Below are 57230 nucleotides of genomic sequence, written 5' to 3'. Positions count from 1 at the left end.
GCGGACGTCCCGGTGCCGATCCGGGAACAGCTCCTGGAACACGGGTCGTTGCGCGATCCGGAGGCCGACATGATCGCCTTCTCGGTGACCGACACCGGTATCGGCATCGCGTCCACCAAGATGCGGGTCATCTTCGAGGCGTTCAAGCAGGCGGACGGCACGACCAGCCGCAAGTACGGCGGCACCGGCCTGGGGCTGTCCATCAGCCGGGAGATCGCCCGGCTGCTGGGCGGCGAGATCCACGCGGCCAGCGAGCCGGGCCGCGGCTCGACGTTCACGCTGTACCTGCCGCAGAATCCGGGCGGGCTGCCGCCGCAGGGCTACCCGGCGCTGGTGGCCGGCGGCTTCGCGATGGACGCCGAGGCGCGCGAGACCGAGGTCGGCAGGCAGGCCGCCGAGGATGCCGCGCGGGAGGCCGAGGAGCAGGCGTCGGCCACGGCGCTCAACCGCCGTCGCCGGCGCGGGATTTCGGGCTCGGCCCGGCGTGCCGCACTGCCCGCCGCGGCGCCGTCCACCCCGCAGCGGCAGGCCGCTCCTGAGCCGCCGTCGCAGCCGGCCACTCCCCGGCCCGCCGCGGAGCCCTGGCTCGGCAACGGCCAGGACCTGGTGGAGGACCCGGCCTTCGCGGGCGGCTTCCACGGCGAGAAGGTGCTGATCGTCGACGACGACATCCGCAACGTCTTCGCGCTCACCAGCGTCCTGGAGCAGCACGGACTGTCGGTGCTGTACGCGGAGAACGGCCGCGAGGGCATCGAGGTGCTGGAGCAGCACGACGACGTGGTGCTGGTGCTGATGGACATCATGATGCCGGAGATGGACGGCTACGCGACCACCGCGGCGATCCGGCGGATGCCGCAGTTCGCCGGGCTGCCGATCATCGCGCTCACCGCGAAGGCGATGAAGGGCGACCGGGAGAAGAGCATCGACTCCGGCGCATCGGACTACGTCACCAAGCCGGTGGACACCGATCATCTGTTGTCGGTCATGGAGCAATGGATGCGCGCGGAGTGACGGAGCGTCCAGTATGGAGTCGAAAGAGGATCACCGCGTGCTGACGCAGTGTGGCCGTGGACGTGAGGAAACGCGGATGTCCGGGAACCTTCCGGTCTCGTCCCGCGTTTCCGCTACGTACGCAGTGACATCGCGGTGACAGGGTGTGGCGACGAGCGGGGTGCAGCTACCATGACCGGCACAAGGACGGGCGGCATGACGGAGTCGTCCCCTGGGGCGGCGTCCGGTTCTTCCCCAAGTCCTTCGGACAGGGGAGGCCCCATGCCGGGGCGAGGAGGTCGGGCCATGGTGCAGAAGGCCAAGATCCTCCTGGTCGATGACCGGCCGGAGAATCTGCTGGCGCTGGAGGCGATCCTCTCTGCGCTCGATCAGACACTGGTACGGGCATCGTCCGGGGAGGAAGCGCTCAAGGCGTTGCTCACGGATGATTTCGCGGTGATCCTGCTCGACGTGCAGATGCCGGGGATGGACGGATTCGAGACCGCGGCGCACATCAAGCGCCGCGAGCGGACCCGTGACATCCCGATCATCTTCCTCACGGCGATCAACCACGGCCCGCACCACACCTTCCGCGGCTACGCGGCCGGCGCGGTCGACTACATCTCCAAGCCGTTCGACCCGTGGGTGCTGCGGGCGAAGGTCTCGGTCTTCGTCGAGCTGTACATGAAGAACTGCCAACTGCGGGAGCAGGCCGCGCTGCTGAGGCTCCAGCTGGAAGGCGGCAGGGCGGCCGCCGATGACGCCAAGGAGTCGGCGGGGCTGCTCGCCGAGTTGTCGGCGCGGCTGGCGGCCGTCGAGGAGCAGGCCGAGGCGCTGTCCAAGCAGTTGGACGAGTCGGCGGACGCCGCGGCGGTGGCCACCGCCGCGCATCTGGAGCGCAAACTGACCGGGCTGCGCAGGGCTCTGGACGCGCTGGAGCCGGGCGCCGGCGGCGTGGTCAGCTGACTGACGCCCTCTCATGCCGGGGGCACGCGGCGCGTCCTGACACGAGCGCACGACACGATCGGGTGAAGTGCTGTGCGCTCGTGTGATGCCAGGCGACGGCTGTAATCTCGTCACCATGGCCTCACGTACGACCGGCAAGGGAACCCAGAGCACGGCGGGCCCCTCGAAACAGCGCGCCGGATCGTCCGGGGGCGCAGCCAAGAAGGCCGCGGCGAAGAAGGCACCGGCCAGGAAGCCGCCGGCGAAGAAGCCCGTGGCTGCCAAGAAGGCACCGGCGCGCAAGGCGCCCGCGAAGAAGGCCCCGCCCAAGCCGGCGCCTTCTCCGACCGGTGGCGTCTACCGCCTCGCGCGAGCCTGCTGGCTGGGTCTCGCGCACGCCATAGGAGCGGTGTTCCGCGGCATGGGACGCGGCGCGAAGAACCTCGACCCGGCGCACCGCAAGGACGGTCTCGGGCTGCTGCTGCTCGGCCTGGCGCTGGTCGTCGCGGCCGGTACCTGGTCCAATCTCAGCGGCCCCGTCGGCGATCTCGTCGAACTCCTGGTCACCGGCGCCTTCGGCCGGCTCGACCTGGTCGTGCCGATACTGCTCGGCGGGATCGCCGTACGGCTGATCCGGCACCCCGAGCAGCCCGAGGCCAACGGCCGGATCGTCATCGGCCTGTCCGCGCTGGTCATCGGAGTCCTCGGGCAGGTCGCCATGGCCTGCGGATCGCCGGGCCGCGGCGACGGCATCGCGGCCCTCCAGGATGCGGGCGGCTATGTCGGCTGGGTGGCGTCCAAGCCCCTGATCTTCACCGTGGGGCAGACGCTGGCCGTGGCGCTGCTGGTGCTGTTGACGGTCTTCGGGCTGCTGGTGGTCACCGCGACCCCGGTCAACGCCATCCCGCAGCGGCTGCGGGCGCTCGGCGCCCGGCTCGGCGTGCTGGAGGAGGCGGATCCGGAGGACGCGGAGGAGTACGCCGAGGAGTGGCGCGAGCAGCCGGCGCGGCGGCCGCGCCGGGCCGCTGCGCCGGCGGCGGATCCGGACGCGATAGAGGAGGAGGCGCTGGCCAAGCGCCGCCGGCCGCGCAAGGAGTCCGGACAGCCCGCGGCGGACCGGACGATGGACGCGGTGGACGTGGCAGCGGCGGCCGCGGCGGCGCTGGACGGCGCCGTCCTGCACGGCGTCCAGCCCTCGCCGCTGGTCGCCGGGCTGAGCAGCAGCATCTCGGGGGAGCGGCGGGACCGCGGCGAGGACACCGGAGGGCAGAGCGGAGCGGTGCCGCAGGCCCGTGGCGCGCAGCCGGCGCCCGCGGAGGACACCCCGGCGGTGCCCGACTTCACCAAGGCCCCGCCGGAGCCGTCCGGCGATCTGCCGGCCCGCGCCGAACAGCTTCAGCTGGCCGGCGACATCACCTACTCGCTGCCGTCCCTGGATCTGCTCGCCCGCGGCGGCCCCGGCAAGACCCGCAGTGCCGCGAACGACGCGATAGTGGCCTCGCTGACGACGGTCTTCCAGGAGTTCAAGGTCGACGCTGCGGTCACCGGCTTCACCCGCGGCCCGACGGTCACCCGCTACGAGGTGGAGCTGGGCCCGGCCGTCAAGGTCGAGAAGATCACCGCGCTGGCCAAGAACATCGCCTACGCGGTGGCCAGCCCGGATGTCCGCATCATCAGCCCGATCCCCGGCAAGTCCGCCGTCGGCATCGAGATCCCGAACACCGACCGCGAGATGGTCAACCTCGGCGACGTGCTGCGGCTGGCCGACGCGGCGGGCGACGAGCACCCGATGCTGGTGGCGCTCGGCAAGGACGTCGAGGGCGGCTACGTCATGGCCAACCTGACGAAGATGCCGCACGTCCTGGTCGCCGGCGCCACCGGTTCCGGCAAGTCCTCCTGCATCAATTGCCTGATCACGTCCGTGATGGTCCGGGCCACCCCGGAGGACGTGCGGATGGTGCTGGTCGACCCCAAGCGCGTCGAGCTGACGGCCTACGAGGGCATCCCGCACCTGATCACGCCTATCATCACCAACCCCAAGCGGGCCGCCGAGGCGCTCCAGTGGGTGGTGCGCGAGATGGACCTGCGCTACGACGACCTGGCGGCGTACGGCTTCCGGCACATCGACGACTTCAACGAAGCGGTCCGCAACGGCAAGGTCAGCCCGCCCGAGGGCAGCGAGCGGGAACTGTCGCCCTACCCGTATCTGCTGGTGATCGTCGACGAGCTGGCGGACCTGATGATGGTGGCGCCGCGGGACGTCGAGGACGCGATCGTCCGGATCACGCAGCTCGCCCGCGCGGCCGGTATCCACCTGGTCCTGGCCACCCAGCGTCCGTCGGTCGACGTCGTCACGGGCCTGATCAAGGCGAACGTCCCGTCCCGGCTCGCGTTCGCCACCTCCTCGCTCGCGGACAGCCGGGTCATCCTCGACCAGCCGGGCGCCGAGAAGCTGATCGGCAAGGGCGACGGCCTCTTCCTGCCGATGGGCGCGAACAAGCCGGTCCGTATGCAGGGCGCCTTCGTGACCGAGGCCGAGGTCGCGGAGGTGGTCCAGCACTGCAAGGATCAGATGGCGCCGGTCTTCCGGGACGACGTCACGGTCGGCACGCAGCAGAAGAAGGAGATCGACGAGGACATCGGCGACGATCTCGACCTGCTGTGCCAGGCCGCGGAGCTGGTGGTCTCCACCCAGTTCGGGTCGACGTCGATGCTCCAGCGCAAGCTGCGGGTGGGCTTCGCCAAGGCCGGACGGCTGATGGACCTGATGGAATCGCGCAACATCGTCGGGCCGAGCGAGGGTTCCAAGGCCCGCGATGTCATGGTGAAGCCGGATGAATTGGACGGAGTGCTGGCCGTGATCCGGGGGGAGGCTTCCGGGTAGGGACAGGCTCTCGTTTCACCCGTGCGAGTCACTCGTACGGGAGGGAAGCAACCGTTTCTCCTGCCGATACGTCAAGTTGAGGGAGGTGAGGGAACGATGCTTCACCATGGGGCCCGAAGGCGTCGCCGGCGGGTCTATTGATGGTGTTAAACCCCGTCCGCCCGTTCGCCCGTCCCTTTCGGTCCACCCCTAGACTGAACGTCCAGCAGGTGGCTACACGCTCGAAAGGCGCCCCCGTGTCCATCGGCAACTCCCCATCAGACGACCGGCCTTCCGTCGGTCGAGCCATCCAGCAGGCCCGTATCGATGCGCGGCTGACCGTCGAAGAGGTCAGTTCGTCGACACGGGTGCGCATCCCCCTCGTGCACGCGATCGAGCAGGACGATTTCTCGCGTTGCGGCGGCGACGTCTACGCCCGGGGGCATATCCGTACGCTCGCCCGCGCCGTCAACCTCGATCCCGGGCCGCTGGTCGATCAGTTCGATGCCGAGCACGGCGGCAGGCCCGCGCCGACGCCGGCCGCGCCGCTCTTCGAGGCCGAGCGGATCCGTCCCGAGCGGCGCCGCCCCAACTGGACCGCCGCGATGGTCGCCGCGATCGTCGCGGTCATCGGCTTCGTCGGCTTCACGTTGTTCAGCGACGGGCAGAAGGGCGGCGGCATCCCGGTGGCCGGCGGTGACGCCAACGCCGAGAAGCCGGCGCCGAAGCCGGACCCCACCGCACCGGCCAAGCACACCACGGAGCCCGAGCCCTCCGACAGTGCCATCGCGGGGCTGCCCAAGGACAAGGTGACGATCAAGGTCACCGCCCGCGACGGCCAGAGCTGGATCTCGGCCAAGGACTCCAACGGCAAGCTCCTGGAGGACGGCCTCCTCAAGCAGGGCGATTCCAAGACCTTCACCGACAAGGAACGCATCGATCTGGTCCTCGGCAATGCCGGTGTCGTGCAGCTGTACGTCAACGGCAAGGAGGTCAAGCAGGTCGGCGACAAGGGCTCCGTCGAGCGGCTGAGCTACACGCCGGGAGACCCGCAGGCGGGCTGAGGCCGGGCGGCCGGCAGGTCCGCCGCCCGCCCGGGGCGCCCCGGTGACGGCGGTGGCGGACCTGCACGCCATGGGTGCGGCCGGGACGAAGTAGGCTGAGCCCCATGCCCGAACGCCGTACCGTCGCCCTTGTCACTCTTGGCTGCGCCCGTAACGAGGTGGACTCGGAGGAGCTCGCAGGCCGCCTGGCAGCGGACGGCTGGGACCTCGTCGAGGACGCCGCCGATGCCGATGTCGCCGTCGTCAACACCTGTGGATTCGTCGAGGCCGCCAAGAAGGACTCCGTCGATGCCCTGCTCGAAGCCAACGATCTGAAGGACCACGGCAAGACCCAGGCCGTGGTCGCCGTCGGCTGCATGGCCGAGCGCTACGGCAAGGAGCTGGCCACGGCCCTGCCCGAGGCCGACGGTGTGCTCGGCTTCGACGACTACAGCGACATCTCCGACCGCCTCCAGACCATCCTCAACGGCGGCATCCACGCCTCGCACACGCCGCGCGACCGGCGCAAGCTGCTGCCGATCAGCCCCGCCGAGCGGCAGGCCGCCGACGTGGCGCTGCCGGGGCACGCGCAGGACACCCCGCCGGAGGATCTGCCGGAGGGCCTGGCGCCCGCCTCCGGGCCGCGTGCGCCGCTGCGCCGCAGGCTGGGCAGCAACCCGGTGGCGTCCGTGAAGCTCGCGTCCGGCTGCGACCGGCGCTGCTCGTTCTGCGCCATCCCGTCCTTCCGCGGCTCCTTCATCTCCCGCCGGCCATCCGACGTGCTCGGTGAGACCCGCTGGCTGGCCGAGCAGGGCGTCAAGGAGATCATGCTGGTCTCCGAGAACAACACGTCCTACGGCAAGGACCTCGGCGACATCCGCCTGCTGGAGACCCTGCTGCCGGAGCTGGCCGCGGTGGACGGCATCGAGCGGATCCGGGTCAGCTATCTCCAGCCCGCCGAGATGCGGCCGGGGCTCATCGACGTGCTGACCGGCACCGACAAGGTGGCGCCCTACTTCGACCTGTCCTTCCAGCACTCGGCGCCCGGCGTGCTGCGCGCGATGCGGCGCTTCGGTGACACCGACCGCTTCCTGGAACTGCTGGAACAGATCCGCGCCAAGGCGCCCGAGGCGGGTGCCCGGTCCAACTTCATCGTCGGCTTCCCCGGCGAGAGCGAGGACGACCTCGCCGAGCTGGAACGCTTCATCAGCGAGGCCCGGCTGGATGCCATCGGCGTCTTCGGGTACTCCGACGAGGACGGTACGGAAGCGGCCTCGTATGCGGACAAGGTCGATCCCGATGTGGTTGCCGAGCGGCTCGCGCGGGTGTCCCGGCTGGCCGATGAGCTGACGGCGCAGCGTGCTGAGGAGCGGGTCGGCAGCACGGTCCGGGTGCTGGTCGACCGGATCGACGAGGAGGACGGAGTCGTCGGGCGGGCCGCGCACCAGGCGCCGGAGACCGACGGTGTCACTCTGCTGTCGACCAGCGGGGAACTGTCGCCCGGTCTTATGGTCGAAGCAAAGGTGATCGCGAGCGAGGGTGTGGACCTCGTGGCCGAGGTGTTGTCGGTCGAGGGTGTGGCGTGTTCCGAGGAGGCGGCCAGATGAGCGGAGTCCCGGCTTCCGCAACCGGCGGGCCGCGCTCGGCGTCGGCCGTCCGGCAGGCCGGGCTGTGGAACATCGCCAACGTCCTGACGATGCTGCGGCTGGTGCTGGTGCCGGCCTTCGTGCTGCTGCTGATGCACAACGACGGCAACGACCCGGCCTGGCGCGCGTTCGCCTGGGCCGCGTTCGCCGTCGCGATGATCACCGATGTCTTCGACGGGCATCTGGCGCGCGCGTACAACCTCGTCACCGACTTCGGGAAGATCGCCGACCCGATAGCCGACAAGGCGATCATGGGCGCGGCGCTGATCTGCCTTTCGGTCCTCGGTGACCTGCCGTGGTGGGTGACCGGCGTGATCCTCTTCCGCGAGCTGGGCATCACGCTCATGCGGTTCTGGGTGATCAAGCACGGCGTGATTCCGGCCAGTCGTGGCGGCAAAATCAAGACATTGGCGCAGGGCACCGCCGTCGGGATGTACGTCCTCGTGCTCTCCGGCCCGCTGGCCACCTTCCGCTGGTGGGTGATGGCGGTGGCCGTGCTGCTGACCGTCGTGACCGGCCTGGACTACGTGCGCCAGGCCGTTGTGCTGCGCAGGAACGGTCTGGCCAGGGAGCGCACGGCGCGGGACGCCGTACGGTGACCGGGCCGGCGGGTGGTGCGGCGGCCGGTGTGCTGGCGCTGCTCGCCGGGCGCGGGCAGACCCTGGCGGCGGCCGAGTCGCTGACGGGCGGGCTGGTCGCGGGCGAGCTGACCGCGGTCTCCGGGGCCTCGCAGGTCGTGCGGGGCTCGGTGACCGCGTACGCCACCGACGTCAAGCAGGCGGTCCTGGGAGTGGACGGCGCGCTGCTGGCCGCGCGGGGTGCGGTGGACGGCGAGGTCGCCCGGCAGATGGCGTGCGGTGTGCGGCGTGTGCTGGATGCCGACTGGGGTATCGCCACCACGGGAGTGGCCGGTCCCGCCCCGCAGGACGGGCAGCCCGTGGGAACCGTCCACGTCGCGGTGTGCGGCCCCGAGGGCACGGGGCGGGTGCGGAGCCTGGCGCTGGAGGGGGATCGCGAGCGGATCCGCCGGGACAGCGTCGCGGCCGTTCTCGACCTGCTGCTGAGCGAACTGACAGAAAATACAGGGGCACAGGATACGGAACAACACGGGGGGAATGGATGTTTGCAGCCCTGAGTGAACACGAACTCACGCCCGGCACGGCTGCGGTCCGAGGCGGTACGGTGGGGCGAGAAGGATCCGGATCCGAGGTCCGAGGAGGGAGCCAGCGATGATTCTGCTTCGTCGCCTGCTGGGTGACGTGCTGCGCCGACAGCGTCAGCGCCAAGGCCGAACCCTGCGCGAGGTCTCTTCCTCCGCCCGGGTGTCGCTCGGCTATTTGTCCGAGGTCGAGCGAGGGCAGAAAGAGGCGTCGTCCGAACTGCTCTCGTCGATCTGTGATGCGCTGGATGTGCGCATGTCCGAGCTGATGCGCGAGGTCAGCGATGAGCTGGCGCTCGCCGAACTGGCACAGTCCGCGGCAGCGACCGACCCGGTGCCCGCACCGGTGCGGCCCACGTTCAACTCCGTGTCCGTCACGTCCCTGACGGGCGTGCCGGAAGACCGCGTGACCATCAAGGCTCCGACGGACGTCGTGGACGTCGTCGCCGCCTGACGCAGAGCCTCCAGAGCACCGATGCCCCGCACGGCAGCAGCCGGGCGGGGCGTCGCGCTGTCCGGTGCCGGTGAGTGCGGGGCGGCTGCCCGAGTGGACGGCTCGACTGCTCGGAACGCACGCATCGTTTATACGATGGGCGAATCTGCACATTCCCGAACACTTCGGGCTGCTATCCGCTCCGGGTGTTCGTCCCGAACAGGAGTAGCTGGATGTCTGTGGTCAAGAGCACGCTGTCCGAGGCCGACCGCTCCGTCGTCGGAGAGGCCCTGCAGGGAGCCCTGGTCGACCTCGTGGACCTCTCCCTGGTCGCCAAGCAGGTGCACTGGAACGTCGTCGGCCCGCGGTTCCGTTCCATCCACCTGCAGCTCGACGATGTGGTCGCCACCGCGCGGGCGCACGCGGACACGGTCGCCGAGCGGTCGTCGGCGATCGGTGTGACGCCGGACGGCCGGGCCGTCACCGTCGCCAACACGACCGGCATCAAGGAGGTGCCCGACGGCTGGATCAAGGACGTTGACGCGGTCACGACGCTGGTGGCGGCCCTGAGTGCGGTCATCGGGCGGATGCGACAGCGGATCGAGGTGACCGATGCGCCCGACCCGGTCAGCCAGGACATCCTCATCGGCCTCACCCGTGACCTGGAGAAGCACCACTGGATGTTCCAGGCCGAATCCCACTGACGGCCGTCGGGCCGCCGTCCCGGACGGGCCCAGGGCGTTCCGTGCGCGCCGGGAATGCCCCGGTGCGCCCTCCCGTGGGGCGGCGGGGGCCGTCTAGCGTCGGCCGGAGGAGGCAGCGATGACAGGGCACGGCGGTGGGAGGCGCGACCCGGCCGGCCGGAGTCGCGGCGGTCGCATATCCGGCGCCCTGGGGCGTCCGCGCGCCCGGCCGGGCAGGTGGGCGGCCGCGGTGCTCGTCGGCCTGCTGTGGTGGTGGGCCGTGCTGCGGCTGACGCTGTGGCCCGCGTCGGCGGGGCCGGTCGAGGGCGCGGTGGCGGCGGGCGGCTGGGGGCTGAGTCTGCTGCCGGTGCACTGCGTGCCGTGGGCCGGGCGGCGGGCGCAGGTGGCAGGGCCTCGTGAGCCGCGGGCGGGGTTGCCGGAGTGGCGGGACGGCGGGCCCCGGGGAGGGGCGGAGCGGAGGGTGCGGGCGGCGTTCACCAGGGCATGGCGACGCCACCGTTCGGGCGGAGGATCTGGCCGGTCGTGAAGGCGGCGGCGTCCGAAGCCAGATGCAGTACGGCGTGGGCGACGTCCTCCGCCTCACCCACCCGGCCCAGCGGGGACATGCGGGCCATGGGGCGCTCGGCCTGCTGTTGCGCGTCGGTGGTGTGCCGGGTGGTCATCGGCGTACGGATCCAGCCGGGCGCCACGGCGTTGACCCGGATTCCGTGGCGGCCGACCTCGGTGGCGAGCGTCTTGGTGAGCTGGATGACGGCGGCCTTCGACGCGCCGTAGCAGAGCAGGCCGGGTGCGCCGGTGTCGACCGCCCCGGAGGCCATGGTGACGATGCTGCCGCCGGTGCCGGTGGCGATCATGGCGCGGGCGGCCTCCTGGCAACTGTGCAGCACACCCTTGAAGTTGGTGTTCCAGACCCGGTCGAGGTCCGCCTCTTTGGTCTCCAGGACGGTGGAGCTGTGCATGATCCCGGCGACCGCGGCGAGTATGTCGAGCCGCCCGGTGGCGCGGCGGGCCGTGTCGACCACGGCGGCGACCTGGTCGCGTGCGGTGACATCGACGCGGTGCGCTCGGGCGGCGGCGCCGGTCGCGGTGAGGGCCGCGGCGGTGGCGCGGACGCCCTGTTCATCGACGTCCGCGCAGTGGACGGTGGCGCCGGCCTCGGCGAGGAGGGCGGCCGTGGCGCGTCCGATGCCGCCGGCCGCTCCGGTGACGAGTGCGGTGCGGCCGGTGAGGTCGTACGCCGTGACGGGCATGAGGTGAGGGTAGGGAGTTAGCTGACGGAGCGTCAATTGGGGGGTGGGGGCGGATCGCGGGTGGGGTCGGCGGGGCCGGGGGGCGGCTGGCAGGACGGGCACCAGTAGGTGGGGCGCGCTGCGGTTGCCGGGCCCTGCCCCGCGCTGCGCACGGTCGCCCCGCAGCGGGCGCACGGGCGGCCGGCCCGGCCGTAGACCCACAGGCGCCGGTCGGGGCGGGCGCTGCCGGTGGTGATGCGTGCCGCGCGGTTCTTGTTGGCCTCCAGGAGTTTCTTGGCCAGCTCGGGAGCGCGCCACGGGTCGGGGAGGCGGCCGACGGGCAGCCAGGGCGAGGCGCGCAGCAGGAAGCACAGTTCGCAGACGTAGACATTGCCGAGGCCGGCGAGGGTGCGCTGGTCGCGCAGCGCCTCGCCGAGCGGGCGTCGCGGGGTGCCGAGCAGCCTGCGCAGCGCTTCGGCGGCGTCCCAGTCGGGGCCGAGGAGGTCGGGGCCCAGGTGGCCGACGACCCGGGGCTCGTCCACGGTGCGCAGCAGGTCGAGGACGGGCAGGCGGTAGCCGACCGCGGTGCGCTCGGCGGTGCCCAGTACCGCCCTGATCTGGTGGGCGGGGCCACCGCGCCAGCGCTCGCCGGCGGCGTAGACCTGCCAGGCGCCGTCCATCCGGAGGTGCGAGTGCAGGGTGAGGCCGCCCTCGATGCGGGTCAGCAGGTGTTTGCCGCGCGGTAGTACCTCCTGGACCGTGCGGCCGGAGAGGTCGGCCGTCGCCAGGCGGGGTACCCGTAGGTCGCACCGGGTCAGCACCCGGCCGGCCAGGGCGTCGTGCAGCCGCCGGGCGGTGCGCCAGACCGTGTCACCTTCGGGCATGACATCCATGATGCCGGGTGGGGGCTCGGTCGGTCGTGGGGTGCGGTGGCGGTCTCGGCGGGCGGGGTGTTTGCGGCTCGGTCAGCCGCGTAGGCGCAGGCCGCGGGGGGTCGGGTGGAAGCCGGCGTGCTCCAGCAGGGGGGCGAAGGGGGAGGACAGGGCGGAGGTGCCGTTGATCCGCTCGGTGGTGATCGTGCCGACGGCGCCCGCGCGGGCGGTGGCCGTCAGCGCCTCCACCGCCTGCCGCAGCCGTGCATCGGCGGGGGCGGCGGACGCGTCCCGGGTCAGTGGCCACAGCAGCAGGGTTTTGCCGCCGCGCTCCATGTAGAGGGCCAGTTCGCCGTCGACCAGGACGACGAGGGAGCCCGCCTTGCGGCCCGGTTTGTGGGTCGACCCCTCGGGTGGGTCGGGCCAGGGGAGCGCGGCGCCATAGGCGTTGGCCGGGTCGGCGGCGGCCAGCACGACGGCCCGCTGCGGGTCTTCGGGGCGGGTGCCGCGGCCGTCGTGGGGCGCCGGGGCCGTTTCGCCTGCCGTACGGTCGCGCCGGGCGCTCACCGCGCGCAGCCGGTCGACCGCGCCGTCCATCGCGAACTGGGCGGCTCCCAGGCCCTCGACGACGTACCCGCGGCGGGCCTGGCCGGTCTCCTCGAACACCGCCAGCACGCGGTAGGCGGCCGAGAATCCGCCCGCGACGCCCTCGGCGGCGACCGCGCCCCGGGTGACGATGCCGTGCCGGTCCAGGAGCGCGCGGGCCAGGGCGTGGGCGCGGTGGGTGGGATCCGTCTCGGGCGCGGGCAGCAGGGACCAGCGGCCGCCGACCGTCGGCGGTCCGGAGCGCGAGGCGGTGGGGCGGCCGGTGCGGCCGGTGCGGCCGGTGCGGCCGGTGGCCGCGGTCAGCGAGCCGTAGCGGCCGCGCGGGACGGCGCGGCGGGCGCGGTGGGCGGTGGACCCGGCCGTGCGGCCCGAACCCAGGAGTGACCGCAGCGGGGCGAGCGTGTCGTTGGTGAGCCGGCCCGACCAGGCCAGCTCCCACAGGGCGTCGGCGAGCTGCGGGTCGGTGGCGTCGGGGTGAGTGGTGGCGCGCACCTGGTCGGCGAGCTGGCGGAAGAACAGGCCGTAACCGGGCGCGAGTGCGGTCAGCACGGACGTGTGCAGCGCGGAGAGTTCGAGGGGGAGCGGCGGCGGGAGCAACAGGGGCGCGGTGTCGGCGAGATGGAGCGAGAGCCAGCCGTCCTTGCCGGGCAGCGCGCCCGCTCCGGCCCACAACACCTCGCCGGTGGAGGTGAGTTCGTCCAGCATCGCGGGGGTGTAGTCGGCGACGCGGGACGGCAGCACGAGCTTTTCCAGGGCCGAAGCGGGCACCGGGGCACCCTGGAGCTGCTCGACGGCACGCACCAGGCCGTCGATCCCGCGCAGGCCGGGCGGGGCGCCCAGCGGTGGCCGGGTGCCGGGCGACGGGGCGGGGCGCGGGGCGCCGACCTGCTGCCACTGGGGCCGGAAGGCGGCCAGCGCGGCGGGTGGCACCGGCTCCAGTTCCTCGCGCAGGGCGGCGAGCGAGCGGCGGCGCAGCCGGCGCAGTACCTGGGCGTCGCACCACTCCTGGCCGATGCCGTACACGGGCGCGGCGCCCTGCGCTTGTGGTGACGACGGATGGGCAACGGGCGGGCGGAACTCGCCCTGGACGAGGCGGCCGGCGGCGGCCAGGCGGTGCAGGGCGCCGTCGGTGACGGCGGTGCCCAGGCCGAAGCGGGCGGCGGCCTGTTCGGAGGTGAACGGGCCGTGGGTGCGGGCGTACCGGGAGAGGAGGTCGCCGAGCGGGTCCTTGACCGGTTCGGTGAACGACTCCGGGATGCCCACCGGGAGGGCGGTGCCCAGGGCGTCCCGCAGGCGTCCGGCGTCCTCGACGGCCGCCCAGTGGTCGGCGCCCGCGATGCGCACCGGGATCGCGCGGCGGGCCGCGGCCAGCTCCCGGGGCCAGGCGGGATCGGCGCCCCGCTCGGCGAGTTCGGCGTCGGTCAGCGGGCCGAGCAGACGCAGCAGATCGGCGACCGACTCGGTGTCCTTGGCGCGCCGGTCGTCCGTGAGCCACTGCAGCTCCCGTTCGAGCCCGGCCAGCACCTCGGGGTCCAGCAGCTCCCGCAGTTCGGCCTGGCCCAGCAGTTCGGCGAGCAGCCGGGAGTCCAGGGAGAGCGCGGCCGCGCGGCGTTCGGCCAGGGGGGAGTCGCCTTCGTAGAGGAACTGGGCGACGTAGCCGAACAGCAGCGAGCGGGCGAATGGCGACGGTTCGGGGGTGGTGACCTCCACGAGGCGGACCCGGCGGGCCTCGATGTCGCTCATCAGCTCCGTCAGGCCCGGTACGTCGAAGACGTCCTGGAGGCATTCGCGGACCGCCTCCAGGACGATCGGGAACGACCCGAACTCGCTTGCCACCTGGAGGAGTTGGGCGGCGCGCTGGCGCTGCTGCCACAGCGGGGTGCGCTTGCCGGGGCTGCGCCGCGGCAGCAGCAGGGCGCGCGCCGCGCACTCCCGGAACCGGGAGGCGAACAGCGCCGAGCCGCCCACCTGGTCGGTGACCAGCTGGTCGATCTCGCCGTGGTCGAAGACGGTGTCGGCGGCGCCCACCGGGGACTGTTCGGGGTCGAACTCCGCGCCGGACGCTGCCGGTTGGACGCCGTCCGTACCGGGCCCTTCGAGGAGGTCGAGGCCCATCAGGTCCGCGTCCGGCAGCCGCAGCACGATGCCGTCGTCGGCGTGCATCACCTGGGCGTCCATGCCGTAGCGCTCGGCCAGCCGGGCGCCGAGCGCGAGCGCCCAGGGGGCGTGCACCTGGGCGCCGAAGGGGGAATGCACCACGATCCGCCAGTCGCCCAGCTCGTCGCGGAACCGCTCCACGACGATCGTGCGGTCGTCGGGGACGTGGCCGCAGGCTTGCTTCTGCTCGGCGAGGTAGCTCAGGACATTGCCCGCCGCCCAGTCGTCCAGGCCGGCGGCCTGCAGCCGGGCGCGCGCGTCGTCCGGTGTCAGCGAGCCGATCTCGCGGAGGAACGCGCCGAGCGCGCGGCCCAGTTCGAGCGGGCGGCCCAGCTGGTCGCCCTTCCAGAACGGCAGGCGGCCCGGCACCCCGGGGGCGGGGGTGACCAGCACCCGGTCGCGGGTGATGTCCTCGATCCGCCAGGAGGTCGTGCCGAGCGTGAAGACGTCGCCGACGCGGGACTCGTAGACCATCTCCTCGTCCAGCTCTCCGACCCGGCGGCCGCCACTCCCTTTGCCGGAGTCGCCGCCCGCCAGGAAGACGCCGAACAGGCCGCGGTCGGGGATCGTGCCACCGGAGGTGACGGCGAGCCGCTGGGCCCCGGGGCGGCCGGTCACGGTCTGCGCGATGCGGTCCCACACCAGGCGCGGCCGCAGCTCGGCGAAGGCGTCCGACGGGTAGCGCCCGGCCAGCATGTCGAGCACGGAGGTGAACGCGGACTCCGGGAGCGCGGCGAACGGGGCGGCCCGGCGCGCCACGGCCAGCAGTTCCTCGACGTCCCAGGTGTCCATCGCGGTCATCGCCACGATCTGCTGGGCGAGGACGTCCAGCGGATTGGCCGGTACCCGCAGTGCCTCGATCGCGCCGGCCCGCATCCGCTCGGTGACCACGGCGGCCTGCACCAGATCGCCGCGGTACTTCGGGAAGACGATGCCTGTCGACACCGCGCCCACCTGGTGGCCCGCCCGGCCCACCCGTTGCAGGCCGGACGCCACCGACGGCGGCGATTCCACCTGGACGACCAGATCGACGGCACCCATGTCGATGCCCAGCTCCAGGCTGGAGGTGGCGACGACGGCCGGCAGCCGGCCCGCCTTCAGGTCCTCCTCCACCTGGGCGCGCTGCTCCTTGGAGACCGAACCGTGGTGGGCGCGGGCCAGCACCGCGGGGGCGCCCTTGGCGACGCCGGACTCGGCCATCAGCTCGGCGGGGGAGTGGTGTTCGGGCAGTGGCTCGCCCGTCGCGCGTTCGTAGGCGATTTCGTTGAGCCTGTTGCACAGGCGCTCGGCCAGGCGGCGGGAGTTGGCGAAGACGATCGTGGATCGGTGCGCCTGGACCAGATCGGCGATCTTCTCCTCGACCTGCGGCCAGATGGACGGCTTCTGCCCGCTCTCCCCCTCCTGGACCGGCGAGCCGCCCAGCTCGCCCATGTCCTCCACCGGGACGACCACCGACAGGTCGAACCGCTTCCCGGACGGCGGCTGCACGATCTCCACCCGGCGCCGCGGCGACAGATAGCGGGCCACCTCCTCCACCGGCCGGACCGTCGCCGACAGACCGATCCGGCGGGCCGGACGCGGCAGCAGCTCGTCCAGCCGCTCCAGGGACAGCGCCAGGTGCGCGCCGCGTTTCGTGCCCGCCACGGCGTGCACCTCGTCCAGGATCACCGTCTCGACACCGGCCAGCGCCTCCCGCGCGGACGACGTCAGCATCAGGAACAGCGACTCGGGCGTCGTGATCAGGATGTCCGGCGGGCGGTTGGCGAGCGAACGGCGCTCGGCGGGCGGGGTGTCGCCGGAGCGGATGCCGACGGTCCGGCTCGGGCAGCCCGAGCCGGACCGACTCCTGGCGGATACCGGTCAGCGGGCTGCGCAGATTGCGTTCGACGTCGACGGCCAGCGCCTTCATCGGCGAGACGTACAGCACCCGGCAGCGCTTCTTCGGCTCGGCCGGCGGCGGCTCGCTCGCCAGCGCGTCCAGCGAGGCGAGGAACGCGGCGAGCGTCTTGCCCGAGCCCGTCGGCGCCACCACCAGGACGTCCGAACCCTCGCCGATCGCCCTCCAGGCGCCCTCCTGCGCCGCGGTGGGCGCGCTGAAGGCCCCCGTGAACCAGCCGCGGGTCGCGGGGGAGAACGAGTCGAGCGCTGCCTTCGCCATGTTCCCCATCGTGCACCGCACCACTGACAACGCCGCCCGCAGCGCCCGCGCCGCCGCCCCGCCCGCGCCGCGTCCGCGGTACGGACACGCAGGCCACCGGCCGGATGCGTGGACGCAGAATGGCGCCATGACCACCTGCGGCGCACACGGCACGGCCGCGGACGGCGGGCCCCCGGCGGCCGTCGCGCCGCGGGCGGACGGCGAATGGGCACGCCACTGGCAGTACGCCGGGCTCCCCGGCCTCGACCTGCTGCGCGCCCGCTACGTACGGCACGCCTTCCCCCGGCACTCCCACGACGGCTTCGTCATCGCCGTCGTCACCGGAGGGATCGAAGAGGTCGGACTGTCCGGCGGCGCCGTCCGGGCCGGGCACGGCGGCGTCGTCATGCTCAACCCGGAGGTGCCGCACAGCGCACGGGCAGGGGAGCGCGAGGGCTGGTCGTACGACACGCTCTACCCCTCCGCGCGGCTCGTCGCCGACGTCGCCCGGGAGACGACCGGACTGCGCGGCGCCCCTGGGTTGACCGAGACCGTCGCCGATGCCCCGCAGATCGGCCGGCTGATCACCGAGGTGCACCGGGCGGCCGAGGCGGGCGACGCGCTCGCCGCCGACAGCCTGCTGCGGTTGGTGCTCGCCCGGCTGCTGGGCCGCTACGGAGGCCCGTCGGCGGCCCGCACGCCCCGTACGGCGGGCGCCGGCGCCGCGGCCCGCGCCAAGGACCTCCTGGAGCAGCGGATGACCGGCCCGCCCTCCCTGGAGCAGCTGGCCCATGAGGTCGGCGGCAGCCCGTTCGCGCTGCTGCGCGCCTTCAAGGCCGCCTACGGGATGCCGCCGCACACCTGGCTCACCGACGCCCGGGTCCGGCGCGCCCGCGCCCTCCTGGAGCGGGGCGCGGCACCGGCCGCGGCCGCCGTGGCCGTCGGCTTCACCGACCAGCCGCACCTCAACCGGCACTTCACCCGGATCGTCGGGGTGCCGCCCGGCGCCTACCGGAGGGAGCGGGCCGCCCGCCCCCGCTGAGCGAGGCGGCGTCGCGGCCGCGCAAGAACGTACAAGACCGGGGAGGCGAGCGCCGCCTAGCGTCCCGGGTGTGGCTGAACAGACAGAGATATCCAGAGCGGAGCCGGCCGCTCCACCGGGGCGGCCCGTTCCCGGACCCGCAGGTACCGGCGATCCGGCCAGGCCGGACTCCGCCGTCATCAGGGACGCCCTCGGTGTCGGCGTCGCCGTCGGGCTCTCCGGCTTCGCCTTCGGCGTCACCTCGGTGGGCGCGGGAATCGGCCTGCTGCAGACCTGCGCGCTGAGCCTGCTGGTCTTCACCGGGGCCTCGCAGTTCGCCCTGGTCGGCGCGCTCGCCGCGGGCGGCAGCCCGCTCACCGCCGCGGCCGGCGCGTTCTTCCTCGGCACCCGCAACGCCTTCTACGGGCTGCGCCTCTCGGCCCTCCTCGGCCACCGGCCCGCGGTGCGGCCGCTCGCCGCGCACTGGATCATCGACGAGACCGCGGCCGTCACCCTCGCCCAGCCCGACCGGCGCAGCGCCCGGCTCGGCTTCACGGTCACCGGCCTCACGCTCTACCTGCTGTGGAACCTCACCACGCTCGCCGGTGCCCTGGGCGCCGGGGCGCTCGGCGACACCGGAGCCTGGGGCCTGGACGCGGCCGGACCCGCCGTCTTCCTGGCGCTGCTCGCCCCGATGCTCAAGAGCAGCGCCGAGCGGGCCACGGCGGGCCTCGCCGTGCTGCTCGCCATGGTGACCCTGCCGTTGCTGCCCACGGGCGTGCCGGTGCTCCTGTCGGCGCTCGCCGCCCCGGCGGTCCTGGTGGCCAGGGGCCGGCGGGACCGCACCCGGGGACGGGCCCACGACAACGGCGCCGGACCGAAGGACCCGGAGGAGAACCGGACATGAACACCTGGATCGCGATCGGCGCCACTGCCGTCGGCTGCTACCTGGCCAAGTACCTCGGCCTGCTGGCGCCTTCAGGGCTGCTGGAGCTCCCCCTGGTCAAGCGGTTGGCGACGCTCCTCCCGGTGGCGCTGCTGGCCGCCCTCACCGCGCAGCAGACGTTCGGCGACGGCTCGCACCTGCTGCTCGACGCCAAGGCGGCGGGGGTGGCGGCGGCCGCCGTGGCGCTCGTACTGCGGGCACCGTTCCTCCTGGTCATCGCGGTCGCGGTGGCCGTCACGGCCGGGGTACGGGCCCTGGGCGGCTGACGCTGGGGGAGCCGGGGCGTGGCCCACCGGGGTGCCGCCTTCCGGGCAACGCCCCCTGTCAGCCGATGTCCCACCCATAGGCGCGCAGGGTCAGCAGCGCCTGGAGAGTGACCACCGGGCGGCACTCCAGGGCCGTTCCGGGCGCCCAGAGGCGCCAGTTGACCGGCCAGCCACCGTCCTCCTGCTGGAGCGAGGCGAGATGGCCGAGCGCCCGGTCGAGCTCCGCGTCCGTGAACCAACTACGGGCCCACGAACCGGGCGTGGCCGCGTAGTCGTACACGAAGTGGTGCTCCCCGGGGGCGTACCCCTCCGGCACCGTGGCTTCCGCCGCCCGTGCGGGATCCAGTACGACCAGGCCACGGTCCCGCACCAGCGTGCCCAGCCGGCGGGCTGCCGCGGCGGCCCGCGGGCGGTCCGGGGCGCCGTCCAGGAAGGCCACCGCCGCCCGGACCTCGTACGGGTGGGTCTGCTCCAGCGACTCCACCGTGGCCCAGCAGTAGTCGGTGGCCCGGAACAGCCAGGCGTGCCAGGCATCGTTGCGGTGCAGCGCGCCCACCACCGGGCCGGTGGCCAGCAGGGAGCTCGGCGGATCGTCGACCACCGGGATCCAGGGGGCGGCCGGATAGCCGCGCAGTGAGGGGTGCAGCGCGGGCAGGGCGCCCTCCGGTGTCGAAATGTGCGTCAGAGAGCGGCAGATGTGCTCGATGTGCCGGCTGTCGCAGCGTTCGATGCGGTCCAGGACGTCCAGCGCGTGCGCGGTGTGCAGCGGCTGGCTGACCGGGCCGCGCAGATCGGGCTCCAGCGCATGGCCGTAACCGCCGTCGTCGTTGCGGTACGCGACGAGCGCGGTCTCCACCGGTCCGGCGCCGCCGTCGAGGAAGTGGTAGGCGAAGAGCCGCTGTTCGAGCACCCGGGCGGTGAGCCAGACGAAGCGCTCCGCTCGGGCCAGAGGGGTCGGCGATGGGCTTACATTTTCGGCCATGGCCTGACGGTAAAGCCGGATCACGGCGGGCACACCGGCTCCGGTGCCTGTGCCCTCCCAGGGCGGGAAGCGGGAGGCTCGTGGTTGACGTTCCCGGGGCGGCGGACTCCCGCGCGAAGGGGTGTTCGGCCCGGGGGCTGCCGGACGGCGATGCCTCGTTGTTCCGTGAATGCGAAGCGAATGCGCGGGAATCGGCGGTGGCCCGGTGAGTGGCCCCGTAGTATGCCTACGCGGGGTGGGGTCCTTACCGGCTCGTGTGTTTTCGGCCTTTCGGTGCGGCGGTGATGGCGAGTTCTCCCGCACGGAACGCATATCAAAAAGTCCCGCCGGTTTTTTTAATCGTGCTTTGCCTGTGCCAAAAACAAGACAAAAACGTTGACACCCGAACTCTGGCTTCGTACGATTTTCCCTTGTACGGGGGCGTATCACCATGCATGCGCGGCATGCCCTGTGCGGTCGGCGAATACGACGCACGGACGGATCATTCAATGGATTCTCGTATGTCAGGCTCGCTCCGGTTGTCCGGGGGCGGTGGCGATATCGGCCAAAGGTCGACGGGGCCCCAATTGACCCGACGCGAGATCGAGGTTACTCAGGCGGTCGCGGCCGGGCTTTCGAATCGCAGGATAGGGCGACGGCTCGGAATTTCCGAATGCACCGTGAAAGTCCACATTCGGTCGATTTTCATCAAGCTGGATGTGTCCACACGTACCGAAGCGGCGGTGCTCGCGCTGCGCGACGGGCACATCGCGATGCAGGGTCCGCCGGGCGACGCGTAGTGCCGGTGGCCGCCCCGGGCGGGTGCGCTCGATGCGTACCGGAAGCGGACTGCCGGCCCGGTGTCCCGGGGTGCTGACCTGCGGCACGGTTCTGCTGCCCAGCGTTAAGGCGTGCTTAATGCCCTGGGGCGGTTTCGTCGCTGGACTCATCCTTGCGGACCGCCGAGCATGGGGTCATGGCTTCCGCTCCGCCCGTCTCCGTCCGGGCCCCCGGCCTCAACGGTGCCACCCGCGCGCCGGGCAGTGCGCCGGGCGTCGCCGTTCCCGGTACAGGAAAGGGGGCCGGCTCCCCGGATGCGGGAGCCGGCCCCTGGCTGTGCGGGCGGCGTGGACGGTGGAGGGCTCGGACGGCTCAGACGGGCGGGATGACACCCGCCTGTAACGCGGTGACGGCGGCCTGGGTGCGTGAGGCCACGCGAAGCTTGGTGAAGATGGACCGAATGTGGGCTTTGACGGTGTGTTCGGAAATCCGCAACTCGCGGCCTATTCCACGATTTGACATGCCCTTTACAATCGCTGCCAGAACTTGGACTTCGCGATCCGTCAATTTCGTGTGGGGGGTGCGCTGTTGGTTGAGTGTCATGTTCCGCGCACCGACGAGGGCCGGACTAAGGCATGGGGGATTCCATTGGCTGGCATATTCCCTGCGACCTTCTGCTGTCAGGTCAACGAGTGGATCAATGGCTATCGAAACCATACAACATTGGAACCGGCTATGATGGTTCACATGTCGAATATGTCGACTCCGTGCGGAAACGCATCGCACGAACCCGGCCGCCACGAACACCGGTTACCCTTCCTCTTCTTCTCCGGACGGCCGTGCCTGGACTTCGCGGCCACCAGGGGCGGATGCGGACACCGTGGCACCGAACGCATCGGCGCCCCGGACCATCTGACGCAGTGGGGAATCGAGGCGGGGCTGCTCCCGGACGACGGCGGAGCGGGGGAGGCCACGGAGCGCACCGTGCGGGAGGCGTGCGGTCTGCGCGAGTCCCTCTACCGCGCCGTACGGGCCAAGATGGACGGCGGTATTCCGCGCCGCGCGGACATCGCGGAGGTCAACCGCTGGGCGCGGTGCGCGCCGCTGCCGCTGGCCCTGAGCGCCGACGGGCGGAGCCGGGCATGGGCGGACACGGAGACGGTGACCGGCATGCTCGCCTCGCTGGCCCGGGACGCGGTGGAGCTGCTCACGGACGTCGACGCCGGCCGGCTGCGGGAGTGCGCGGGGGAGACCTGCATGGTCGTCTTCCTCGACCAGTCGCGTACGAACAGCCGGCGGTGGTGCTCGATGGACCTGTGCGGCAACAAGGAGAAGAAGTCGAGCTTCAAGCGGCGGCACCCCACCGCGCGTTGACGCTGCGTCATGCGCCGGACCGCCCGTCAACCAGCCGACGGGCGGCTCTTGAAGCGCACGTCCGCCCGCCCGGTGGCGGCGGATTTCCCGGCTGCTCACAGGTAGGGGCAGCCGGGCACACAGTCCCCTGGGGCATGTCCGATGGGCCACCGCGACGCCACGGCGCCCCACCGGATACGCCCTAGTACTCGCGATCTACAACGAGGAGGCGACTGTCGCGGCCCGCCCCGGCAGCCCACTCTTGAGCTCGTGATCGCTACGGAAGCACGGAGTTTTCCCGGTCCGGACCCCGAAGGGGCGTGCGCCGGGTTCGCGCTGCGCAGCCTCCTGGATTCCTCCGGCGCACCGTCGGCACCCGCCGCCCCGGCGCTCGCGCCGGAAGCCGCCGCCGTTCGCCGCCGCTTGGCCAGGACCTCGCCGACCGGCCGCCCCGAGGACGCGCCGTCCCTCGTCGCCCGGGTCTGCGCCCCGATGCACGGCAACACCATCGAGGCCCCCACCGGGCACAAGCCCCGCCACTTCGACGGCACCGTCCAGAAGGTGACCGGCTTCTTCGAGGTCCACCGGGGACTCGGCACGCATCCAGGCGGCATCCGTGCCGAACTCACCGGCGGCGCCGTCACCGGATGCCCGGGTGGTGGTGACGACGTGGCGCCCGAAGACCTGCATCTGCGCTGCGAGACCTCCTGCGGCCCCCGGCTCAACCGCCGCCGGTCGACGGATCTCGCCTTCCACGCCGCCCAGTTGTACCGCGAGCAGGCCCGGTCCCGGCCGCGGCACCCACAGGAGGACACATGCAGTACCACTACGAGGACTTCCCCGCCGGCCGCACCCACGACCTCGGCCGGGAGCGCCTGACCGCGGCCGACATCACCGACTACGCGCGCCGCTTCGACCCGATGCCCTTCCACCTCAGCGAGGAGACGGCGCGCAGCTCCCCCTTCGGCGGGCTGGTGGCCAGCGGATGGCACACGGGGGCCGTGGTGATGGGCCGGTTCGTCCGCACCCTGCTGGCCGACTCCGCGTGCCAGGGGTCGTACGGCATGGACGAGGTCAGGTTCCTGCAACCGGTGCGGCCCGGCGACGAGTTGGCGGCGCACGCGGAGGTCGAGGCGGCCGAACCACACCACAAGCGGCCCGGCACCGGTGTGGTGAGCTTCCTGGTCACCGCCGCGAACCAGGACGGCGCGCAGGTCTACCGGATGCGGACGCGCCTGCTCTTCGCCCGCCGCACCGCCGCCACGGCCACCGGCGCAGGCTCCGCGCGCGCAGAGCGGGGCGCGACATGACCGGGCGGCTGCGCGCGGCCGACGTGCCCGAGATCCGGGCCGAACTGACCTCCTGGCTCGCGGAGGCCGGCGGCGCCCACTGGGGACGCGAGTTCGCCCTGCGAAGCGCCGCGGAACTGCCGCAGGAGTACCGGTCCGCCCCGTACGGTGCCGCCGCCGCCCTCGCCCGGCGGGCCGCCGCGGGACTGCGCGCCGCCGAGATGTACTACGTGGCGGGCGAGATGGCGCAGCTGGCCGCGGCGGCCGGCGAGCGGCTGCCCGCCTACCGGCTGCACCACGAGGAGCTGCCCGCCGAGCGCGGGCTGCTGATCTGGGAAGTCCCCTGCACCGTCTACCGGATGGGGGCGCTGCGGGTTCCGGTACGCGCGGCGTCGTGGTGGCCGCACGGAGACGGCGTCGAAGTCATCCTGTGGGGCCTGACCGACGACCGGATCGCCGAGCAGGAACGCCTCTCGCGGGTCTCGGGGACCCGGCTGCGCGCCCAGCTCCCGGCGCTGGACCGGATAGCCTCCAGCGTCCTGCCGTACGGGCAGCTGCCCCGTTGGCTCGGGCCGGCCGGATGGGAGTCGGAGCAGGACTACGACTGGCACGCCCGCGCCGAGCGGACCGTGCTGGCCACCTGGCTGCTGATGGGGCAGCCCCTCGTCCACGCCTCGGAGGAGCAGGCACCGCGCTCCGCCGTCCGCCGCATCAGACGGCTGGACCCCGGCGTGCCGACCCGGATCAGCTACGTCCAGCTGCGCCGTGCCGCGGCCGACGGGCAGCCCTCCGGTGCGCGGGGACGGCGGGAGTACCACCACCAGTGGCTGGTCCGCGGACACTGGCGCAAGCAGTGGCTGCCCGCGCGCGAGGCGCACCGCCCGGTGTGGGTGTCGCAGCACGTCAGGGGCCCGTTGGGGGCGCCGCTGCTGGGCGCGGAGCGGGTCAACGTCCTGCGGCGCTGACGGGCGCCCGGAAGCGGGCCGTCGCCTCCGGGCGCCCGGGACCGGCGAACGCTCTACTCTGCGTACGTATCCGCACCGCATGCCCAACGGGGCGCACGAGGTCGCGCCGCCGTGGATGCTTGGTGCGGCGGGGAGGGAACTCCCCGGATTCCCCCGGCGGTCGAGCAGGGGCGGGAACACGGAAAACGTGCAGTACAGAGCGGGTACGGAGCGGGATTCATGCGGTTGACGGTCTTCTGGCAGCGGATGGCGGATCACTTCGGAGCGGCGTACGCCGACTCGTTCGCCCGCGATCATGTGATGTCCGGACTCGGCGGCCGGACCGTCCAGGAGGCGCTGGCCGCGGGGTGGAACGCCAAGGACGTGTGGCGAGTGGTCTGCGCCACGATGGACGTGCCGGAGAGCAAGCGGTGAGCGCCCCGCGGCGCCTGTGCCCGGCGGAACTCCGGGGTACGGCAGGGACTGTCCCACCCGTGCGCGAGACTGGCTCCGTGCCCGCGATTGAAGACACGACCAGCAATGACGACCGACAGCCCCAGGAGGCGACCGGTGCGCGGATGCCGCGCTGGCTGCCGCGCGCCATGGTGCTCGCGCTCGCCCTGGTGGCCTGCTTCCAGCTCGCCAGCTGGGGGTTCCACCAACTGATCAACCTGCTCCTGAACATCCTGATCGCGTTCTTCCTGGCGCTGGCCGTCGAGCCCGCGGTGGACTGGATGGCGGCCCGCGGGGTGCGGCGCGGGCTGGCCACCGGCCTGGTCTTCTTCGGCATCCTGATCGCCGCCGCGGGCTTCTTCGCGCTCCTCGGGTCGATGCTGGCCGGCCAGATCGCCAAGATGGTCGAGGAGTTCCCGCAGTACCTGGACGACGTCATCAGCTGGATGAACAGCACCTTCCACACCCACCTCTCGCGCCTTGAGGTGCAGAACAACCTCCTCAACTCCGACTGGCTCCAGAAGTACGTCCAGGACAGCGCCAACAACGTCCTCGCGGTGTCGGCCACGGTGCTCGGCAGCCTGTTCAACCTCCTGACGGTGGCGCTGTTCTCGTTCTACTTCGCGGCCGACGGCCCGAGGCTGCGCCGCGCCCTGTGCTCGGTGCTCCCGCCGAGCCGCCAGGCGGAGGTGCTGCGCGCCTGGGAGATAGCCGTCGCCAAGACCGGCGGCTACCTCTACTCCCGCGGCCTGATGGCGCTGATCTCCGGCGTCGCGCACTACGTCCTGCTGGAGTTCCTGGGGGTGCCCTACGCGCCGGCGCTGGGCATGTGGGTCGGCCTGGTCTCCCAGTTCATCCCGACCATCGGCACGTATCTGGCGGGCGCCCTGCCCATCCTGATCGCCTTCACCGTCGATCCCTGGTACGCGCTGTGGGTGTTCGGCTTCGTCGTGATCTACCAGCAGTTCGAGAACTACCTCCTGCAGCCCCGGATCACCGCACGGACCGTGGACATCCACCCCGCCGTCGCCTTCGGCTCGGTCATCGCGGGAACCGCCCTGCTGGGCGCGGTCGGCGCGCTGATCGCGATCCCGGCGACCGCGACGTTGCAGGCGTTCCTGAGCGCCTACGTCAAGCGCTACGAGGTCACCGACGATCCCCGGGTGCACGGAAGGGGCCGGCGCGGGCGCGGCGCGGCGGCCCTGGCGCGGGTGCGGCGCACCTTGCACGACCGCTGAGCGGGCGCGCGGCACGGCGGGTGCACCGCCCGCCGCGGTGTGCTTGACACCGAAATCGAACATCCATTCTCATAGAGATCCGACCCGTGTTCTGGAGCATTGCCGCGGAATTATCCACAGGTCGGAGCCGGGTCCGGGCGCGTTGTCAGTGGCAGGCGTTAGCGTCATGGACGTGAAGCGATCGACTCAAGCAAATCGGGTGGAACCCATGGCAGGCACTGACCGCGAGAAGGCGCTCGACGCCGCGCTCGCACAGATTGAACGGCAATTCGGCAAGGGCGCAGTGATGCGCATGGGGGAGCGGCCCAACGAACCCATCGAGGTCATCCCCACCGGATCGACCGCGCTCGACGTGGCGCTGGGCGTCGGCGGCATCCCCCGCGGCCGCGTCGTCGAGGTCTACGGCCCGGAGTCCTCCGGCAAGACGACCCTGACCCTGCACGCGGTGGCCAACGCCCAGAAGGCCGGCGGCTCGGTGGCGTTCATCGACGCCGAGCACGCGCTCGACCCCGAGTACGCCAAGAAGCTCGGCGTGGACACGGACGCCCTGATCCTGTCCCAGCCGGACAACGGCGAGCAGGCGCTGGAGATCACGGACATGCTGATCCGTTCCGGTGCGCTCGACCTCATCGTGATCGACTCCGTCGCCGCCCTGGTGCCGCGGGCCGAGATCGAGGGCGAGATGGGCGACTCCCATGTCGGCCTCCAGGCCCGGCTCATGAGCCAGGCCCTGCGCAAGATCACCAGCGCGCTCAACCAGTCCAAGACCACCGCGATCTTCATCAACCAGCTCCGCGAGAAGATCGGCGTGATGTTCGGCTCGCCGGAAACCACGACCGGTGGCCGCGCGCTGAAGTTCTACGCCTCGGTGCGTATCGACATCCGCCGTATCGAGACCCTCAAGGACGGCACGGACGCGGTCGGCAACCGCACCCGCTGCAAGGTCGTCAAGAACAAGGTGGCCCCGCCCTTCAAGCAGGCCGAGTTCGACATCCTCTACGGCCAGGGCATCAGCCGCGAGGGCGGCCTGATCGACATGGGTGTGGAGCACGGCTTCATCCGCAAGTCCGGCGCCTGGTACACGTACGAGGGCGACCAGCTCGGCCAGGGCAAGGAGAACGCCCGCAACTTCCTCAAGGACAACCCGGACCTCGCCAACGAGGTGGAGAGGAAGATCAAGGAGAAGCTGGGCATCGGCGTCAAGCCGCAGGAACCGGCGGCGGAGACCGGCGCGGACGTGGCGGCCGCGGGCGAGCCGGCCAAGACGGTTCCGGCACCGGCTGCCAAGGGTGCCAAGGCTTCCAAGGCCGTCGCGGCCAAGAGCTAGCCCGTCATGACGCGGCGAACGGACTGGCCCGGCAGCGAGGACGGCACCGGCCGTGCTGCGGGCGACGCCGAGAACCGTAGAGGCCGTGAGGACAGTGGTGGTCCCTCCTCGTCGAGGGCCGAGACGGGACCACCGCGGACACCCGAGGAGCAGGCACGGGCGATATGCCTGCGCCTGCTCACCGGAGCCGCGCGCACCCGCAGCCAGCTCGCGGACGCCCTGCGCAAGCGGGACATCCCCGATGACGTGGCGGACACCGTGCTGTCCCGCTACGTGGAGGTCGGCCTCATCGATGACGCGGCCTTCGCCGACGCCTGGGTGGAGTCCCGCCACCACGGCCGGGGCCTGGCCCGGCGCGCGCTCGCCCGCGAGCTGCGGACCAAGGGCGTGGAATCCGAGGTGATCGACGAGGCCGTCGGGCGCCTCGACTCCGAGCAGGAGGAGTCCACCGCCCGCGAACTGGTCGACCGCAAACTGCGCGCGACCAGAGGGCTCGACCGCGACAAGCGCCTGCGCCGGCTCGCGGGAATGCTGGCCCGCAAGGGGTACCCACAGGGCCTGGCCCTGCGCGTCGTCCGGCAGGCCCTGGAAGAGGAGGGCGAGGACCCGGAACTCCTGGAGCAGTGGGCCCAGGACTAGGGCGTGCCCGACAGGCCGCTGTGGCGTCGTGGCGCCCCATCGGACACGCCCTGGCCCCGGCCCGAGCCGGCCGGCCCTGGTCCTGGGCAGTCGCCCCGGTCAGCCGCTGGTGACCGGCAGGCCAGCGGCCCGCCATGCCTGGAATCCGCCGATCAGATCGGTGGCCCGGTGCAGCCCCAGCTGGTGCAGTGAGACCGCCGCGAGGCTCGACGCGTACCCCTCGTTGCACAGGACCACGACGTGGAGATCGTGGTGAGCCGCCTCCGGCAGGCGGTGGTCGCCCGTCGGGTCGAGCCGCCACTCCAGCTCGTTGCGCTCCACGATGAGCGCCCCGGGAATGGTGCCGTCGCGCTCCCGCAGGGCGGCATAACGGATGTCCACGAGAAGCCCGCCGGCCTCCCGGGCTGCGGCGGCCTGTCCGGGCTCCAGGCGGTGCAGTGTTCCGCGGGCCCGCTCCAGCAGGTCATCGACGGCGCTCACGCCCACTCCTCCGGCTGCTCGACCTCTTCGAGACGGAGCACCGGGCCGGTCCGGCTGTAGCGCCGGATCAGCGGCAGCGGCGGGTAGTAGGCGTGCACGGACACCGCGTGGTTGTCCTGCGAGGCGTTGAGCACGTCGTGCACGTGGTGCGGGCCGAAGGCGCGGCCGCGGCCGTCACTCAGGGTGTGCTCGCGGTCGACGCCGTCGGCGAGTTCCAGGGTCTTCCAGCCCTCGGTGGGGAGGCGGACCGCCAGCGCCTGCTCGGTCAGCTCGCCGCGCGCGGTGGCGAAGGCGCCGAGCGAGCCGCCGTGGTCGTGCCAGCCGGTGCCCGTACCGGGCGGCCAGCCGATCAGCCACACCTCACTGCCGCCCGGCCCGTCCAGCCGGAGCCAGGTGCGGCCTTCGGGGTCGAGCGGGAGGGAGTCGACGAGCGCGTGGTCCGCGGCGGTGCGGCGGACGAAGTCGAGGAGTTCGGCCGCGCCGGGGCCGCCGGGACTTCCGGCGGTCTGCGGGCGCGCAGGGGCATGTACGTCGGGCACGGGAACCGTCCTGAATGATCGCGAAGAGGCGCGGCCACCACGGCGGGAAGCCGGGGCCGCGCGGGAAGGAGCAGCGGATCAGCAGAACGGACGACACGTGCAGCCCGCGTAGCGGACCAGGTCCAGATGGACCCTCCGCCACAGTCGCGAGCCATGATCAGTCACCTTCGGAGTGACACACGGAGGTTCCCACAGGGTCAACCGGTGAACCGGTCCCAGGACCTGCCGCGGCCGCCTCCCCCGCGCCTTCCCCGGACCCCGCGGGACCGGGCACCCCGGCACCCCCGCTGTCCCCCGAACTCCCGGACGGTGCACCGCCGTTACCGGTCCCGCCCGCCGGGTGCCGCGCCGCCCGCCCGGACGGGCCGCCGCGCACCGCCACCGCGCAGGCGCGCAGCTCGGTGGGGCGGACACCGGACATGGCGGTGACGAGATGACCGTCGGGCCGCACCAGCAGGACGGTGTGCGCGGCGGCTCCCGGGTACTCCTCGGCGACCAGCACCTCGGTCTGCATCGGCAGTTCGGCGGCCGCGCCGGTCAGCCGCGGCATCAGCCCCGCGGACTGCCAGTGCCTGCGGTCCCAGACCCCGGTGCCGGGCGCGATCAGTATCACCAGCAGCCCCTGCCCCAGCCGGTCGCGCAGCGGCACCACCGAGCCGTCGGCCGCGGTCACCGGGACGTCGGCGACCGGCGCCCCCGGCAGGGTGCCGACCGGTGTCCCCGTGGTGTGCGCGGCGGGCGGGGCGAGCGGGGAGCGGGCGTAGGCCGGCGGCGCGCCCAGCGGGCCGCGCCCCAGGTAGCCGTCGGTCAGGAGGGCACAGTGGCCGCGGGCGGCGCCCGGCAGCGCCCGCCGCAGGCCGGCCGTGCCGCCCTCCCGCAGCAGCGGCAGCGCCTGGTCGGCGGCGCGCAGCCGCGCGGCGACGGCGCCCCTGCGCTCGGCCTGATAGCTGTCGAGCAGCGTCTCCGACGCACCGTGGTGCCAGGCGAGGGCCAGCTTCCAGGCGAGGTTCTCGGCGTCCCGCAGCCCCTCGTCCAGGCCCTGGGTGCCGAGCGCGCCCAGCAGATGCGCGGCGTCCCCCGCCAGGAAGGCGCGGCTCTGCCGCCAGCGCCTGGCCAGCCGGTGGTGGACGGTGTGCACTCCGGTGTCGAGCAGTTCGTACGGCGGCACCGGGCGGACGTTTCCGCGGCCCCGGGTGCGCCCGCCGGAACCGTCCGGCGTGGCCGCCTCGGCGGCCCAGCCCGCCAGCGAGTCACGGATCCGCGCCACCAGGGCGTCCGGGGTGACCAGCTCGCGTCCCGGAGGCAGCAGCCAGTCCAGCCGCCAGATGCCGTCCGGCAGCGGCCGCGCGCAGACCTCGGCGCCCGGCCCGCCGCCCTGCCGTCCTGGTGAACGGTGCAACAGGGCCTCGTCGGGCCAGGGCAGTTCGGTGCGGACCGCGGCCACCGCATGGCGCTCGACGGACGTGCGGCCGGGGAAGCGGATCTCCAGGAGCTTGCGGACCGTCGAGCGCGGGCCGTCGCAGCCGACGAGGTAACTCCCGCGCCACCAGGTGCCGTTGGGGCCTCGGGTGTGCGCGCTGACGCCGTCGGCGTCCTGCTCCAGGTCGGCCAGCCGGTCGCCGGTGATGATCCGGGCCAGCTTCTCGCGCGCGAGCGCGGCGCGCAGGGCCCGGGTCAGCGCGTGCTGGGGGAGGTGGACCGGAGACCCGGCCTCGGGAGTCCCGCCGCCGGGGTACCCGCCGTTCTCCGGGCCGGCCTGCCCGGGGCCGAAGGCGACGTGTTCCATCAGCCGCCTGCGGCGTACCGTGCGCCAGCCCGACCAGCGGGCACCCGCGGAATCCACCGCGTCCGCGCAGCCCAGCCGGCCGACGAAGTGCGCGGTGTCCTCGCGCAGCACGGCCGTGCGGGCGGGGCGGGTGGCCTCCTCGCCCGTGGTGTCGTCGAGCACGAGGGAGGGGACGCCCATCCGGGCCAGGGACAGCGCGAGGGAGAGGCCGACCGGACCCGCCCCGACGACGATCACCGGGTCCACGGCATGGCTCCCCGGCCCCGGTGGTGCGACGTGTCGGTGCGGGAACTGGCAGTTGGAGCCCGGTGCGTGATCACACAGCGTATGCAACCCACTGCGGCCGCCCGCGTCAAGTGACGGAGGCGGGGCTACCCGCACCGCCGCCTCCGTACACACCTGAATGCCGCCGTTCCTGACGGCCGGGCCGTCCGCCCGGGTGCCGTACCGCTTACCGAGCGGAGGCGCCCGGCACGTCCAGGGCGTCGGTCGCGGTGACCGGCTCGCCGGCCCCGGCCACGCCGATGCCGGTTCCGGCGCGCCGGCCGCGCCGCTCGATCCAGGTCGCGAGGCCGGACAGGGCCAGGCACATCGCGACGTAGATCGTGCCGGTGACGATGATGACCGGCACGTAGGTGTCCGAGCCGTTGACGATGATGTTGGTGCTCATCTGGCGTGCGGTGAAGAGGAGTTCCTCGAACGTGATGATGTAGCCGAGCGAGGTGTCCTTCAGCGTCACCACGAGCTGGCTGATGATCGTCGGCAGCATCGCCCGCACCGCCTGCGGGATCAGTACCGTCGCCATGACCTGCGTCTTGCGCATCCCCAGTGCGTAGGCGGCCTCGCGCTGGCCCTTGGGCACCGCGTTGATGCCGGCCCGCAACACCTCGGCCTGCACCGATCCGTTGTAGACGGTCAGGCCGACGACCAGCGCCCAGAACTGCGGGCTGTTGCCGGACAGGCCGAGCGCGTCACGGTTGGCGAGCAGGATCACCCACAGGACGTAGATGGTGATCAGCAGCGGGATGGCGCGGAACAGTTCGATGAATCCGGTCGCCAGCCAGCGCACCGGCTTGTGGTCGGACAGCCGGGCCACGGCCAGCAGCACGCCGAACGCCAGGGAGAGCACCGCGGCGACCGCGAAGACCTCCAGCGTGGTGAGCACACCGTCGCGGATGTTGGTCCGCACTCCGGCGTTGTTGAAGATGTTCCAGACCTCGGGCCTGAACTGCCCCTTGGCGTACAGCCGTTGCAGGATGAACGCGATCAGGGCCACCACCGCGACCGAACCGATGACGGTGTAGATGCGGTTGCGCACCTTCGTCTTCGGGCCCGGTGCGTCGTAGAGAACGCCGGCGCCGCTCATGCCGATACCTCGTTTCGTTCCGCCCCGCCTGCGCGCGGCACCCACGTCGTACTGATCCGCCTGCTGTCCGCGCTCACCGGGCCACTCCCATCCGGTGTTCGAGGAATCGGAAGGCACCGCTGATGGCGAAGGTGATGACGAGGTAGGCCAGGGCGATCCACAGGAAGATCCAGGCGATGGCGAAGCCCTGGTCGCTGAGCAGCTTGGAGACGCTGAACAGCTCGGCGACGCTGAAGGCACCGGCGATTGCGGAGTTCTTCGTCAGCGCGATGAAGATGCTGCTCAGCGGCGGCAGCACGGTGCGGGTGGCCTGCGGCAGGATGATCAGCCGCAGGGTCTGGGCGAACGTCATGCCGATGCTGCGGGCGGCCTCCGCCTGCCCCACCGGCACCGTCGAGATGCCGGAGCGCACCGCTTCGCAGACGAACGACGAGGTGTAGAAGCCGAGCGCCAGCGTGGCCAGCACGAACGGGCTGGTGCCGGGGAACAGGATCTGCGGCACCACGAAGAAGGCGACCAGGAAGAGCAGCGTCAGCGGGGTGTTGCGCAACACCGTGACCCAGGCCGTCCCGAAGGCGCGCAGCGGCGGAACCGGGGAGACCCGGAAGCCGGCTATGAGGACGCCGAGCACCAGTGCGAGCACCGCGCTGGCCGCAGTGATCGCCAGGGTTCCGAGGAACCCGTCACGGAACTCGGGAAGATGATCGAGGAGTACGTTCATGGGGTCTCCGCGTAGCGGTCGGGTCGGCGGCGGGAAGGGGCGGGAATGCGGGGGGAACCGGGGCGCACGGGCCGGAAGACAGCACGCCCCGCACACCCGACCCGGCGGGCGTACGGGGCGGCGCGGCCTGTGGAGTGCGCGGGCGCCTCAGTACCGCGGAAGCGGCAGGTCCGGGGCGGTGTCCTTGGTGAAAGGCGAACCCGACTTGCCGAGCGTGCCGTTGTACGCCTTCTCGTAGTCGCCGTTCTTGATGTGGTGCTCAAGTGCTGTGCTGATCGCGTCGCGCAGCGCCTTGTCGTCCTTCTTCATGCCGACGCCGTACGGCTCCTTGGTGAAGGGCTTCTCGACGACCCGGAGCTTGTCGTGCCGCTGGGCGGCGTAGCCCTTGAGGATCGCGTCGTCGGTGGTGAGGGCGTCGACCTGGCCGTCGAGCAGGGACTTGACGCAGTCCGAGTACTTCGACAGCTGGACGGTGTCGGCGCCGTACTTCGGCTTCTTGATCTCCTGGAGCGGCGTGGAGCCGACGATCGAGCAGACCTTCTTGCCCTTGAGGGAGTTCGGCCCGGTGATGGACTTGTCCTCCCTGCGCACCAGGAGGTCGGCGCCCGCCGTGTAGTACGGGCCCGCGAAGCCGACCTGCTTCTTGCGCTCGTCGTTGATCGTGTAGGTACCGACGTAGAAGTCGACCTGGCCCTTGGAGATGGTCGTCTCGCGCACGTTGGAGTCGATCGTGTCGAACTTGATCTGCTTCTCGGAGAATCCGAGGTCGGCGGCGACCATCTTGGCGATCTCGATGTCGAAGCCGGAGTACGTGCCCGCCGTGTCCTTGAAGCCCAGGAACGGCTGGTCGGCCTTGACGCCGATGACGATCTTCTTCGCCGCCTGGGCCTTCTTCAGCACCGGGGAGTCGACGGTGACCCCCGACGCGACCTTGTAGTCGCCGCTGTAGACCTCGCCGCCGGCCGGCTTGTCGCCCGCCGTACCCGACTCGCCGCCGCATGCGGTCGCGGTCGCCGCCAGCGCGAGCACCACCGCACCCGCCGCAGCCGTCTTGAGCATCCTCATGGTGAACATCCTTTGGTTCCACAGGTGTGGGCGATCAGGGGGACCGGACCGGTTCTCAGTGATGCAGGATCTTCGACAGGAAGTCCTTCGCGCGGTCGCTGCGCGGGTTGTTGAAGAACTGGTTGGGCTCGGCCTCTTCGACGATGCGGCCGTCCGCCATGAAGACGACCCGGTTCGCGGCGGAGCGGGCGAAGCCCATCTCGTGCGTGACGACGACCATCGTCATGCCGTCCCGGGCGAGCTGCTGCATGACCTCAAGCACCTCGTTGATCATCTCCGGGTCCAGCGCCGACGTCGGCTCGTCGAACAGCATCACCTTCGGGTCCATCGCCAGCGCACGGGCGATGGCCACCCGCTGCTGCTGGCCACCGGACAGCTGCGCGGGGTACTTGTCCGCCTGGGTGCCCACCCCCACCCGGTCCAGCAGGGTGCGGGCCTTCTCCGCGGCGGCCGTCTTGTCGGCCTTGCGGACCTTGGTCTGGCCCAGCATGACGTTCTCCAGCACCGTCTTGTGCGCGAAGAGGTTGAAGGACTGGAAAACCATCCCCACGTCGGCGCGCAGCCGCGCCAACTCCCGTCCCTCCTGCGGCAACGGCTTGCCGTCGATGCTGATGCTGCCGGTGTCGATCGTCTCCAGGCGGTTGATCGTGCGGCACAGAGTCGACTTGCCGGAGCCCGAAGGCCCGATCACCACGACGACCTCGCCGCGGTGGATCGTCAGGTCGATGTCCTGGAGCACGTGCAAGGCGCCGAAGTGCTTGTTCACGTTGTCCAGCACGACCAGCTGGTCCCCGGCCGGTGCGGGGCCCTGGGCGTTCTTGGTCACCGATACTTCGCTCATCGGCGGGTAGCTCCGTCCTCCTCGGTTGGGGAGGACCCTAGGACGGCCTGCGACCAGCGTCATTACATCTGAGGGGAACTTGAGGATAACGATCCGGCCGCGGAGCGTAACAATCCGGCCGCGCTGGGCCCGATACCGCGAGCCGGCCGGACGCCGGGCGAGGGGCCCTGCGGGCGCGGGCGTACCGGCTGCGTAACGGATGGCGTCCGTGAGGTGACCGCCCCTTGACGCGCGCACCCTCCATCGCGGTAGATGCCCTGTGGCCCGTGCACGCTATCGAGAGGGAGGCCGATGAGACTGCTGCTCGTCGAGGACGACGACCATGTCGCAGCGGCCCTGTCCGCGGTGCTGGCCAGGCACGGCTTCACCGTCGTCCACGCCCGCAACGGGGAGGAGGCCCTGCAGGCCCTGCTCCCCGACGCCGCCGAGCCGTTCGCCGTGGTGCTGCTCGATCTCGGCCTGCCCGACCAGGACGGATTCGAGGTCTGCGGCCGGATCCGCAGGATCTGCGCCACCCCCGTCATCATGGTCACCGCACGCTCCGACGTGCGCTCCCGCATACACGGCCTCCACCTCGGCGCCGACGACTACGTCGTCAAGCCCTACGACACCGGCGAACTGCTCGCCCGCATCCATGCCGTGAGCCGGCGCACCCCGGTCGCCGGCGCCGAGCCGCACCCCGAGGAGAGCGGCCCCGCCGACCCGCTGCGGCTGGGCACGGTCACCGTCGAACTGCCCACCCGCCAGGTGTCTGTGGCAGGGGTCGCGGTGCCGCTGACCCGCAAGGAGTTCGACCTGCTGGCGCTGCTCGCCCAGCGCCCCGGTGTGGTCTTCCGGCGGGAGCAGATCATCAGCGAGGTGTGGCGCACCAGTTGGGAGGGGACCGGCAGGACCCTTGAGGTGCACATCGCCTCGCTGCGCGCCAAGCTGCGGATGCCCGCGCTGATAGAGACGGTCAGAGGGGTCGGCTACCGCCTGGTGGTCCCCGGCTCCGGCGCAGCGCCCGCCACCCGGCCGCCCGCATTGCCGAACCGCTGACGGCCGCGCCCCTCCATGCGCACCCGACTCCTCCCGCTGCTGATCGTCCTGCTCGCCGGGGTGCTGCTCGCGCTCGGCATCCCGCTCGGGGTGATCACCGCAGGGGTGGAACAGCAGAAGGTGGTCGTCGACCGCATCGACGACGCCGCACGGTTCGCGTCCCTCGCCCAGTTCGTCACCGCACGCCCCGACGCGGACGGCACCGCGGGCGGCATCGACGAGGACGAGAGGCGGGCCACCCTCGGCAGCGAACTGGCCCGCTACCACGACCTGTACGGCATACGGGCCGGCGTCTTCTACCGTGACCGCTCGCCGATGGCCGCGGCCCCCGGCGGCTGGCGGATACCGCACGAGGGCGAGGGCGACCAGGCGTTCAAGGAGGCGCTGGCCGGTCACCGCAGCCACGACCCCGGCCAGGTCTGGCCCTGGGACGACGACGGCCGCATCCCGGTCGCCTCACCCGTCGTGCGCGACGGCGACGTGGTGGCGGTGGTCTTCACCGACTCGCCCACCGGGCAGATGCGCGCCCACACCCTGCGCGGCTGGCTGCTGATCGCCGCGGGCGAATGCGCGGCCATGCTCGCCGCCGTCGCCGCCGCGTTCCGGCTCACCGGCTGGGTACTGCGCCCGGTACGGGTGCTGGACGCGGCCAGCCACGACATCGCCACCGGCCGGATGAAATCCCGCGTCGCCGCCACCGCGGGACCGCCCGAACTGCGGCGCCTGGCCCGCTCGTTCAACGAAATGGCCGACCACGTCGAAGAGGTTCTGGAACAGCAGCGCGCCTTCGTCGCCGACGCCTCCCACCAGCTGCGCAACCCGCTCTCCGCGCTGTTGCTGCGCATCGAGCTGCTGGCGCTCGAACTCCCCGAGGGGAACGAGGAGATCGCCTCGGTCCGCACCGAGGGCAAGCGGCTGGCCCGGGTCCTGGACGACCTGCTCGGCCTCGCGCTCGCCGAGCACACGGCGGCCGACCTCCAGCTCACCGACGTCGCCGCACTGGCCGCCGAACGGGTCGACTCCTGGCGCCCGCTGGCCGACGACAAGGAGGTGCACCTGACGTACGAGGGGCACAGCGCCGTCACCGGATGGGCCGACCCGGTCGCGCTCTCCAGTGCCCTGGACGCCGTCGTCGACAACGCCCTGAAATTCACCCCGCCCGGCGGCCCGGTCACGGTGCGTGTCGCGCCGGACGGGGACGGCGTGCGGATCACCGTCGCGGACGGCGGCCCGGGGCTCACCGAGGACGAACTCGCCCGCATCGGCGACCGGTTCTGGCGCAGCGGCCGCCATCAGAACGTCTCGGGCTCCGGTCTCGGCCTGTCCATCACCCGGGCCCTGCTCGCGGCCGGCGGCGCCGGCATCGACTACGCCCCGCACGAGCCGCAGGGCCTGCGGGTCACCGTCACCGTGCCGCGGCACGCCCCGTGAGACGCCCTGTGGCGGTGGCCACGTTCCCTGGGGCGCGCCGGAGACCTGTGCTAGTGTGAATGCCGTTGCAGTTGTGGTACCCATGAACTTTGTGTGCGCCCGGAGGCTGGAAGCCCCGGGCGTTCATTGTTTTCCGGACCTTTATCCGGTGTGGGGCAATCATCTCGGCGACGTGGAGTCCGCGAAGTGCGGCCTCCGGTTTGCCCCATGAAGGAGAAAATTATGGCTTCCGGCACCGTGAAGTGGTTCAACTCGGAAAAGGGCTTCGGCTTCATCGAGCAGGACGGCGGCGGCCCCGACGTCTTCGCCCACTACTCGAACATCAACTCCCAGGGCTTCCGTGAGCTCCAGGAGGGCCAGAAGGTCTCGTTCGACGTGACCCAGGGCCCCAAGGGCCCGCAGGCGGAGAACATCAGCCCCGCCTGACACCCACGTGTCTCGCGGACGGGGCCCGCACCGGCCAGCCCGGTGCGGGCCCCGTCCCGTATGCGCAGGACACTCGCCTGCGAGCAGTACCGCGTCCCCCCGTACACCTCGGTCCCCGAGCGCTGTCACACGGGTGAGTGCGCGGCCGGCACGACCACGCCTCACCTCCCCAGAAGGGTCTTCAGTGACACGAGCGACCGCACCGCGACAGAGCGCCGCACCCAGCACGTCCCCCCGGACGCCGCCCCCCGCGCCAGTCAGCTCCTTCGACGAGCTTCCGCTGGCCCCGGCCCTCCTCACCGCGCTGCGTGCGCAGGGTGTCACCGAGCCGTTCCCCATCCAGGCGGCCACCCTCCCCGCGACGCTCGCCGGCCGTGACGTGCTCGGCCGCGGCCGCACCGGATCGGGCAAGACCCTCGCCTTCGGCCTCGCGATGCTCAGCCGCACGGCGGGCCGTCGGGCCGAGAGCAAGCGCCCGCTCGCCCTCGTCCTCGTTCCCACCCGCGAACTCGCGGGACAGGTCGCCGAGGCGCTCACGCCCTACGCCAAGGAACTGGGCCTGCGGATCGCCACCGTCGTCGGCGGCACCTCGATCAACCGCCAGGTCGACGCGCTGCGCCGCGGCACCGAAGTCCTGGTCGCCACCCCCGGCCGGCTCGCCGACCTCCTCGACCGCCGGGCCTGTGCCCTCGACAAGGTCACCGTCACGGTCCTCGACGAGGCCGACCAGATGACCGACATGGGCTTCCTGCCGCAGGTCACCCGCCTGATGGAGAAGGTCGACCCGAACGGGCAGCGGATGCTGTTCTCGGCGACCCTCGACCGCAACGTCGACAAGCTGGTGCGCCGCTTCCTGACCGACCCGGTCACCCACTCCGTGGACCCGTCGGCCGCCACCGTCACGACCATGGACCACCACGTCCTGTACGTCGACGACACCGACAAGCGCGCCACCACCACCGAGATCGCCGCCCGCGAAGGCCGCGTGATCATGTTCGTGGACACCAAGCGCGGCGCCGACCGGCTCCCCAAGCACCTGCTCGCCCAGGGCGTGCGCGCCGCGGCGCTGCACGGCGGCAAGTCCCAGCCGCAGCGCACCCGCACCCTGGAGCAGTTCCGCACCGGCCAGGCGTCCGCGCTGATCGCCACCAACGTCGCGGCCCGTGGCATCCACATCGACGGCCTCGACCTCGTCGTGAACGTGGACCCGCCGACCGAGGCCAAGGACTACCTGCACCGCGGTGGCCGCACCGCCCGCGCGGGCGAGTCCGGCACCGTCGTCACCCTCGTCACGCCGGGCCAGCGCCGCGACATGACCCGGCTGATGCGCCAGGCGAAGATCACCCCGGACACCGCCAAGGTCCGCCCGGGGGACGCCGACCTGATACGGATCACCGGCGCCAGGACACCGACCGGCGAACCCGTCGTGATCACCGCGCCCGCTGCGGCCCCGTCCGCGGGCTCGCGCCCCGGTGGCGGCGGCAGTGCGGGCGGCGGGCGCCGGCGCCCGCGCCGCAGCAGGCCGGCCCGCCGTCCCACCAGGGCTCCCCGGGCCTGACGCGCACCCGGGGCGGGCCGCCGGTCTCACCGGCGGTCCGCCTGCTGTCCGCACTCAGGGTTTCGCCGACACGTAGTAGCGCCGGGCCCCCTCGTGGAGCGGCAGCGGATCGGTGAACACCGCCGTCCGCAGGTCCACCCGCTGGGCGGCGTGCACCTGCCGCCCGATCGCGTCCCGGCTGTTGATGACGGTCCGGGTGATGCCCTCCGTGCGGGCTGCGCCCTCCCGGTCCGTCGTCACCAGCAGATTCGCCACTGCGATCGTCTTCACCGTCTGCCCGTCCTGGGCCCGCGGATAGGCGTCGGCCGGCATCACCGCGGCCCGGTAGTAACGGGTCGGAGGGCCCTGCCGGTGCAGCGCGCCGAGCAGGTCGCCGAGCTGGACCAGCCGCACCGGGAAGCGGTCCTCCAGATGCTGCACGGCGGCGGTGGGCAGCCCGCCGGACCAGAAGAAGGCGTCCAGCTTTCCCGTCCGCAGCAGCTCGGGCATCCGGTCGATGCCGACCCGCACCGGCTCGATGTCCGTGTCGAAGTCCAGGCCCGCGGCCTTCATGAGCCGCCGGGTGATCAGCTGGACCCCCGAACCGTCGGCGCCCACCCCCACCCGCAGCCCGCCCAGTTCCGTCGCCGAGCGCAGCCGCGACGTCTTGGGCACCACCAGCTGCATGTAGTCGTCGTACAGCCGCGCGCAGGCCCGCAGCGAGCCCGCGCCCTTCTCTCCACGGGCCTGGTAATCGGAGACCGCGTCGGCGGTCGCGATGGTGAACGCGGCTCTCCCGGAGGCCAGTTGGCGCAGGTTGTCGACCGAGCCCTCGCTGCGCGTCAGCCGCAGGTCGAGGTCCGGCATGTCGTGCGCCAGATCCTGCTGGAGCAGCTCCCCGTAGCGTGCGTACACGCCGGTCGGCACGCCGGTCGCCAGCGTCACCTGCCCGCCGCGCGACGGTGCGGAGCCCGGGGACAGCAGCCACCACAGGAGCAGTCCGAGCACGACCAGGACGGCGGCCGCGACGCGGAGCGTGCGGCGGCCGGCGGGGCGGGCGAGTGCGGTGACCATGAGCGGATACTGCCAGCACCTGCGGGGCCCCGGAAGACTTCCGCGCGAGCCGCGTGGGCGGGCGCTGCGGCGGGCGGGCCCGGCGGGCGGCCCGGCCTGGCCGCTGCGCGATAATGCCGGTATGCGGATCTCAGCCAGGGCGGACTATGCGGTGCGGGCCGCGCTGCAGCTCGCGGCGGCCGGGGAGACGGGTCCGCTGAAGGCCGAGGCCATCGCCGATGCCCAGGACATCCCGCACAAATTCCTGGAGGGCATCCTCAACGACATGCGCCGCGGGGGCCTCGTCGTCAGCAGGCGTGGTGGCAGCGGTGGTTACCGGCTGGCCAAGGACGCGCAGGACATCAGCATCGCGGACGTCATCCGGGTCATGGAGGGCCCTCTGGTGTCGGTACGCGGCGTCCGCCCGCCGGAGTTGGCGTACTCAGGGCCTGCGCGGTCGTTGCTGCCGCTGTGGATCGCGCTGCGGGCCAACGTGCGTCAGATTCTGGAAGGCGTCTCACTCGCCGACGTCGCCGCGTCCGAGCTGCCCGGCGAGGTGTCCGAACTGGCCGAGGCCCCCGAGGCGTGGACGAACCCGTAACGCGTCCGGATGGCAAGACGGTGCTGTCCAACCCTTGAACTCCTCTTGCTCTGACGGGATTCGGCACCGCATTCTCTGATTCCCTACTAATTCAGTGGGGAAACTGGGAAACGCATCCGGGAGGAGGCGCACGTGCCCCGCACGAGCCGTGCCAAGGCCGCGCGTCACGCCCCGGCCACCCCCGCAGGGACGGTGACCGGCGCCACGCCGCAAGAGCTCGCCCCCGCAGCGCCCCGCCCCAACACCCCAGCGGACGACGGGACCTGGGCCCGCGTCATCCACGAGGTCGCCGACGATCTCGCCGTCGACGCACTCGCCCGCGACCGGGCGGGCAAGCCTCCCCACGACGAGGCCGGACGGCTGCGCGAGGCCGGCCTGCCGGCCCTGCTGACCCCGCCCGCCACCGGCACCGGAGCCGACTGGCGGACGGCCTGCGCGGCCCTCCGCGAGATCGCCGCCGCCGACGGCTCCATCGGTGAACTGCTCGCCCGCCACTACGTCCTGTCCTGGAGCGCCCGCCTCTTCGGCACCCCGGAAAGTGCCCGGGGCGTGGAACGCCGGGCACTCGACGGACGCTGGCTGTGGGCCGGGGACGTGAGCCTGCCGGACGCCGACCGCACACCGGAAGCGGACGTCGGCCTGACGCTCACCCCGGCCGGCGACGGCTACGTCCTCGACGGACAGAAGTCCTTCGCCGCTGGTGTCACCGTCGCCGACCGGCTGCTCATCGGCGCACCGGACGCCCGCACCGGCGAATCGGTCATCGTGGCCGTGGATCCGTACCACCCCCGCGCGACGGTCGACCCGGCCCACGACCGGCTGGGGCAGCGGCTCACCGGCGCCGGCACCGTCCGCTTCGACGGCGTCCCCGTCCCCCCGCACGACGTGGTGGCCACCGTGCCGCGTGACGAGCACGACGTACCGCCCCGTGCCACGCTCGCCCCCCTGGCGCTGCGGCTCGCTCTCGTCCACGTCGGCCTGGGCATCGCGGAAGGCGCGCTGGCCGAGGCGCGCGACGTCATCCGCCGCGGCGCCCCGCCCGTCTGGGCCGCCGTCGAGCCGGACGGCAGCGTCTGCGAGACCGGGCCGGGCGGCGATCCCTACCTCCTGCTCCACTACGGGGAGCTGGTCACCGCCGCACACGCCGCCGCCTCCGTCGCCGAACCCGCGACCCGGGCCCTGGCCGGCGGCCTGCTCGCGGGGCAGGGGCTCGGTGTCGAGGAGCGCGCCGAGATCGCCGTCCTCGTCGCCGCCGCCGAAGCCGTCACCCACCGCTCCGCCCTGCACATCACCACCCGCCTCCTGGAACTCACCGAAGGCGCGGCCCCTTTCGCCGACGACCCCGGTCTCGACAGGTTCTGGCGCAACGCCCGCGTCCTGACGGCACGGGAAGCCTCTCCCCGCAGGTTCCGCGACATCGGCGACCACTACCTGAACGGCGCCCAGCTGCCGCTGACGCTGCGGGGCTGACCCCTGTCCCGGCCGCCCGGGAAAGTGCGCTCCCCGCGCCCCCTTACCCTTGAGGGATGACCAGCAGCAGTGACCGGAGCCATGGCGTGGGCGTTCAGCGAAGTTACGAGATCCGCACCTACGGGTGCCAGATGAACGTCCACGACTCCGAGCGGCTGTCGGGCCTCCTGGAGGACGCCGGATACGTTCCCGCGCCCAAGGACGCCGACGGCGCCGATGTCGTCGTCTTCAACACCTGCGCGGTGCGGGAGAACGCCGACAACCGGCTCTACGGCAACCTCGGCCAGCTCGCCCCGAAGAAGGCCGGACGGCCCGGCATGCAGATCGCCGTCGGCGGCTGCCTCGCCCAGAAGGACCGCGACACCATCGTCAAGAAGGCCCCCTGGGTCGACGTGGTCTTCGGGACGCACAACATCGGGAAGCTGCCGGTCCTCCTGGAGCGCGCCCGCGTCCAGGAAGAGGCGCAGGTCGAGATCGCCGAATCCCTCGAAGCCTTCCCCTCGACCCTCCCCACCCGCCGCGAGAGCGCCTACGCGGCCTGGGTCTCCATCTCCGTCGGCTGCAACAACACCTGCACCTTCTGCATCGTCCCCGCGCTGCGCGGCAAGGAGAAGGACCGGCGGCCCGGCGACATCCTCGCCGAGGTCGAGGCACTGGTCGCCGAGGGCGTCAGCGAGATCACCCTGCTCGGCCAGAACGTCAACGCCTACGGCTCCGACATCGGCGACCGCGAGGCGTTCAGCAAGCTGCTGCGCGCCTGCGGAAAGATCGAGGGCCTGGAGCGGGTCCGCTTCACCTCCCCGCACCCCCGCGACTTCACCGACGACGTCATCGCCGCCATGGCCGAGACTCCCAACGTCATGCCGCAGCTGCACATGCCGCTCCAGTCCGGCTCCGACCGGGTCCTCAAGGCCATGCGCCGCTCCTACCGCCAGGAGCGCTACCTCGGCATCATCGGGAAGGTGCGCGCCGCGATGCCGGACGCCGCCCTGTCGACCGACATCATCGTCGGCTTCCCCGGCGAGAGCGACGAGGACTTCGAGCAGACCCTGCACACGGTCCGCGAGTCCCGCTTCGCCCAGGCGTTCACCTTCCAGTACTCCAAGCGCCCCGGAACCCCGGCGGCCGACATGGACGACCAGATCCCCAAGGCCGTCGTCCAGGAGCGCTACGAACGCCTGGTGGCCCTCCAGGAGGAGATCTCCTGGGAGGAGAACAAGAAGCAGGTCGGACGCACCCTGGAGGTCCTGGTCGCGGAGGGCGAGGGGCGCAAGGACGACGCGACCCGCCGCCTGTCCGGCCGCGCGCCCGACAACCGCCTCGTCCACTTCACCCGCCCCGATGAGCCGGTACGCCCCGGCGACATGGTGACCGTGGACATCACCTACGCCGCCCCGCACCACCTCCTTGCCGAGGGCCCCACCACCTCCGTACGCCGCACCCGCGCGGGCGACGCCTGGGAGAAGCGCAACGCCGCCCCCGCGCCGCAGTCCACGGGCGTGATGCTGGGCCTCCCGACGGTCGGAGCCCCGGCGCCCGCACCGGCAGCCGCACCGGGCTGCGGCTGCAGCTGACCCCACCCGGGCCGCTCCGCCCCGCGAGGCGGAGCGGCGGACCGGCGTGATCGGGGCGGGAGTTACGCTGCGTGGCATGCTCGTAGCCGCTGCCCTGTGCCCGTGCCCGCCCCTGCTCGTCCCCGAGGTCGCCTCCGGCGCCGCCGCCGAGCTGGACAGCCTGCGCGCCGCCTGCTTCGACGCGGTCGGCGTGCTCGCCGCCGCCCGGCCCGACCGGCTGGTCGTCATCGGTCCCGCGGAACAGGCAGGACGCGGCCCGTACCCGCAGGGCGCCACCGGCTCCTTCCGCGATTTCGGCGTGCCGGCCGAGGTGCGCCTGGGCGCGGCGGAACGAACCCCGGAACGCCCGCTGCCGCCCTCGCTCGCCGTCGGCGCCTGGCTGCTCTCCCGTACGGACTGGGCCGACGCACCCGTCGAGGGGCTGGGGGTGGGGGAGCCGCTGTCCCGGGACCGCTGCCTGCCGGTCGGCCGCGAGATCGCCGTCTCATCGGCCCGCGTGGCGCTGCTCGTGATGGGCGACGGCAGCGCCTGCCGCACGGTGAAGGCGCCCGGCTACTTCGACGAACGGGCCGAGCCCTTCGACGCCGAGGTGGCCCGTGCCCTGGGCGCCGCCGACACCGACGCGCTGACCGCGCTGGACGAAGAGCTGGCCGCCGGACTCAAGGCGTCGGGCCGGGCCTGCTGGCAGGTCCTCGCGGGCGCCGCCCAAGCAGGCACCCCGCTCCGCGGCGAGCTGCTGTACGACCAGGCGCCGTACGGGGTGGGGTACTTCGTCGCGGCGTGGTCCTAGGCCCACCGGCCGCCGGCACGGGCACAGCAGCGGGAACGGCCGCGAGCGGGGTGCTCGCGGCCGTTCGCGTGGTGCGGGGGCTCCCGGGCCGGGCGCGTGGTGCCGGGCCGTCCGTGGCGGACTCAGCGGCGCGGCCCTTGCGGGGCTGCCGGCGGGCGTGACGGGCGGTGCAGGCCCCGTGGGCGCCGCCGCCCGTCGCCGCCTACTTACGGGCGCCGTCACCGGCCTCCCGGTCGGCCGCCGCAGCGGCGGACTGCTGCCGGGGAATCCCGGTGCCCTCGGCCCCTTCCTCGGCGGACCCGGCTTCCGCGGATCCGGCCTCGGCGGCCTCTTCCTTCCCGGTCGCGCCCGCTCCGGTTCCGTCCTTTCCGGGCTCGCCCTCTCCTGCCCCGGCTTCTTCGCTCCCGCCTACCGCGGCCGCCGGCTCCGGCGCCTTCGCAGGCTCCTCGGCCGCCTCGGACGCGGTCTCCTCGCTGCGCCCGGAATCCGTGGTGCTTTCCTGGCCCGCGGCGCTTTCCTGGCCCTCGGTGTCCCCCGCGGCCCCGGTGTCGTCACCGGTTTCCTCCGTGGCGGTCACGGCCGGTGCGGCCGCTTCCTCCGGTGAGGATCCGGACGGACGCCGACCGAACCAGGAGAACCGCGAAAAAACACCCATATCTGCTCCAACCCCTACCGATGTGGCGGATTTCCCGCGCCGCCCGGGGCGTGCCCTTGCGCCGCCCACGGGGCGCCGGCCGCACGCCGATGCCCGGGATCCCGCAACAGGCAACGACCTCCGTAGGTGCCCCGTCACGTCGCTCATTCGGGGTCGGTGCCCGATGTTTGCGAGACTGGCGCCGTGAACACCGCAGTTCCCGCTCCGCGGGTCATCGCCGTCGTCGGCCCCACCGCGGCCGGAAAGTCCGATCTGGGCGTCGCACTCGCCCGGCAGTTGGGCGGCGAGGTGATCAACGCCGACTCCATGCAGCTCTACCGCGGCATGGACATCGGCACGGCCAAGCTGACTCCTCAGGAGCAGCAGGGTGTACCGCACCGTCTCCTGGACGTCTGGGACGTCACCCGGGCCGCCAACGTCGCCGAGTACCAGCGGCTGGCCCGCGCCGAGATCGACCGGCTGCTCGCCGATGGCCGCACCCCCGTCCTCGTGGGCGGCTCCGGCCTCTACGTGCGCGGTGCCATCGACACCCTCGAATTCCCCGGCACCGACCCGGCCGTCCGCGCCCGCCTGGAGGACGAACTGGCCGAGCGGGGCAGCGGCGCGCTGCACGCCAGGCTCGCCGCCGCTGACCCCGAGGCCGCCGCCGCGATCCTGCCCGGCAACGGCCGCCGCATCGTGCGCGCCCTGGAGGTCATCGAGATCACCGGCCGCCCCTTCACCGCGAACCTCCCCGGCCACGAAGCCGTCTACGACACCGTGCAGATCGGCGTCGGCGTCGACCGGCCCGAACTCGCCGACCGGATCGCCCGCAGGGTGGACCGGATGTGGGAGGCCGGCCTCGTCGACGAGGTGCGCGCCCTGGAGGCCGCCGGACTGCGCGAGGGCCGGACCGCGTCCCGGGCGCTTGGCTACCAGCAGGTGCTCGCGCAGCTGGCGGGGGAGTGCACCGAACAGGAGGCCCGCGAGGAGACCGTGCGCGCCACCAAACGGTTCGCCCGGCGCCAGGACTCCTGGTTCCGGCGTGACCCCCGGGTCCACTGGCTCAGCGGCGCGGCCGACGACAGGGAGGAACTTCCCCGCCGCGCGCTGGCGTTGCTCGAACGACCGGTCACAGCCTGATCACGTCATGGCATCGGGACGCTCCGGCCGTCATCCGGGCCCCTGCGCGCGTGTCATCATCGACCTTCGATCGAGCGTGCAGTCTGCGGCAGGGAGGGCGCGTGGCAATGGAGGCCGGCCCTCGTAACAGAGCGCAGCAACCGGACCGGGAAGGCACCGGCACGGCGGCGTACGACGACCCCGCGGCGTCGCACCGCACGGACCCCACAGACGGGCATCCGGCCCCCGTCGGCCGCCCCCCGGCGCTCGGCGACCCCACCATTCTGGACGCACCGGGCACCGCCGCCCTGGACGACTCGGACAGCCCCGACGCGGACCGGCCGGCGCCCGAGGGCGGCGAGTCCTTCCGCGAGCTGCGTCCGCCCCGGCGGCTGCGCCTGTGGCAGCTCGCGCCGGTCGTGGCGCTCGGCACCCTCGGCTCGCTGATGTTCGCCTTCCCGCTCGCCTTCGAGTTCGGCGGTGACGGCGGCGCGGTGATCGCGATGCTCGGCCTGCTGCTGTGCTGCTGCGCCGCCGGCGGAGGCATGATGGCCGCCCGCCGCGTCGGCCAGACCTGGCCAGGACTGCCCGCCCGCGGCTCGGGGCGCCGTGCGGACTGGCGCGTGGTGCTCGTCTACACCGCCGTGGTGGGGGTCCTGGCGGCCCTCGCCATCTGGCGCGTCGCCCGGCTGCGCTGACCCGTAGGGCACCGCCACCGGAGGACCGCCCACGCCACCCGCCCCGCAGGCCCCGTACGATTCCAGGGTGAGCACCGCAGCGCGTATCGACTTCCTCAAGGGCCACGGCACCGAGAACGACTTCGTGATCGTTCCCGACCCGGACGGCCTCCTGGAGATGACCCCGGACGCCGTCGCCCGGATCTGCGACCGGCGGGCCGGCATCGGCGGCGACGGCATGCTCCGGGTCGTACGGTCCGCCGCGCACCCCGAGGCGCGCGCGATGGCCGACGAGGCCGAGTGGTTCATGGACTACCGCAACGGCGACGGCTCGATCGCCGAGATGTGCGGCAACGGCGTCCGCGTCTTCGCCCGCTACCTCCTGCACGCCGGCCTGGCCGAGGCGGGCGACCTCGCCTTCGCCACCCGCGCCGGTGTCCGCCGGGTCCACCTCGGCAAGACCGGGGACGTCACGGTCGCCATGGGCCGCGCCGAACTTCCCGACGCGGGCGTCGTGGTCACGCTCGGCGGCCGCAGCTGGCCGGCCCGCAACGTCAACATGGGCAACCCGCACGCCGTCGCCTTCGTCGAGGACCTCGGCCACGCGGGCGACCTGTACGAGGTGCCGCCGTTCAGCCCAGCAGCGGTTTATCCCGGCGGCGTCAACATCGAGTTCGTCGTCGACCGCGGTCCGCGCCATGTGGCGATGCGGGTGCACGAGCGCGGCTCCGGCGAGACCCGCTCCTGCGGCACGGGCGCCTGCGCGGTCGCCGTCGCCACCGCCCGCAGGGACGGCGTCGACCCCGCACGTACCGGCCTGCCCGTCACGTACACCGTCGACGTGCTCGGCGGCAGCCTGTCGATCACCGAACTGCCGGACGGCACCGTCGAGATGACAGGACCGGCCGTGATCGTCGCCGAGGGCACCTTCGACCCGGCCTGGCTCGACTCCGCGCTCGCCTGACGCACACCGTGGCGGCCGTCCCCGAGGAGATACGGGGGCGTCCGCGGAAATCGCTCGAACGGGTGATCCGTTTCACGCTGGGGGAGAGGTGGACGGCACCGCGTGGTGGGCTCGGTAGCATCAAGCACCGGCCCGGCCGCCCAACTGGCGGCGTGCCACCGCCGGTCGACGCCGCCGGAGGTGCCCATGAGCGCAGAGGCCACTAACCCTGGTAACCCTGGAGCGGCGAGCCGTAAGCGCGGCCGCGCGCGGCTTGAGCTGCACGGACTGCGCAGGATCGGCCGTGCGGCGCTGCTGGGACCGGCCCCGCGCGACGGCCTGCCCGACGCCCTGGAACACGTCGCCAAGGTGCACCGCGGCCACCATCCGGACGCCGACCTCGACATCCTCAGCAAGGCGTACGTCCTCGCCGAGTCCTCGCACCGCGGCCAGATGCGCAAGAGCGGCGAGCCGTACATCACGCACCCGCTCGCCGTCACCCTCATCCTTGCCGAACTGGGCGCCGAAACCACGACGTTGACCGCTTCGCTGCTCCACGACACCGTCGAGGACACCGAAGTGACGCTCGATCAGGTCCGCGCGGCGTTCGGCGACGAGGTCTGCTATCTCGTCGACGGTGTGACCAAACTGGAGAAGGTCGACTACGGCGCGGCGGCCGAGCCGGAGACCTTCCGCAAGATGCTGGTCGCCACCGGCAACGACGTCCGCGTGATGTCCATCAAGCTCGCCGACCGGCTGCACAACATGCGCACCCTCGGGGTGATGCGCCCCGAGAAGCAGGCCAGGATCGCCAAGGTCACCCGTGAGGTGCTGATCCCGCTCGCCGAACGCCTCGGCGTCCAGGCACTCAAGACCGAGCTGGAGGACCTGGTCTTCGCGATCCTGCACCCCGAGGAGTACGCCGCCACCCGGCGCCTGGTCGCGGAGTACGCAACCCGGCCCGATCCGCTCGCCGCCCTCGCCGCCCGGGTGCGCGGCACCCTCGCCGAGGCCGGCATCGACGCCGAAGTGCTCGTGCGGCCACGGCACTTCGTCTCCGTGCACCGCGTCCGGGGGAGCCGTGGCGAGCTGACCGGCGCGGACCTCGGACGGCTGCTCGTCCTGGTCACCGAGGACGCCGACTGCTACGCCGTACTGGGCGAACTGCACACCTGCCTCACTCCCGTGATCTCCGAATTCAAGGACTTCATCGCGGCCCCCAAGTTCAACCTCTACCAGTCGCTGCACACCGCGGTGGCCGGCGAGACGGGCGAGATCGCCGAGACACTGATCCGCACCCACCAGATGCACCGCGTCGCCGAGGCCGGCGTGATCGCCCTGGGCAACCCGTACACCCCCACCGACGGCCCCGAAACCCCCGAGGGCGAACGCGCCGACCCGACCCGCCCCGGGTGGCTCTCCCGGCTGCTGGAGTGGCAGAGCGCCACCCCCGACCCCGACACCTTCTGGACCTCGCTGCGCGACGACCTCGCCCAGGACCGGGAGATCACGGTCTTCTGCACCGGCGACCCGCTCCCGGGGGCCGGCGGCGCCATCGGGCTGCCCGCCGGGGCGAGTTGCGTGGACGCCGCGTACGCGCTGCACGGCGAACCGGCGCACTGCTGCATCGGCGCCCGGGTCAACGGCCGCCTCGCGACGCTGTCCACGGTCCTGCGCGACGGCGACAGCCTGCACCTGCTGATGGCCCCGGACTCCGCGGCGGGCCCCTCGCCCGAGTGGCTGGAACACGCCCGCACCCCCGCGGCCCGGCTCGCCATCTCCCGGTGGCTGGCGGACCGGCCGGAGCGCCCCGGTGAGGGAGCGACCCCGGGGGAGGCCGAAGGCGGCGGAGCGGAACCGGGGACGCGGCCGCCCGCCACCGGCCAGGAGGACGCGGCGTCCGCCGGTCGTCTCCGCCCCGCCGTTCCCCCGCCCGCCGCCGCAGGCACCACGGGCCGGACCAGGCCTCCGGCCGCCGCAGCCGGCGAGCACACCGACCCCACGGGCCTTCACGGCCCCACGGAACAGCCCGGCCCCGACGACCGGACGGGCCCGCTGCCGGCCGCTCCCTCCTCCGGGTGCGGCCCCGCGTCCGTCCTCGCGGTGGCCGACCTGCCCGGTGCCGCCGTCCGCCTCGCCGGCTGCTGTACGCCGGTGCCGCCCGATTCCGTCACCGGATTCGCGGTGCGCGGTGGCAACGTCACCGTGCACCGCGCGCTGTGCCCCGTGGTCGCGCGGATGGCGGCCACCGGCCGGCAGCCCGTCGACGTGAGCTGGCGGGTCGCGGGACACACCGGCCACGGCTGCCGGGTCACCCTGCTCGCCGAGGCGTTCAGCCGCCCGCATCTGCTGGCCGACCTCACCGAAGTCATCGCCGTCCAGGGCGCCGCAGTGGTCTCCGCCGCCGTGGAACCGCCGCACGAGCAGCGGGTCCGCCACACGTACACCCTCCACCTGCCCGACGCCGCCGAACTGCCTTCCCTGATGCGCGCGATGCGCCAGGTCCCCGGGGTCTTCGACGTCCTGCGGGCGGGCCGCGCCGCCCCGGCCGCCGCCGCCCGCCCGTAGGGAGCGACTCGTTCGGTCCGCTCCAGGAGAAACGTCACCGCGGCGGACTCCGGAGTGGCCTGTCACCGAACGGACGCCCGGCGATCCGGCCGCGCATACGGGCCGCACGCCGCAGCCCCCGCCCGTTCGGGTGCCGTGCTGCCGTGCCGTCCCCGGGGCGGGGAGCCGCGCTGATAGCGGTAGCCCATGCCGCTTTCCTCGCGCCGCGCGTCCGGCGAAGCCCACCGCCCCGCCCGTGTCCTGCCGCCCGCCCGCCGCCCGTCCCGGGCCGCCCGCCGCACCCTCGCCCTCGCGCTGGCGGCCGCCGCCGTGATCGGCGCCGCGGCACCCGCCGCCCCCGGGGCACGCGGTATCGGCGACCGGCTCTTCCCCACGCTCGGCAACCCCGGCTACGACGTCACGTCCTACGACATCGCGCTCGACTACCCGGGCCGCAACGACCGGCCGCTGACCGCCGTCACCGAAATCACCGCACGCGTCACCACCGAACTGGACCGCCTCAACCTCGACTTCGCCCGCGGAGCCGTCCGTTCCGTCACTGTCGACGGCCTGCCCGCCCAGCACGCACAGCACGGCGAGGACCTGGTGGTCACCCCCCTCTACCACCTCGTGCCCGGCCAGGAGGTGAGCATCGTCGTCCGGCACACCAGCGACCCGCGCGGCCCCGGCGACGGCGGCTGGATCCGGACCACCGACGGGCTGGCGATGGCCAACCAGGCCGACGCCGCCCACCGCGTCTTCCCCTGCAACGACCACCCCTCCGACAAGGCGTTCTTCACGTTCCACATCACCGCGCCCCGGAAGCTGACCGTCGTCGCCAACGGCCTGCCCGCCGGGCGCCGCGACCGCGGACCGCGCCGCACCTGGACGTACCGCACCGCCCACCCCATGGCGACCGAGCTGGCGCAGGTCTCCATCGGGACGTCCGACGTGCTCATCCGCCGCGGGCCGCACGGCCTGCCCGTCCGCGACGTGGTGCCTGCGGCGCACCGCAAGGCTCTCGCGCCCTGGCTGGCCAAGACACCCGCCCAGATCGCCTGGATGGAACGGAAGGTCGGCCGCTACCCGTTCCCGCTGTACGGGGTGCTGATCGCCGACGCGCAGACCGGCTTCGAGCTGGAGACGCAGACCCTGTCGCTCTTCGAGAAGGGCCTGTTCACCTCCGGGCACTGGCCCGCCTGGTACGTCGAGTCGGTGATGGTGCACGAGCTGTCCCACCAGTGGTTCGGCGACAGTGTCAGCCCGCACCGCTGGTCCGACCTCTGGCTCAACGAAGCCCACGCCACCTGGTACGAGGCGCTCTACGCCCAGGAGAAGGGCGGCATGAAGCGGGCCTCTCTGGAGACCCGGATGCATCATGCGTACCAGTTGTCCGACGGCTGGCGCGCCGCCGGCGGACCGCCCGCCGCGCCGAAGCCACCCGTCCCGGGCAAGAAGATCAGCATCTTCCGGCCGGTCGTCTACGACGGCAGCGCCCTGGTCCTGTACGCGCTGCGCCAGAAGATCGGCCCGGCCGCCTTCGACCACCTGGAGCGCAGCTGGGTGGCCCGGCACCGCGACGGCACCGCAAGCACCGCCGACTTCGTCGCCCTGGCATCGGAGGTCTCCGGGCACGACCAGTCCGGCTTCCTGCACGCCTGGCTCCACGGCAGGAAGACCCCGCCGATGCCCGGCCACCCGGAGTGGACGTCCTTGCGCGCCAAGTGAGCGACGGCCGCCGCGCCCACCCGGGAAACGCCGGGAAACCCGCGTGACGGCTCTCACCCGCCGTGCGACCATCGTCGGGTCGACTCCGGGGGCCCGGGAATCTCCGGCGCGCGCCGGACGTTGACATCACCGACAGTCCCAGCGGGGCCGACCGGCCTCCCCGAGGACTTACCGACGACACAAAGGATCAAATGACCTCCTCTTCTTCCCTTCCGCAGGACCGACAGCGCCTCCCCGAGAGCCTTCGGGCCGACGCCCTGATGGAAGAGGACGTCGCCTGGAGCCACGAGATCGACGGGGAGCGTGACGGCGACCAGTACGACCGATCGGCGCGCGCCGCGCTGCGCCGCGTCGCAGGTCTGTCCACCGAGCTGGAGGACGTCACCGAGGTCGAGTACCGCCAGCTCCGCCTGGAGCGCGTGGTGCTCATCGGCGTCTGGACCTCGGGGACGGTGCACGACGCGGAGAACTCCCTCGCCGAGCTGTCCGCACTCGCCGAGACGGCGGGCGCCATGGTGCTCGACGGCGTCATCCAGCGCCGCGACAAGCCGGACCCGGCCACGTACATCGGCTCGGGCAAGGCTCTGGAGCTGCGCGACATCGTGCTCGAATCCGGCGCCGACACCGTGGTGTGCGACGGCGAGCTGTCCCCGGGCCAGCTGATTCACCTGGAGGACGTCGTCAAGGTCAAGGTGGTCGACAGGACCGCCCTGATCCTCGACATCTTCGCCCAGCACGCCAAGTCCCGTGAGGGCAAGGCGCAGGTCTCCCTGGCGCAGATGCAGTACATGCTGCCCAGGCTGCGCGGCTGGGGCCAGTCGCTGTCCCGTCAGATGGGCGGCGGCGGATCCAGCAGCGGCGGCGGTGGCATGGCCACCCGTGGCCCCGGTGAGACCAAGATCGAGACGGACCGGCGCCGGATCCGCGAGAAGATGGCGAAGATGCGCCGGGAAATCGCGGAGATGAAGACCGGCCGCGACATCAAGCGCCAGGAACGCCGGCGCAACAAGGTCCCCTCGGTCGCCATCGCCGGCTACACCAACGCCGGCAAGTCCTCCCTGCTCAACCGCCTCACCGGCGCCGGAGTGCTGGTGGAGAACTCCCTGTTCGCCACCCTGGACCCGACCGTCCGGCGGGCCGAGACGCCCAGCGGGCGGCTCTACACCCTCGCCGACACCGTCGGATTCGTCCGGCACCTGCCGCACCACCTCGTCGAGGCGTTCCGCTCCACGATGGAGGAGGTCGGCGACTCCGACCTCATCCTGCACGTCGTCGACGGTTCGCATCCGGTGCCGGAGGAGCAGCTGGCCGCCGTGCGCGAGGTGATCCGCGACGTCGGCGCTTCGGACGTGCCCGAGATCGTGGTCGTCAACAAGGCGGACGCCGCCGACCCGCTGGTGCTGCAGCGCCTGCTGCGCCAGGAGAAGCACGCCCTCGTGGTCTCGGCCCGTACCGGCCAGGGCATCACGGAGCTGCTGGAGCTGCTGGACGAGGAACTGCCGCGTCCCGAGGTCGAGATCGAGGCGCTGGTGCCCTACACCCAGGGCGCCCTGGTCTCGCGGGCGCACGCCGAGGGCGAGGTCATCTCCGAGGAGCACACCGCGGACGGCACGGTCCTCAAGGCGCGGGTCCATCAGGAACTCGCCGCCGAATTCCAGCCGTTCGTCCCGGCTGCGTAACGCCGGGGCGCACACGGCGCCGTACGACGCAAGGCCCGCACCCGGTCTCCCGGGTGCGGGCCTTCGTGCCGCGGCGGTGCCGCGTCATGGCATCAGGCCGTCATCAGCCCTTGGCCGCCCACTTCTTGCTCATCGTCTCGAACATGGTCTTGGCCTCCGGGCCGAGGTGCGGGCCGGCCGACCAGCGGGCCGGGCGCGGGCCCATCGACATGTTGGAGATCAGTTCCGGCTGGCCGTCGGCACCCTTGGCGAACCAGGGGCCGCCCGAAGAACCGCCGGTCATGGTGCAGCCGATCCGGTACATGGTCGGCTTCTGCGCCTCCATCGACAGGCGGGTCGGCTTGTCGGTGCACTGCTCCTGCACCGCACCGTCGAACGGCGCCTCGGCCGGGTAGCCCTGGGCCGTCAGGCTCGGGATCTTGGCCATCGCGGGTGCGTTGAAGTCGACCTTGTACGCGCCGCCGGCCACCTCCTCCAGCGACTTGCCGCCGGTGCTCTCCTCCGGCTTCACGTGCATCAGCGCGAAGTCGTACGGAGCCATCGGCACGCCGGGCACCGCGCCGCCGCCCTTGATCCACTGGTCGGACGTCGCCATGTCATCGGCCCACCACTTGCCCGACGGGACACGGTCCTCGAACGGGGTGGTCTTCATCTTGGTGGCCGGCGCGCCGTTCCGGTTGAAGTTCGGCACGAACATCATGTTGCGGTACCAGCCGCCGTTCTCACCGGCGTGCACGCAGTGCGCCGCGGTCCACACGAGGTTGGACTTGCCCGGGTGCGCCGGGTCCTTGACGACCGTCGCCGAGCAGCGCGACTCGCCCTTGGGGGTGCTGAACAGCAGCAGGCCGACACCGGGAGCGGTGGAGGTGTACGGGGTCTTGACCGGCTGCGCCTGGACCGCGGCGGGCTCGGGGTCGGTCTTGCCCTGGTCCTCGGAGATGTCCTCGGGCTTGCTCGGGTCCTGCGGCGGCTTGACCTTCTCGATCTTGTCAGGGTTCCAGAAGTTCTTGATGATCGGGTTGATGAACTCCCCGGCCTCCCGGAGCCACTTGTCCTTGTCCCAGTTCTTCCACTCGCCGTTCTTCCACTTGTCGAGATCGACGCCGTGCGCCTTCAGCTTCTCCTGGATGTCCTTGGGGATCTTGATCTCGGTCCCGCCCGTGGAGTCCTGCGCCGCGGACTCGCTGGGCTTGGCATCCGCGTTGTCGCTCTCGGGGCCGCAGCCGGTGGCGGTGAGCGCCACGACGGCGGTGAGAGCGGCGGCGGCCAGGACTGGCCGACGTATGGATCGCATGGGTGAACTCCCCCTGATGACATCGATCTGAGCTTGTGCGGAATTACGCCGATTTCGGTGCTTGTCATGCACCTCAAGATCCTGGCGCAGGACCCCACTATGCCGTTGACCGCGGGGACATCGGAACTCGGGCCCCTGGTTCCGGCCTGCAAGGATCTTGCCGGTGACCGTGATCCTCTGAGGGAATCGTCGTTGGTACGTATGGGGGATACCCGGGCTGCTCCCCAGGGCCCGCGCGCATCCGAGCAGCACACCAGCAGGAGGACACAACTGCCGTGGCGTTGACCGAAACCGTGCCGACGGCCCCGCCGCCGGTCCATGAAGGGATCCTGCGCCGGCAGGCCCTGCGTGAGTCCGCCGCCCGCACCTACGCGCGCTCCCTGCCGATCGTCCCGGTGCGCGCCCGCGGGCTGACGATCGAGGGCGCCGACGGCCGGCGCTACCTCGACTGTCTCTCCGGCGTCGGCACCCTCGCCCTCGGGCACAACCACCCCGTGGTGCTCGAAGCCATCCGCACGGCCCTGGACTCCGGGGCTCCGCTGCACGCCCTCGACCTGGCCACCCCGGTCAAGGACGCCTTCACCACCGAGCTGTTCGCCACCCTGCCCGGTGAGTTGGCCGAAAAGGCGCGGATCCAATTCTGCGGACCGGCCGGCACGGACGCCGTCGAGGCCGCCGCCTGCCTCGTACGCACCGCCACCGGCAGGGACGGCCTGCTGGCCTTCTCCGGGGCCCGCCACGGCACGACCATCGGAGCGCCCGCGGCACCCGGCGGATCCCGGCGGACCGCAGTGACCCGACTGCCCCACCCCGACGCCCACCGCTGCCCGCCCGGCACCGGCGAGCGCGGCGCCGGCCTCGCCACGCGCTGGACCGAGCACCTCATCGACGACCCGGAGAGCGGCATCCCGCACCCGGCCGGCCTGATCGTCGAACCGGTCCAGGGCGAGGGCGGCGTCATCCCCGCGCCGGACAGCTGGCTGCGGCGGATGCGCGCGACCACCGCGGCCCGCGGCATCCCGCTGATCGTCGACGAGGCCCGGACCGGCGTCGGGCGCACCGGCACCTTCTGGGCCGTCGAACACAGCGGCATCGTCCCCGACGTCCTCGTGCTGTCGAAGGCGATCGGCGGCAGCCTGCCGCTCGCGGTGATCGTCCACCGCGAGGAACTGGACTGCCGCCGGCCCGGCGCGCACCACGACGTCTTCCGCGGCAACCAACTCGCCATGGCCGCAGGCAGCGCCACCCTCGCCTACGTCCGCGAGAACGGCCTCGCCCGGCGCGCCGCCGACCTCGGCGCGCGGATGCTCGCCCAGCTCGGCACGCTCGCCGCCGCCCACCCCTGCATCGGCGACGTCCGCGGCCGCGGACTCATGATCGGCGTCGAACTGATCGACCCCGAGGCCGCACCGGACGCCACCGGAGCCCGCCCCGCCGCCCCTGACCTCGCCGCCGCCGTCCAGCGCACCTGCCTGGACCGCGGCCTGATCGTCGAACCGGGCGGCCGCCACGGCGCCGTCATCCGGCTGCTGCCACCCCTGACCATCACCGACGAACAGGCGGACGCGATCCTCGACCGCCTCGCCGACGCCATCGCGGCGGCGGTCCGCATGACCCCCGGGCCGACGGGCTCGTCCCCCACGACAATGCGAGGCACTTCCCGATGAACGAACGCCCCGGCCCCGACGGAATCCCGGCCGCCGCCCACCACCAGGGCGCGGACACGATCGAACCGGCCGTACCGCGCCAGCAGCGCCGCGCCGCGGACGGCGCATGCCACACGCCGGCGGACGACAGGCCGCCGCACACCGCGAGCCCCGCCCCGCTCACGCCTCCCGCGCCGCCACCGGCTCCTCCGCCGGCTCGTCCACCGGCTGTTCCGCGGCC

At 72.5% G+C, this 57230-nt stretch carries 50 protein-coding genes and 2 pseudogenes (1 of these 52 running past the window's edge); 37 read left to right on the top strand and 15 right to left on the bottom strand.

What is annotated here, in order from left to right; all coding sequences use genetic code 11:
- The 10 genes from LIU39_RS24895 to LIU39_RS24850 form a co-directional block, all read left to right on the top strand.
- On the top strand, positions 1-1011 hold the 3' end of the coding sequence (locus LIU39_RS24895; RefSeq protein WP_227049105.1) for a HAMP domain-containing protein. Its footprint begins 4512 nt before the window's first position; only the last 1011 of its 5523 coding nucleotides appear in the window; its start codon lies off the left edge, out of view; the stop codon is at positions 1009-1011.
- A 285-nt stretch (positions 1012-1296) separates the two neighbouring features.
- Complete coding sequence (locus LIU39_RS24890; RefSeq protein ID WP_227049104.1) at positions 1297-1956, top strand: response regulator; 660 nt, start codon at positions 1297-1299, stop codon at positions 1954-1956.
- A gap of 115 nt (positions 1957-2071) precedes the next feature.
- Entirely contained in the window at positions 2072-4819 is a 2748-nt protein-coding gene (locus LIU39_RS24885) for a DNA translocase FtsK (RefSeq protein WP_227049103.1), read from the top strand.
- A 236-nt stretch (positions 4820-5055) separates the two neighbouring features.
- Positions 5056-5862 (top strand): helix-turn-helix domain-containing protein, encoded by an 807-nt coding sequence (locus LIU39_RS24880; RefSeq protein WP_227049102.1) that lies wholly within the window; start codon positions 5056-5058, stop codon positions 5860-5862.
- Positions 5863-5966: 104 nt separating this feature from the next.
- Positions 5967-7448 (top strand): 30S ribosomal protein S12 methylthiotransferase RimO, encoded by a 1482-nt coding sequence (gene rimO / locus LIU39_RS24875; RefSeq protein ID WP_227049101.1) that lies wholly within the window; start codon positions 5967-5969, stop codon positions 7446-7448.
- The gene (pgsA, locus tag LIU39_RS24870) at positions 7445-8086 is read left to right on the top strand and encodes a CDP-diacylglycerol--glycerol-3-phosphate 3-phosphatidyltransferase (RefSeq protein ID WP_227049100.1); all 642 of its coding nucleotides are present in this window, start codon (positions 7445-7447) and stop codon (positions 8084-8086) included. The genes rimO and pgsA overlap by 4 nt, the downstream gene beginning before the upstream one ends.
- Complete coding sequence (locus LIU39_RS24865) at positions 8083-8622, top strand: CinA family protein (RefSeq protein ID WP_227049099.1); 540 nt, start codon at positions 8083-8085, stop codon at positions 8620-8622. The genes pgsA and LIU39_RS24865 overlap by 4 nt, the downstream gene beginning before the upstream one ends.
- A gap of 94 nt (positions 8623-8716) precedes the next feature.
- Entirely contained in the window at positions 8717-9100 is a 384-nt protein-coding gene (locus tag LIU39_RS24860) for a helix-turn-helix domain-containing protein (RefSeq protein ID WP_227049098.1), read from the top strand.
- A gap of 212 nt (positions 9101-9312) precedes the next feature.
- Positions 9313-9783 (top strand): Dps family protein, encoded by a 471-nt coding sequence (locus LIU39_RS24855; protein WP_227049097.1) that lies wholly within the window; start codon positions 9313-9315, stop codon positions 9781-9783.
- A 187-nt stretch (positions 9784-9970) separates the two neighbouring features.
- Positions 9971-10309 (top strand): hypothetical protein, encoded by a 339-nt coding sequence (locus LIU39_RS24850; protein WP_227049114.1) that lies wholly within the window; start codon positions 9971-9973, stop codon positions 10307-10309.
- Here LIU39_RS24850 and LIU39_RS24845 read toward each other — a convergent pair.
- From LIU39_RS24845 to LIU39_RS24835, 3 genes and pseudogenes are all read right to left on the bottom strand, one after another.
- Positions 10257-11033, bottom strand: coding sequence for an SDR family NAD(P)-dependent oxidoreductase (locus LIU39_RS24845; RefSeq protein ID WP_227049096.1), 777 nt, complete (start codon positions 11031-11033; stop codon positions 10257-10259). The genes LIU39_RS24850 and LIU39_RS24845 overlap by 53 nt on opposite strands.
- A gap of 32 nt (positions 11034-11065) precedes the next feature.
- Entirely contained in the window at positions 11066-11896 is an 831-nt protein-coding gene (locus LIU39_RS24840; RefSeq protein WP_227049095.1) for an Fpg/Nei family DNA glycosylase, read from the bottom strand.
- Positions 11897-11977: 81 nt separating this feature from the next.
- Positions 11978-16805, bottom strand: a pseudogene (locus LIU39_RS24835) (ATP-dependent helicase).
- A 127-nt stretch (positions 16806-16932) separates the two neighbouring features.
- Between LIU39_RS24835 and LIU39_RS24830 the strand changes: the two are divergent.
- The 3 genes from LIU39_RS24830 to LIU39_RS24820 all read left to right on the top strand — a co-directional run bounded on the left by LIU39_RS24830 (position 16933) and on the right by LIU39_RS24820 (position 19017).
- Positions 16933-17826 (top strand): AraC family transcriptional regulator, encoded by an 894-nt coding sequence (locus tag LIU39_RS24830; RefSeq protein ID WP_227049113.1) that lies wholly within the window; start codon positions 16933-16935, stop codon positions 17824-17826.
- A 70-nt stretch (positions 17827-17896) separates the two neighbouring features.
- Positions 17897-18712 (top strand): AzlC family ABC transporter permease, encoded by an 816-nt coding sequence (locus LIU39_RS24825; protein ID WP_372464033.1) that lies wholly within the window; start codon positions 17897-17899, stop codon positions 18710-18712.
- Complete coding sequence (locus tag LIU39_RS24820; RefSeq protein ID WP_227049094.1) at positions 18709-19017, top strand: AzlD domain-containing protein; 309 nt, start codon at positions 18709-18711, stop codon at positions 19015-19017. The genes LIU39_RS24825 and LIU39_RS24820 overlap by 4 nt, the downstream gene beginning before the upstream one ends.
- Before the next feature lie 58 nt (positions 19018-19075).
- Here the strand turns inward: LIU39_RS24820 and LIU39_RS24815 are convergent, their stop codons facing one another.
- A complete protein-coding gene (locus tag LIU39_RS24815; protein ID WP_227049093.1) occupies positions 19076-19999 on the bottom strand; it encodes a hypothetical protein in 924 nt (307 codons plus the stop codon).
- Positions 20000-20565: 566 nt separating this feature from the next.
- On the opposite strand from LIU39_RS24815, the gene LIU39_RS24810 reads away from it, so the two are divergent.
- Positions 20566-20778 (top strand): response regulator transcription factor, encoded by a 213-nt coding sequence (locus tag LIU39_RS24810; protein ID WP_264483207.1) that lies wholly within the window; start codon positions 20566-20568, stop codon positions 20776-20778.
- Between the two features lie 352 nt (positions 20779-21130).
- Here the strand turns inward: LIU39_RS24810 and LIU39_RS24805 are convergent, their stop codons facing one another.
- Positions 21131-21361: a response regulator transcription factor gene (locus LIU39_RS24805; RefSeq protein WP_227049091.1), complete on the bottom strand. Its 231-nt coding sequence runs from the start codon at positions 21359-21361 to the stop codon at positions 21131-21133.
- Positions 21362-21505: 144 nt separating this feature from the next.
- Between LIU39_RS24805 and LIU39_RS24800 the strand changes: the two genes are divergently transcribed.
- The 8 genes and pseudogenes from LIU39_RS24800 to recX all read left to right on the top strand — a co-directional run bounded on the left by LIU39_RS24800 (position 21506) and on the right by recX (position 28001).
- Complete coding sequence (locus tag LIU39_RS24800; protein WP_227049090.1) at positions 21506-22132, top strand: CGNR zinc finger domain-containing protein; 627 nt, start codon at positions 21506-21508, stop codon at positions 22130-22132.
- Between the two features lie 450 nt (positions 22133-22582).
- Positions 22583-22891 (top strand): annotated as a pseudogene (locus tag LIU39_RS24795) (3-deoxy-7-phosphoheptulonate synthase); the annotation flags it as partial.
- Positions 22892-22926: 35 nt separating this feature from the next.
- Positions 22927-23421 carry a MaoC/PaaZ C-terminal domain-containing protein gene (locus tag LIU39_RS24790; RefSeq protein WP_227049089.1) on the top strand — a complete coding sequence of 165 codons (495 nt, stop codon included), beginning with the start codon at positions 22927-22929 and terminating at the stop codon, positions 23419-23421.
- A complete protein-coding gene (locus tag LIU39_RS24785) occupies positions 23418-24365 on the top strand; it encodes a hypothetical protein (RefSeq protein ID WP_227049088.1) in 948 nt (315 codons plus the stop codon). Before LIU39_RS24790 ends, LIU39_RS24785 begins: the two co-directional genes overlap by 4 nt.
- 219 nt (positions 24366-24584) lie before the next feature.
- Positions 24585-24779 (top strand): DUF3046 domain-containing protein, encoded by a 195-nt coding sequence (locus tag LIU39_RS24780; protein ID WP_227049087.1) that lies wholly within the window; start codon positions 24585-24587, stop codon positions 24777-24779.
- 77 nt (positions 24780-24856) lie between these two features.
- Complete coding sequence (locus tag LIU39_RS24775; protein ID WP_372464032.1) at positions 24857-26035, top strand: AI-2E family transporter; 1179 nt, start codon at positions 24857-24859, stop codon at positions 26033-26035.
- 208 nt (positions 26036-26243) lie between these two features.
- A complete protein-coding gene (gene recA / locus LIU39_RS24770; RefSeq protein ID WP_227049086.1) occupies positions 26244-27362 on the top strand; it encodes a recombinase RecA in 1119 nt (372 codons plus the stop codon).
- Positions 27363-27368: 6 nt separating this feature from the next.
- Complete coding sequence (recX, locus tag LIU39_RS24765) at positions 27369-28001, top strand: recombination regulator RecX (RefSeq protein ID WP_227049085.1); 633 nt, start codon at positions 27369-27371, stop codon at positions 27999-28001.
- 99 nt (positions 28002-28100) lie between these two features.
- On the opposite strand, the gene LIU39_RS24760 is transcribed toward recX, so the two are convergent.
- From LIU39_RS24760 to LIU39_RS24730, 7 genes are all read right to left on the bottom strand, one after another.
- Positions 28101-28481: a rhodanese-like domain-containing protein gene (locus LIU39_RS24760; protein ID WP_227049084.1), complete on the bottom strand. Its 381-nt coding sequence runs from the start codon at positions 28479-28481 to the stop codon at positions 28101-28103.
- Positions 28478-29020, bottom strand: coding sequence for a cupin domain-containing protein (locus LIU39_RS24755; RefSeq protein ID WP_227049083.1), 543 nt, complete (start codon positions 29018-29020; stop codon positions 28478-28480). The genes LIU39_RS24760 and LIU39_RS24755 overlap by 4 nt, the downstream gene beginning before the upstream one ends.
- A gap of 157 nt (positions 29021-29177) precedes the next feature.
- Positions 29178-31052, bottom strand: a complete 1875-nt coding sequence (locus tag LIU39_RS24750; RefSeq protein ID WP_227049082.1) for an FAD-dependent monooxygenase — start codon at positions 31050-31052, stop codon at positions 29178-29180.
- Positions 31053-31257: 205 nt separating this feature from the next.
- Positions 31258-32172: an amino acid ABC transporter permease gene (locus LIU39_RS24745; RefSeq protein WP_227049081.1), complete on the bottom strand. Its 915-nt coding sequence runs from the start codon at positions 32170-32172 to the stop codon at positions 31258-31260.
- 73 nt (positions 32173-32245) lie between these two features.
- Positions 32246-32893, bottom strand: a complete 648-nt coding sequence (locus tag LIU39_RS24740) for an amino acid ABC transporter permease (protein ID WP_227049080.1) — start codon at positions 32891-32893, stop codon at positions 32246-32248.
- A gap of 147 nt (positions 32894-33040) precedes the next feature.
- The gene (locus LIU39_RS24735) at positions 33041-33958 is read right to left on the bottom strand and encodes a glutamate ABC transporter substrate-binding protein (protein WP_227049079.1); all 918 of its coding nucleotides are present in this window, start codon (positions 33956-33958) and stop codon (positions 33041-33043) included.
- Between the two features lie 55 nt (positions 33959-34013).
- Positions 34014-34799: an amino acid ABC transporter ATP-binding protein gene (locus LIU39_RS24730; protein WP_308409415.1), complete on the bottom strand. Its 786-nt coding sequence runs from the start codon at positions 34797-34799 to the stop codon at positions 34014-34016.
- Between the two features lie 291 nt (positions 34800-35090).
- Between LIU39_RS24730 and LIU39_RS24725 the strand changes: the two genes are divergently transcribed.
- The 4 genes from LIU39_RS24725 (at position 35091) to LIU39_RS24710 (ending at position 39252) form a co-directional block, all read left to right on the top strand.
- Positions 35091-35837: a response regulator transcription factor gene (locus tag LIU39_RS24725; protein ID WP_227049078.1), complete on the top strand. Its 747-nt coding sequence runs from the start codon at positions 35091-35093 to the stop codon at positions 35835-35837.
- 15 nt (positions 35838-35852) lie between these two features.
- Positions 35853-37268, top strand: coding sequence for a HAMP domain-containing sensor histidine kinase (locus LIU39_RS24720; protein WP_227049077.1), 1416 nt, complete (start codon positions 35853-35855; stop codon positions 37266-37268).
- Between the two features lie 222 nt (positions 37269-37490).
- Positions 37491-37694, top strand: coding sequence for a cold-shock protein (locus LIU39_RS24715; protein WP_227049076.1), 204 nt, complete (start codon positions 37491-37493; stop codon positions 37692-37694).
- Between the two features lie 7 nt (positions 37695-37701).
- Positions 37702-39252, top strand: a complete 1551-nt coding sequence (locus LIU39_RS24710; RefSeq protein ID WP_372464031.1) for a DEAD/DEAH box helicase — start codon at positions 37702-37704, stop codon at positions 39250-39252.
- A 54-nt stretch (positions 39253-39306) separates the two neighbouring features.
- Here the strand turns inward: LIU39_RS24710 and LIU39_RS24705 are convergent, their stop codons facing one another.
- Positions 39307-40305 carry a TAXI family TRAP transporter solute-binding subunit gene (locus LIU39_RS24705; protein ID WP_227049074.1) on the bottom strand — a complete coding sequence of 333 codons (999 nt, stop codon included), beginning with the start codon at positions 40303-40305 and terminating at the stop codon, positions 39307-39309.
- Between the two features lie 121 nt (positions 40306-40426).
- Here LIU39_RS24705 and LIU39_RS24700 point away from each other — a divergent pair, with 121 nt between their 5' ends.
- From LIU39_RS24700 to LIU39_RS24685, 4 genes are all read left to right on the top strand, one after another.
- On the top strand, positions 40427-40885 hold the full coding sequence (locus tag LIU39_RS24700; RefSeq protein WP_227049073.1) for an RrF2 family transcriptional regulator: 459 nt from the start codon (positions 40427-40429) through the stop codon (positions 40883-40885).
- Positions 40886-41017: 132 nt separating this feature from the next.
- On the top strand, positions 41018-42355 hold the full coding sequence (locus LIU39_RS24695) for an acyl-CoA dehydrogenase family protein (RefSeq protein WP_227049072.1): 1338 nt from the start codon (positions 41018-41020) through the stop codon (positions 42353-42355).
- 56 nt (positions 42356-42411) lie between these two features.
- Positions 42412-43929: a tRNA (N6-isopentenyl adenosine(37)-C2)-methylthiotransferase MiaB gene (miaB, locus tag LIU39_RS24690; protein ID WP_227049071.1), complete on the top strand. Its 1518-nt coding sequence runs from the start codon at positions 42412-42414 to the stop codon at positions 43927-43929.
- Positions 43930-44005: 76 nt separating this feature from the next.
- Positions 44006-44719: a class III extradiol dioxygenase subunit B-like domain-containing protein gene (locus LIU39_RS24685; protein WP_227049070.1), complete on the top strand. Its 714-nt coding sequence runs from the start codon at positions 44006-44008 to the stop codon at positions 44717-44719.
- Between the two features lie 202 nt (positions 44720-44921).
- Here LIU39_RS24685 and LIU39_RS24680 read toward each other — a convergent pair whose 3' ends face one another.
- Positions 44922-45296 carry a hypothetical protein gene (locus LIU39_RS24680; RefSeq protein WP_227049069.1) on the bottom strand — a complete coding sequence of 125 codons (375 nt, stop codon included), beginning with the start codon at positions 45294-45296 and terminating at the stop codon, positions 44922-44924.
- Positions 45297-45557: 261 nt separating this feature from the next.
- On the opposite strand from LIU39_RS24680, the gene miaA reads away from it, so the two are divergent.
- The 6 genes from miaA (at position 45558) to hflX (ending at position 54049) form a co-directional block, all read left to right on the top strand.
- Positions 45558-46496, top strand: a complete 939-nt coding sequence (gene miaA, locus LIU39_RS24675) for a tRNA (adenosine(37)-N6)-dimethylallyltransferase MiaA (protein WP_227049068.1) — start codon at positions 45558-45560, stop codon at positions 46494-46496.
- Positions 46497-46603: 107 nt separating this feature from the next.
- Complete coding sequence (locus LIU39_RS24670; RefSeq protein ID WP_227049109.1) at positions 46604-47173, top strand: hypothetical protein; 570 nt, start codon at positions 46604-46606, stop codon at positions 47171-47173.
- Between the two features lie 67 nt (positions 47174-47240).
- Positions 47241-48116 carry a diaminopimelate epimerase gene (gene dapF, locus LIU39_RS24665; RefSeq protein ID WP_227049067.1) on the top strand — a complete coding sequence of 292 codons (876 nt, stop codon included), beginning with the start codon at positions 47241-47243 and terminating at the stop codon, positions 48114-48116.
- Positions 48117-48302: 186 nt separating this feature from the next.
- Complete coding sequence (locus LIU39_RS24660) at positions 48303-50663, top strand: RelA/SpoT family protein (protein WP_227049066.1); 2361 nt, start codon at positions 48303-48305, stop codon at positions 50661-50663.
- Between the two features lie 186 nt (positions 50664-50849).
- The gene (locus tag LIU39_RS24655; protein WP_227049065.1) at positions 50850-52370 is read left to right on the top strand and encodes a M1 family metallopeptidase; all 1521 of its coding nucleotides are present in this window, start codon (positions 50850-50852) and stop codon (positions 52368-52370) included.
- Positions 52371-52561: 191 nt separating this feature from the next.
- Positions 52562-54049, top strand: coding sequence for a GTPase HflX (gene hflX / locus LIU39_RS24650; protein ID WP_227049064.1), 1488 nt, complete (start codon positions 52562-52564; stop codon positions 54047-54049).
- A 103-nt stretch (positions 54050-54152) separates the two neighbouring features.
- On the opposite strand, the gene LIU39_RS24645 is transcribed toward hflX, so the two are convergent.
- A complete protein-coding gene (locus LIU39_RS24645) occupies positions 54153-55343 on the bottom strand; it encodes a trypsin-like serine peptidase (protein ID WP_227049063.1) in 1191 nt (396 codons plus the stop codon).
- Between the two features lie 275 nt (positions 55344-55618).
- Between LIU39_RS24645 and LIU39_RS24640 the strand changes: the two genes are divergently transcribed.
- Positions 55619-57010: a diaminobutyrate--2-oxoglutarate transaminase family protein gene (locus LIU39_RS24640; protein WP_227049062.1), complete on the top strand. Its 1392-nt coding sequence runs from the start codon at positions 55619-55621 to the stop codon at positions 57008-57010.
- Positions 57011-57230 lie beyond the last annotated feature (220 nt).

Origin of the sequence: Streptomyces pinistramenti, from assembly GCF_020564935.1 — a bacterium.
GTDB classification, from domain to species: domain Bacteria; phylum Actinomycetota; class Actinomycetes; order Streptomycetales; family Streptomycetaceae; genus Streptomyces; species Streptomyces pinistramenti.
The sequence above is the reverse complement of the archived record's forward strand: the minus strand, read 5'-3'. Positions and strand labels throughout refer to the sequence as shown.

Bases quoted from the DNA above. Each gene is read 5' to 3' on its own strand.
- pgsA (WP_227049100.1), top strand. From the start codon at position 7,445: ATGAGCGGAGTCCCGGCTTCCGCAACCGGCGGGCCGCGCTCGGCGTCG.
- rimO (WP_227049101.1), top strand. From the start codon at position 5,967: ATGCCCGAACGCCGTACCGTCGCCCTTGTCACTCTTGGCTGCGCCCGT.
- LIU39_RS24855 (WP_227049097.1), top strand. From the start codon at position 9,313: ATGTCTGTGGTCAAGAGCACGCTGTCCGAGGCCGACCGCTCCGTCGTC.
- LIU39_RS24720 (WP_227049077.1), top strand. From the start codon at position 35,853: ATGCGCACCCGACTCCTCCCGCTGCTGATCGTCCTGCTCGCCGGGGTG.
- recX (WP_227049085.1), top strand. From the start codon at position 27,369: ATGACGCGGCGAACGGACTGGCCCGGCAGCGAGGACGGCACCGGCCGT.
- LIU39_RS24840 (WP_227049095.1), bottom strand. From the start codon at position 11,896: ATGCCCGAAGGTGACACGGTCTGGCGCACCGCCCGGCGGCTGCACGAC.
- LIU39_RS24660 (WP_227049066.1), top strand. From the start codon at position 48,303: ATGAGCGCAGAGGCCACTAACCCTGGTAACCCTGGAGCGGCGAGCCGT.
- LIU39_RS24705 (WP_227049074.1), bottom strand. From the start codon at position 40,305: ATGGTCACCGCACTCGCCCGCCCCGCCGGCCGCCGCACGCTCCGCGTC.
- LIU39_RS24730 (WP_308409415.1), bottom strand. From the start codon at position 34,799: ATGAGCGAAGTATCGGTGACCAAGAACGCCCAGGGCCCCGCACCGGCC.
- LIU39_RS24800 (WP_227049090.1), top strand. From the start codon at position 21,506: ATGTCGAATATGTCGACTCCGTGCGGAAACGCATCGCACGAACCCGGC.
- LIU39_RS24885 (WP_227049103.1), top strand. From the start codon at position 2,072: ATGGCCTCACGTACGACCGGCAAGGGAACCCAGAGCACGGCGGGCCCC.
- LIU39_RS24860 (WP_227049098.1), top strand. From the start codon at position 8,717: ATGATTCTGCTTCGTCGCCTGCTGGGTGACGTGCTGCGCCGACAGCGT.
- LIU39_RS24725 (WP_227049078.1), top strand. From the start codon at position 35,091: ATGAGACTGCTGCTCGTCGAGGACGACGACCATGTCGCAGCGGCCCTG.
- miaB (WP_227049071.1), top strand. From the start codon at position 42,412: ATGACCAGCAGCAGTGACCGGAGCCATGGCGTGGGCGTTCAGCGAAGT.
- LIU39_RS24890 (WP_227049104.1), top strand. From the start codon at position 1,297: ATGGTGCAGAAGGCCAAGATCCTCCTGGTCGATGACCGGCCGGAGAAT.
- hflX (WP_227049064.1), top strand. From the start codon at position 52,562: ATGACCTCCTCTTCTTCCCTTCCGCAGGACCGACAGCGCCTCCCCGAG.
- LIU39_RS24830 (WP_227049113.1), top strand. From the start codon at position 16,933: ATGACCACCTGCGGCGCACACGGCACGGCCGCGGACGGCGGGCCCCCG.
- LIU39_RS24780 (WP_227049087.1), top strand. From the start codon at position 24,585: ATGCGGTTGACGGTCTTCTGGCAGCGGATGGCGGATCACTTCGGAGCG.
- LIU39_RS24655 (WP_227049065.1), top strand. From the start codon at position 50,850: ATGCCGCTTTCCTCGCGCCGCGCGTCCGGCGAAGCCCACCGCCCCGCC.
- LIU39_RS24820 (WP_227049094.1), top strand. From the start codon at position 18,709: ATGAACACCTGGATCGCGATCGGCGCCACTGCCGTCGGCTGCTACCTG.
- LIU39_RS24700 (WP_227049073.1), top strand. From the start codon at position 40,427: ATGCGGATCTCAGCCAGGGCGGACTATGCGGTGCGGGCCGCGCTGCAG.
- LIU39_RS24815 (WP_227049093.1), bottom strand. From the start codon at position 19,999: ATGGCCGAAAATGTAAGCCCATCGCCGACCCCTCTGGCCCGAGCGGAG.
- LIU39_RS24785 (WP_227049088.1), top strand. From the start codon at position 23,418: ATGACCGGGCGGCTGCGCGCGGCCGACGTGCCCGAGATCCGGGCCGAA.
- LIU39_RS24670 (WP_227049109.1), top strand. From the start codon at position 46,604: ATGGAGGCCGGCCCTCGTAACAGAGCGCAGCAACCGGACCGGGAAGGC.
- recA (WP_227049086.1), top strand. From the start codon at position 26,244: ATGGCAGGCACTGACCGCGAGAAGGCGCTCGACGCCGCGCTCGCACAG.
- LIU39_RS24790 (WP_227049089.1), top strand. From the start codon at position 22,927: ATGCAGTACCACTACGAGGACTTCCCCGCCGGCCGCACCCACGACCTC.
- LIU39_RS24715 (WP_227049076.1), top strand. From the start codon at position 37,491: ATGGCTTCCGGCACCGTGAAGTGGTTCAACTCGGAAAAGGGCTTCGGC.
- LIU39_RS24745 (WP_227049081.1), bottom strand. From the start codon at position 32,172: ATGAGCGGCGCCGGCGTTCTCTACGACGCACCGGGCCCGAAGACGAAG.
- LIU39_RS24805 (WP_227049091.1), bottom strand. From the start codon at position 21,361: ATGACACTCAACCAACAGCGCACCCCCCACACGAAATTGACGGATCGC.
- LIU39_RS24845 (WP_227049096.1), bottom strand. From the start codon at position 11,033: ATGCCCGTCACGGCGTACGACCTCACCGGCCGCACCGCACTCGTCACC.
- LIU39_RS24740 (WP_227049080.1), bottom strand. From the start codon at position 32,893: ATGAACGTACTCCTCGATCATCTTCCCGAGTTCCGTGACGGGTTCCTC.
- LIU39_RS24685 (WP_227049070.1), top strand. From the start codon at position 44,006: ATGCTCGTAGCCGCTGCCCTGTGCCCGTGCCCGCCCCTGCTCGTCCCC.
- LIU39_RS24645 (WP_227049063.1), bottom strand. From the start codon at position 55,343: ATGCGATCCATACGTCGGCCAGTCCTGGCCGCCGCCGCTCTCACCGCC.
- LIU39_RS24735 (WP_227049079.1), bottom strand. From the start codon at position 33,958: ATGAGGATGCTCAAGACGGCTGCGGCGGGTGCGGTGGTGCTCGCGCTG.